This is a genomic window from Pseudoalteromonas sp. 3D05 (genome assembly GCF_002723455.1).
In the GTDB taxonomy this organism is placed as follows: Bacteria; Pseudomonadota; Gammaproteobacteria; order Enterobacterales; family Alteromonadaceae; genus Pseudoalteromonas.
The window spans coordinates 52,299-93,121 of the sequence record NZ_PDUS01000008.1; the positions used below are offsets into that span (position 1 = coordinate 52,299).

Annotated in this window: 39 protein-coding genes and 2 pseudogenes; 14 read left to right on the forward strand and 27 right to left on the reverse strand. The window is 39.5% G+C overall.

Annotation, left to right across the window (positions count from 1 at the left end; genetic code table 11):
• Positions 1 to 40: 40 nt before the first annotated feature.
• Positions 41 to 1,465, reverse strand: a complete 1,425-nt coding sequence (locus CSC79_RS10055) for a sodium-dependent transporter (RefSeq protein ID WP_099295678.1) — start codon at positions 1,463 to 1,465, stop codon at positions 41 to 43.
• Between the two features lie 177 nt (positions 1,466 to 1,642).
• Here CSC79_RS10055 and CSC79_RS10060 point away from each other — a divergent pair, with 177 nt between their 5' ends.
• The 5 genes from CSC79_RS10060 to CSC79_RS10080 all read left to right on the forward strand — a co-directional run bounded on the left by CSC79_RS10060 (position 1,643) and on the right by CSC79_RS10080 (position 4,950).
• Positions 1,643 to 1,945 (forward strand): YciI family protein, encoded by a 303-nt coding sequence (locus CSC79_RS10060; protein ID WP_099295679.1) that lies wholly within the window; start codon positions 1,643 to 1,645, stop codon positions 1,943 to 1,945.
• Positions 1,946 to 2,276: 331 nt separating this feature from the next.
• On the forward strand, positions 2,277 to 2,543 hold the full coding sequence (locus CSC79_RS10065) for a PepSY domain-containing protein (protein ID WP_099295680.1): 267 nt from the start codon (positions 2,277 to 2,279) through the stop codon (positions 2,541 to 2,543).
• 4 nt (positions 2,544 to 2,547) lie between these two features.
• The gene (locus tag CSC79_RS10070; protein ID WP_087531813.1) at positions 2,548 to 3,222 is read left to right on the forward strand and encodes a response regulator transcription factor; all 675 of its coding nucleotides are present in this window, start codon (positions 2,548 to 2,550) and stop codon (positions 3,220 to 3,222) included.
• Complete coding sequence (locus tag CSC79_RS10075; RefSeq protein ID WP_099295681.1) at positions 3,216 to 4,553, forward strand: ATP-binding protein; 1,338 nt, start codon at positions 3,216 to 3,218, stop codon at positions 4,551 to 4,553. The genes CSC79_RS10070 and CSC79_RS10075 overlap by 7 nt, the downstream gene beginning before the upstream one ends.
• Positions 4,540 to 4,950, forward strand: coding sequence for a hypothetical protein (locus CSC79_RS10080; protein ID WP_099295682.1), 411 nt, complete (start codon positions 4,540 to 4,542; stop codon positions 4,948 to 4,950). The genes CSC79_RS10075 and CSC79_RS10080 overlap by 14 nt, the downstream gene beginning before the upstream one ends.
• A 94-nt stretch (positions 4,951 to 5,044) precedes the next feature.
• Here CSC79_RS10080 and CSC79_RS10085 read toward each other — a convergent pair whose 3' ends face one another.
• Positions 5,045 to 6,082, reverse strand: a complete 1,038-nt coding sequence (locus tag CSC79_RS10085) for an AI-2E family transporter (protein WP_099295683.1) — start codon at positions 6,080 to 6,082, stop codon at positions 5,045 to 5,047.
• Between the two features lie 130 nt (positions 6,083 to 6,212).
• On the opposite strand from CSC79_RS10085, the gene CSC79_RS10090 reads away from it, so the two are divergent.
• Both CSC79_RS10090 and CSC79_RS10095 read left to right on the forward strand, forming a co-directional pair.
• A complete protein-coding gene (locus CSC79_RS10090; protein WP_099295684.1) occupies positions 6,213 to 7,109 on the forward strand; it encodes a TIGR01777 family oxidoreductase in 897 nt (298 codons plus the stop codon).
• 328 nt (positions 7,110 to 7,437) lie between these two features.
• Entirely contained in the window at positions 7,438 to 8,526 is a 1,089-nt protein-coding gene (locus CSC79_RS10095; RefSeq protein ID WP_180270412.1) for a GGDEF domain-containing protein, read from the forward strand.
• Between the two features lie 166 nt (positions 8,527 to 8,692).
• On the opposite strand, the gene CSC79_RS10100 is transcribed toward CSC79_RS10095, so the two are convergent.
• The 7 genes and pseudogenes from CSC79_RS10100 to CSC79_RS10125 form a co-directional block, all read right to left on the reverse strand.
• On the reverse strand, positions 8,693 to 9,100 hold the full coding sequence (locus tag CSC79_RS10100; protein WP_099295686.1) for a hypothetical protein: 408 nt from the start codon (positions 9,098 to 9,100) through the stop codon (positions 8,693 to 8,695).
• Positions 9,101 to 9,243: 143 nt separating this feature from the next.
• Positions 9,244 to 9,594 carry an ethanolamine utilization protein EutQ gene (locus CSC79_RS10105; RefSeq protein WP_099295687.1) on the reverse strand — a complete coding sequence of 117 codons (351 nt, stop codon included), beginning with the start codon at positions 9,592 to 9,594 and terminating at the stop codon, positions 9,244 to 9,246.
• The gene (locus CSC79_RS10110; RefSeq protein ID WP_099295688.1) at positions 9,591 to 10,907 is read right to left on the reverse strand and encodes an FAD-binding oxidoreductase; all 1,317 of its coding nucleotides are present in this window, start codon (positions 10,905 to 10,907) and stop codon (positions 9,591 to 9,593) included. Before CSC79_RS10110 ends, CSC79_RS10105 begins: the two co-directional genes overlap by 4 nt.
• Positions 10,908 to 10,910: 3 nt before the next feature.
• On the reverse strand, positions 10,911 to 12,152 hold the full coding sequence (locus CSC79_RS10115) for an FAD-dependent oxidoreductase (RefSeq protein ID WP_343255929.1): 1,242 nt from the start codon (positions 12,150 to 12,152) through the stop codon (positions 10,911 to 10,913).
• Positions 12,138 to 12,302: pseudogene (locus CSC79_RS20220) on the reverse strand (rubredoxin); the annotation flags it as partial. The gene CSC79_RS10115 and the pseudogene CSC79_RS20220, both read right to left, overlap by 15 nt.
• Positions 12,303 to 12,398: 96 nt before the next feature.
• Complete coding sequence (locus tag CSC79_RS10120; RefSeq protein WP_099295690.1) at positions 12,399 to 13,817, reverse strand: aldehyde dehydrogenase family protein; 1,419 nt, start codon at positions 13,815 to 13,817, stop codon at positions 12,399 to 12,401.
• A complete protein-coding gene (locus tag CSC79_RS10125) occupies positions 13,818 to 15,005 on the reverse strand; it encodes an aromatic ring-hydroxylating dioxygenase subunit alpha (RefSeq protein WP_099295691.1) in 1,188 nt (395 codons plus the stop codon). It lies immediately after the preceding gene.
• Between the two features lie 360 nt (positions 15,006 to 15,365).
• Here CSC79_RS10125 and CSC79_RS10130 point away from each other — a divergent pair, with 360 nt between their 5' ends.
• Positions 15,366 to 17,051 (forward strand): BCCT family transporter, encoded by a 1,686-nt coding sequence (locus CSC79_RS10130; RefSeq protein WP_237113997.1) that lies wholly within the window; start codon positions 15,366 to 15,368, stop codon positions 17,049 to 17,051.
• 80 nt (positions 17,052 to 17,131) lie between these two features.
• On the opposite strand, the gene CSC79_RS10135 is transcribed toward CSC79_RS10130, so the two are convergent.
• From CSC79_RS10135 to CSC79_RS10155, 5 genes are all read right to left on the reverse strand, one after another.
• Positions 17,132 to 18,058: a LysR substrate-binding domain-containing protein gene (locus CSC79_RS10135; RefSeq protein WP_099295692.1), complete on the reverse strand. Its 927-nt coding sequence runs from the start codon at positions 18,056 to 18,058 to the stop codon at positions 17,132 to 17,134.
• A 148-nt stretch (positions 18,059 to 18,206) separates the two neighbouring features.
• A complete protein-coding gene (locus CSC79_RS10140) occupies positions 18,207 to 19,478 on the reverse strand; it encodes a porin (protein ID WP_099295693.1) in 1,272 nt (423 codons plus the stop codon).
• 309 nt (positions 19,479 to 19,787) lie between these two features.
• Positions 19,788 to 20,195, reverse strand: coding sequence for a hypothetical protein (locus CSC79_RS10145; protein WP_099295694.1), 408 nt, complete (start codon positions 20,193 to 20,195; stop codon positions 19,788 to 19,790).
• A gap of 231 nt (positions 20,196 to 20,426) precedes the next feature.
• Positions 20,427 to 22,706, reverse strand: coding sequence for a collagenase (locus CSC79_RS10150; protein WP_099295695.1), 2,280 nt, complete (start codon positions 22,704 to 22,706; stop codon positions 20,427 to 20,429).
• Positions 22,707 to 23,435: 729 nt separating this feature from the next.
• Complete coding sequence (locus tag CSC79_RS10155) at positions 23,436 to 23,843, reverse strand: hypothetical protein (protein ID WP_099295696.1); 408 nt, start codon at positions 23,841 to 23,843, stop codon at positions 23,436 to 23,438.
• A gap of 555 nt (positions 23,844 to 24,398) precedes the next feature.
• On the opposite strand from CSC79_RS10155, the pseudogene CSC79_RS10160 reads away from it, so the two are divergent.
• The 3 genes and pseudogenes from CSC79_RS10160 to CSC79_RS10170 form a co-directional block, all read left to right on the forward strand.
• Positions 24,399 to 24,629: pseudogene (locus CSC79_RS10160) on the forward strand (S24 family peptidase); the annotation flags it as partial.
• 34 nt (positions 24,630 to 24,663) lie between these two features.
• Positions 24,664 to 25,845: a hypothetical protein gene (locus tag CSC79_RS10165; RefSeq protein WP_099295698.1), complete on the forward strand. Its 1,182-nt coding sequence runs from the start codon at positions 24,664 to 24,666 to the stop codon at positions 25,843 to 25,845.
• Between the two features lies 1 nt (position 25,846).
• Entirely contained in the window at positions 25,847 to 26,893 is a 1,047-nt protein-coding gene (locus CSC79_RS10170; RefSeq protein WP_099295699.1) for a putative phage abortive infection protein, read from the forward strand.
• Positions 26,894 to 26,937: 44 nt separating this feature from the next.
• On the opposite strand, the gene CSC79_RS10175 is transcribed toward CSC79_RS10170, so the two are convergent.
• Both CSC79_RS10175 and CSC79_RS10180 read right to left on the reverse strand, forming a co-directional pair.
• Complete coding sequence (locus tag CSC79_RS10175) at positions 26,938 to 27,783, reverse strand: hypothetical protein (RefSeq protein WP_099295700.1); 846 nt, start codon at positions 27,781 to 27,783, stop codon at positions 26,938 to 26,940.
• A 51-nt stretch (positions 27,784 to 27,834) separates the two neighbouring features.
• Positions 27,835 to 28,026, reverse strand: a complete 192-nt coding sequence (locus CSC79_RS10180; RefSeq protein WP_099295701.1) for a hypothetical protein — start codon at positions 28,024 to 28,026, stop codon at positions 27,835 to 27,837.
• A 603-nt stretch (positions 28,027 to 28,629) separates the two neighbouring features.
• Between CSC79_RS10180 and sbcB the strand changes: the two genes are divergently transcribed.
• Complete coding sequence (gene sbcB, locus CSC79_RS10185) at positions 28,630 to 30,075, forward strand: exodeoxyribonuclease I (RefSeq protein ID WP_099295702.1); 1,446 nt, start codon at positions 28,630 to 28,632, stop codon at positions 30,073 to 30,075.
• Between the two features lie 85 nt (positions 30,076 to 30,160).
• Here sbcB and CSC79_RS10190 read toward each other — a convergent pair whose 3' ends face one another.
• The 11 genes from CSC79_RS10190 to CSC79_RS10240 all read right to left on the reverse strand — a co-directional run bounded on the left by CSC79_RS10190 (position 30,161) and on the right by CSC79_RS10240 (position 39,212).
• The gene (locus CSC79_RS10190) at positions 30,161 to 30,865 is read right to left on the reverse strand and encodes a hypothetical protein (RefSeq protein ID WP_099295703.1); all 705 of its coding nucleotides are present in this window, start codon (positions 30,863 to 30,865) and stop codon (positions 30,161 to 30,163) included.
• The gene (locus CSC79_RS10195; protein WP_099295704.1) at positions 30,862 to 31,602 is read right to left on the reverse strand and encodes an iron transporter; all 741 of its coding nucleotides are present in this window, start codon (positions 31,600 to 31,602) and stop codon (positions 30,862 to 30,864) included. Before CSC79_RS10195 ends, CSC79_RS10190 begins: the two co-directional genes overlap by 4 nt.
• Positions 31,589 to 31,915: a cupredoxin domain-containing protein gene (locus CSC79_RS10200; protein WP_237114002.1), complete on the reverse strand. Its 327-nt coding sequence runs from the start codon at positions 31,913 to 31,915 to the stop codon at positions 31,589 to 31,591. The genes CSC79_RS10195 and CSC79_RS10200 overlap by 14 nt, the downstream gene beginning before the upstream one ends.
• 13 nt (positions 31,916 to 31,928) lie before the next feature.
• Positions 31,929 to 33,233 carry an ATP-binding protein gene (locus CSC79_RS10205; RefSeq protein WP_099295706.1) on the reverse strand — a complete coding sequence of 435 codons (1,305 nt, stop codon included), beginning with the start codon at positions 33,231 to 33,233 and terminating at the stop codon, positions 31,929 to 31,931.
• Positions 33,233 to 33,892 (reverse strand): response regulator transcription factor, encoded by a 660-nt coding sequence (locus tag CSC79_RS10210; protein WP_087531624.1) that lies wholly within the window; start codon positions 33,890 to 33,892, stop codon positions 33,233 to 33,235. The genes CSC79_RS10205 and CSC79_RS10210 overlap by 1 nt, the downstream gene beginning before the upstream one ends.
• A gap of 1 nt (position 33,893) precedes the next feature.
• A complete protein-coding gene (locus CSC79_RS10215; protein ID WP_099295707.1) occupies positions 33,894 to 34,541 on the reverse strand; it encodes a hypothetical protein in 648 nt (215 codons plus the stop codon).
• 2 nt (positions 34,542 to 34,543) lie between these two features.
• Complete coding sequence (locus CSC79_RS10220; RefSeq protein WP_099295708.1) at positions 34,544 to 35,338, reverse strand: SDR family oxidoreductase; 795 nt, start codon at positions 35,336 to 35,338, stop codon at positions 34,544 to 34,546.
• Positions 35,335 to 36,024, reverse strand: coding sequence for an iron-containing redox enzyme family protein (locus CSC79_RS10225; protein WP_099295709.1), 690 nt, complete (start codon positions 36,022 to 36,024; stop codon positions 35,335 to 35,337). The genes CSC79_RS10220 and CSC79_RS10225 overlap by 4 nt, the downstream gene beginning before the upstream one ends.
• Positions 36,021 to 37,493, reverse strand: coding sequence for an AMP-binding protein (locus tag CSC79_RS10230; RefSeq protein ID WP_099295710.1), 1,473 nt, complete (start codon positions 37,491 to 37,493; stop codon positions 36,021 to 36,023). The genes CSC79_RS10225 and CSC79_RS10230 overlap by 4 nt, the downstream gene beginning before the upstream one ends.
• The gene (locus tag CSC79_RS10235; protein WP_099295711.1) at positions 37,493 to 38,131 is read right to left on the reverse strand and encodes a thermostable hemolysin; all 639 of its coding nucleotides are present in this window, start codon (positions 38,129 to 38,131) and stop codon (positions 37,493 to 37,495) included. The genes CSC79_RS10230 and CSC79_RS10235 overlap by 1 nt, the downstream gene beginning before the upstream one ends.
• Positions 38,132 to 38,330: 199 nt before the next feature.
• Entirely contained in the window at positions 38,331 to 39,212 is an 882-nt protein-coding gene (locus CSC79_RS10240; protein WP_099295712.1) for an NAD(P)-dependent oxidoreductase, read from the reverse strand.
• Between the two features lie 122 nt (positions 39,213 to 39,334).
• Here CSC79_RS10240 and CSC79_RS10245 point away from each other — a divergent pair, with 122 nt between their 5' ends.
• Together CSC79_RS10245 and CSC79_RS10250 are read left to right on the forward strand one after the other, a co-directional pair.
• Positions 39,335 to 39,856 (forward strand): glutathione peroxidase, encoded by a 522-nt coding sequence (locus CSC79_RS10245; protein ID WP_099295713.1) that lies wholly within the window; start codon positions 39,335 to 39,337, stop codon positions 39,854 to 39,856.
• Positions 39,813 to 40,802: a 2-hydroxyacid dehydrogenase gene (locus CSC79_RS10250; protein WP_099295714.1), complete on the forward strand. Its 990-nt coding sequence runs from the start codon at positions 39,813 to 39,815 to the stop codon at positions 40,800 to 40,802. Before CSC79_RS10245 ends, CSC79_RS10250 begins: the two co-directional genes overlap by 44 nt.
• Positions 40,803 to 40,823: the final 21 nt, after the last annotated feature.

Here is a 40,823-nt window from a genome sequence, read left to right on the forward strand (position 1 = left end):
CTTCATTAAAGCGCGTTTTAAACCTTGTGATTTTTAGCTATTAAAAGCCAAAAATACTGATTGCGAAAAACTTCGTGGCAACCGTGTTGACAAATATAAGCACTAAAATCACTGGGATAAATGTAGAAAGCGAAAAGTTAACGTATTTCTGTGTAAAGCTCCCCTCATAGGTCGGACAACCTTGACTTAACTCCTCACTCAACCCTGCTTTTTTCCAGCGATACATAACAAACAGACAAACCATTAAACCATTTAGCGGTAAAATAGTGTCGTAAAACACATCATATACAACATCAAACATACTCTTTGAGCTTTCTCCATAGGTTACAAATGAAGTCAGCCAATCAACCATGCCAAAAGACATAGTGCATAACACCGTTAAAACACCCACCGTGCCAGATAAAATTAGCAGCGCTACCTTTCGGCTGATGCCCTTTTTCTCACATAATGTAGCAGTCGGTACTTCAACGATTGACACTAAAGAGGTGATTGCAGCGAAAAACACTAATAAAAAGAAGATAAACGCAACAATCGACGCACCTACATAGCCAATATCAGACTGAAGCGCTAGCAATATTTTAGGTAAGAACTCAAAAATCATCGAAACTGACGAATCTGAAAGTTTCGTCGGATCTGTATTAGGATTAAAACTAAAGATTGCAGGCAAAACCATTAAACCAGCAATAAAGGCAACAAGGGAGTCCGTAATTGCGACCATTTTCGCACTGCCAACGATGTCATCTTTTTTAGAGATATAGGATGCGTATGTCATCAATATACCCATACCAAGTGATAATGAGAAAAACGCTTGCGCTAATGCACCATTTAAAACACTGGCGTCCATCTTAGAAAAGTCTGGAATAATATAATATTTAACACCCGCCATTGCATTATCTAGTGTTAATACGTATATAACCAGCGCTGTTAACAGTACAAAGAGTGCCGGCATTAGAAACTTCGCTGCTTTCTCTATGCCTTCCTTTACACCACCAACCAGTATTAAGTTAACGATGATTGCAACCACTGCCATGTAACCAAATACACTGCTGCTATTTATAAAAACACCAAAACTCGTCGGATCTGCTAATTTATCTAAATTACCCACGGCGACCTGACTCAAGTAGCCAAATATCCATACTGTAATCACCATATAAAAAACGGCAATCATAAAAGGCGTTAGGACGGCTAAGAAACCCGCAAAGGTCCATTTCTTATCATTATTTGAAAGTAACTTATACGCATGAAGAGGATCCTTTTGCGCTTTTCGGCCCATTGCCATTTCAGCCATCATCACTGGCAAACAAATAAAAATGACAAACAGTGCATAAATAAGTAAAAACGCACCTCCCCCATTTTTTGTTGCTGAGACAGGAAAACCAACTAAATTACCAATACCCACTGCAGAGCCTGCAGCCGCTAATATAAAACCGAGGCGAGAGCTAAAATGCTCGCGATTATCGCTCATTAAAAAACCTTATTATTATTGTGTGCTATCCCATCGACTCTACCAGTGTTGTACTGGGCTTTTCAAGCAGATTAAGATCAAAAGTAATCTATTACTGTAAACCTAAATCCTTCGCCCATTAAATTCTCTGTGCTAATATAAAAAATATCCATCTACAAAAAATATAGAGTACACAACATGTTGTACATGATTTACTCAACAGACGTTGAAAATAGTTTAGAAATGAGAAAAGCGGCAAGGCCAGCTCATTTAGCACGATTAGAAGCGCTAGATGAACAAGGTAGATTGTTCAGTGCAGGCCCTTTACCTGCAATTGATAGTGATGATCCTGCAGATGCGGGCTTTACAGGCTCTCTGGTTGTAGCTGAATTTAGCTCTCTTGAAGCAGCTCGTGAATGGGCTGCAACTGATCCATATGTGACTGGCGGCGTATATGATAACTCTGTAGTGAAACCTTTCAAAAAAGTGTTTCCCAAATAAAGCATTCTAGGGCTTGTTGATTTCACAAGGTTAAATTGCAGCAGCTTGTTTAGTATTTATGCAAGATGCATTAGCTATACGCGAAAGCTCTACTGGGCTGTTACTTAGCCCACTAGGTTATAAATTCCGCGGCACGATTTAATTGCCCCTAGTTTGATCAAATTTTAATCCGTAAAGGTCACCAGGCCTCAGCTATGGACGATAAGTTCAGTGTTGGTTCACTGATTATTAACTACTATGAGCTTAAATAATTACACTATTTTATAGTTTTACTTGAGTTTTAGTTACTTGGTTCATTAAACTAATAGGGTCTGGTTTAGGAGTTCCCGTGATGCGCACTGTATTTTTGGCTTTCAGTATAGTTTCTCTTTCATTGCTGTGTTTTGTTCATTCAAACTACAGTTATGCACAAGATGCCATAAAAAAAGAGGCGATTACTAAAAAACAAGCTGTTGATATTGCAAAAAGCCTTGAAGATGGCAAGACCCTAAAAATCACTGACCAGAATGACATTTACACCGTAAGAATACTTAAAAATAATGGCCATGTTGTCGATATACACGTTAATAAAAAAACTGGCGAAGTGAAAAAGGATTAAATTGATGAGAATTTTAGTAATAGAAGATGATTTACACTTAGCAGACAACTTACGTAATGCCTTAGAAAAAGAACGTTATAGTGTTGATCTTTGCCATGATGGTGAAGCTGGTTTGTTTCATATTACAGAGTACCCTCTTGATATGGCTGTTGTTGATTTAGGATTACCTAAAATCGATGGTATTGAGCTCATCAACAAAGCGCGAGCCCAAGGTGTGACCATCCCTATTTTAATCTTAACCGCGCGTGACCGCTGGCAAGATAAGGTAGAAGGTTTGGACGCTGGTGCTGATGATTATCTTACCAAACCTTTTCATGTTGAAGAATTAATAGCTCGCTGTAATGCGCTGATCCGCCGAAGCGCAGGTAAAGCCAATCCAGAGATGACTGCTGGCCCAATCAAAATTCACACACGTTCTCAACAAGTGTGGGTTGATGATAAAGAGCTAAGCCTTACAGCATACGAATATAAAGTTCTTGAATATTTGATGGTTAACCCACAAAAGGTAATCTCTAAATCTGAGTTAACTGAGCATATTTATGATCAAGATTTTGATTTAGATTCAAATGTTATCGAAGTATTTGTATTAAGACTTCGTAAGAAACTTGACCCAGATGGCACCCTTAATCCTGTAGAAACGCTACGAGGGCGTGGCTATAGGCTTAAAAGTCAGTGGTAGCATCACAAATCCCATTAAAGGTAAGGCAAGGATTTATCCTTGTCTTTGTTTTATTAGTTGCGTTACCAATTTTGTTTTTCTCAATCGGCAAGGCCTATTATGCTTCATTGGTCGAGGCAACAGAAAAAACACTTGAAGCGCACCTATACTCTCTTATTTCTGAAGTCGACTTTACCGAGCGCGGTATTGTTATGCCAAGCACCATTTTGGCACCTGAGCTTAACAGGCTAAACTCCGACACATACGCAATGATTTATCGTGATGACCAACCTGTATGGCACTCTGAATCAGCTGTTAATGTAAATATTGTCCCACACTATATTGAAACCAAAGCTGGCGCCGCTGACTTTAGACGCGTTGAATACAAAAACACCATTTATTGGCAATTAAGTTTAACCGTTATCTTAAATAACATCGATCAATCTGAACATGCTCGCTTTATTCTGTTGAAGCGAAATGACGCACTGCTGCGCTTAATGGATGGCTTTAAGCAAACCTTGGTTAATTGGATGTATGTCATGGGGGTGGCAATTGCAGGGTTAATGGCTATTGGTTTTGTTTGGAGCGCACGCCCATTACAACGTTTGGACAAAGAAATTAAAGCCGTAGAATCTGGTGATATTCAACAAATAAAAGGCCTCTACCCTGTTGAATTGCAGACTATAAAATCCGATTTGAACTTACTACTTGAATCGCAGCAACGCCAAAAAGAACGCTACCGCGCCTCTTTAAGCGATTTAGCACACGCGCTCAAAACACCGTTAGCTGTTTTAAAATCTAGCCCTTTGGCCAATGACGCAGATGCCCAAGAGCAGCTGGATCGTATAAATGTGATGATCGAGCACCAGTTAAAACGCGCTGCAACTGGTGCATCAGACACGTGGAAAAAACAAACAGCCATTAAGCCTGTTCTCGATTCAATCTTAAGTGCGATGAGCAAAGTATACCGTGAAAAAGACATTATTTTTAATAGTGCGGTATCAGACAAGGATTACTTTTTAGGTGATAAAACTGACTTACTCGAATTATTGGGTAATTTAATTGATAATGCCTGTAAAGCCTGTCGCTCCCAAGTTGATATTCAAGTGATACAAAGCAAATCGTTAAGTATAATTATTAGCGATGACGGCCCAGGCGTACCAGAAAATAAAAGAGAATCGTTACTCACTAGAGGTACGCGTTTAGATACATATGAAAGTGGTCATGGTGTGGGTATGGCTATCGTTTCAGACCTTGTAAAATCGTATCATGGTTTACTTACTATTTCTGACTCAGAGCTACTTGGTGGCGCGAAATTCACATTAGAGTTTAACTACAATGGCAAAAAATAAACGCTTGAACATTTATGTAACTACGCTAAGTATTCTTTTAAGTACATCTGCAATAGCAAATGAATGCACACTCGTTGAAAGACCTACACCGAGTGACTCTAAAAAGTATATACAATGCTTAGATAAAGAAATTGCGCTATTACAACGCAACCAACAAATATGGTTAAACAAATTAAGGTTAGACTTAAGTAAAGTACAAGAAGACACGGGAAATACGCAATTATTACCCATTTTTAATCGGAGCGTAAAAAGCCAAAACCGCTTTTTAGAAGACAGCTGCCGCTGGCGCTACCTTCATAAAATGCCCAATGCAACCAACGCTGCCATTGTCTATAAACTGTGTGAAATCCGTATACTTGATCAATATATTGACGTTCTAAAACAGCCTTTAAAATAAAAAAGCCATGTTATTAAAAACATGGCTGTCAAAAGTTTTGCTAAAATATATACCCAAACAACGCTCGCATAGTGAGGTAGTTTGGGTATAGGAGTTAACTTTGCTCTTCTAGCTTTTCGCCATTACCTAATAAAGTAGCTAACCAACGACCTTCTTCACTCGTCTCAAGAGCAATTTTAACGATCATTGTCAGTGGAACTGACAGCAACATACCGACAGTGCCTAGTAACCATCCCCAAAATATTAACGACAAGAATACAACCAATGTCGATAAGCCTAAGCCCTTACCCATGTATCTAGGCTCAACAATGTTACCCATCACTGTATTTATCGTTAGATACCCAGCACCAACCAAAGCCGCAACAAGTGGGCCTTGGGTAATTAGAGCGAGTAACACCGCTGGCAAAGCTGCGATGATTGAGCCAATATTTGGGATATAATTAAACATAAATGCCATTACTCCCCATAGCACAAAGTAATCAACATTCAAAACCCAAAGTAATACAGATGCGAGAACACCTGTTCCCAAACTCACGAGTGTTTTGATTGCTAAATAAGAGTTAATTGAATTAAGGAAACGGTCTATCTGCTTAATTTTCATATCAGGGTCATCTAACGCAGAATGTATTTTTTGACCGAGCAATGGCGCTTCAAACAACATAAATACAACCGTTAGAATAATTAAGAACAAATTAGCCATAACACCACCAAGGCCGGCTAGCATGTTAGTAGCAACATCAATCATCTTGCCTGGATCAAACATTGAGATTAATTGCTCTTTATTTATCAATATATTGTATCGACCGGCCAAGTCTACCAACCAAACAAACTCCGTTTGCAACTTCGATTTATACTCTGGTAAATCCTTTGAGAAATCAGTTAGAGACTGTCCTACTAAACCAGCTAGGCTCATTCCAATACCGACTACCATCAGCATTATAAGCATGATAGCAATCCCTTTAGGGATCTTATAACGAGCAAAGAAACACAATAATGGATTACAAATAATTGCAATAAAAACAGCTAAAACAAATGGGATCACAATAACACTTGCAGCTTTAATACCTGCTAGTCCGATTACCAAAGCAGCAAATACCACTAAGCTTTTATTAGCGCCTGTTAGTCCAGTCAAGTGACAATCCTTTAAAATGGGAATTATCACTAGTGTATTTGAAAAGTTAAGTAAATGAAATATTTGCAAAGTGATCAATAGGCGCTTTACTTCGTATTAAGTACAAATAACCAAATGTTGAGACGTATTGATGAAAATATTGATAACAGGGGCTACCGGATTAATTGGCACACAACTATGCGCACAATTAGTCAAAACCCATTCTCTCACTGTCTTAACGCGAGACAGTGATAAAGCAAAACAAAAACTTAGCGGACAAATAGACTTTATAAATGCACTTTGCGATATCGATTTTAACACGCTTGACTGTGTGATTAACCTTGCGGGCGAGCCTATTGTTAACAAGCGCTGGAGCGATAAACAAAAAGAAATCATCAGGAACAGCCGTATTGAATTGACCCAAGAGATAGCAGCGGCGATTAAATCAAGTTCTAATCCACCCCACACCTTTATCTCTGGAAGCGCTATTGGTTATTACGGCCGCCAGGAAACTCAACATATTGATGAGCAGTTTACCAAAGTACATCAAGAGTTTAGTCACACACTATGCAACGATTGGGAAAGCGCTGCACGTAATGCTGAGACAGACTCAACTCGGGTTTGTTTAATACGAACGGGTATCGTGTTGTCTACAAATGGTGGCGCGCTGCAAAAGATGCTGCCTCCTTTTAAACTTGGTTTAGGTGGTCCAGTAGCAAGTGGTGAACAAGGGATGTCGTGGATACACATTAATGATATGGTATCGCTTATTGAATTTGTTATGAATAATCAGCACTTAACCGGTGCTATAAATGCAACAGCCCCTATACCTCAGAGTAATCGTGCTTTTAGTAAATCACTGGCGAAATTATTACACCGGCCTGCAATTTTTCCAATGCCTGCATGGGTCCTTAATTTAGCGATGGGTGAAATGGCTGACTTACTTATTTTTGGTCAATACGTTATACCTAGTAAGCTATTGGATGCAGGTTTTGAGTTTCAATACCCTGATTTACACCCTGCATTAGAATCATTACTGGATAACTAAGCCTAATAAATTTAATGTGTTATGGGTCTTTATGGTGAATGTGCCGCGCTTTCACCATATAACTATCAATAGTCTCTGTGTTTAAAAAACAATAACTTACTCTTACCCTAATAAAAGCAAGACTATATTAGTATTTTACATTAATCATTTGGTATTAACTTGCCATAACGAGACTAATCCATAATACTTACATTACGTACTAAACATAACCATAGAGCAGCTTAAAATGCTTCACTTACCTACAGTAGTTGGCATATCTTTATTTTTAAACATTCTTATAAGCTGCTTTTTCTTGTCTGTGTACCTATGCAAAAAACAAACGTGTTATATGTATTTTGCACTCGCGTGTGGTGCCTTTGCCACAGCAGAAGTACTTGCCTGTTTAAGAGTGATCATTGAAAACCCATTTATCACACATTACCTCGCTGACTTATTTATTATAGCCAGCCCATTATTTGCTATTGCTGGTTTAAAACAAGTAACCTCAATGCAAAGTAATTCGTATGCCTCCTTCAAAATTATACTCGGTGGCAGTGCACTCGTATTGATGCCAATTTACGATGTCACTGCAGGACAATTACTAACAAGTTTTATCATTGCATGCTTATTCTTAGTTGCTGCTAATACAGTATATAAAATGCACACTAATGCAACAGCGCAAAAAAATATGCTCCTTGTATTTTTTGTGCTGCACAGTGTCATCATGTTCATTCAGGTAGTATTGCTGGGCATGCAACTAATGACCACAATAGCCCTAAACTTTACCCAACCATTACAAGTAATTTTAATTAACCACTTATTTTTAGCCACCGCAACTGCGTTAGTCATGCCGTTTGTGCTGTTTGCTGATATAGAAGCTAAGTTACAACGTTTAGTAAATCGAGATACGTTAACAGGATTACTAAATCGTAGAGGTTTTTTATTAGATGGAGAGAAAATAAGTCGGCATGTTAAAACGCATGATCAAAATTTAGCGGTTGTAATGATAGATATTGACCACTTCAAAAGTGTTAACGACCAATTTGGTCATAGCACAGGTGATATGGCAATCAAATGGATAGCGCAACATATCCTCAGCCAATTAAATGACTATGATATTGCTGCCAGGATCGGCGGAGAAGAGTTTGCGTTAGTACTACCAGAGCAATCCTTGTCTCAAGCATCTTATACGGCACAAAAGCTGTGCGACGTAATCCGCGAACACACCTTAAAATATAAAGGCAACACAATTAATTTATCGGTAAGCATTGGTGTAGCGTGTAAAGATGCTAACACCCAATCAATCAAAGGGTTACTCGAACTGGCTGATAAACGATTGTACATTGCAAAATCTCAGGGTAGGAATCAAGTTGTCGCAACGGATGAACATGCAAGACAAAGAAAACAAAATCTAGTATTTAACAACCAAGTAAACTAAAACTCACTGCCCAAGCTTCCCAAGCTCAGTACAATTAGCCAATACAAGTGTTCTATTAAGTAAACACACATTTAGATCGGGCAATTAAACTTTGCTCATTTATGATCTCTCATAAAGCAAAAAACCACGTACAAGACGTGGTTTTCAACTATTTACTTTAAAATTATTACAAAGATAAATTCTCTTTAGCGCGATTTAGGTTATGCGATACCAATTTGCTATTAGAGATTTGTGCAGCTTCATATAAATCAGATAAACCAGCAGTGTCGTTTTTAGCCATAATGCGTGACACGCCACGGTTACTTAATGCAAAAGAAGTTAACTGACGTACTTTAAATTTTGGACCGTCGCTTTCTTTCAATAGTGCAATGGCTTGTGTACAAATAGCCTCTGCTTGCGCGTAATTTTTTAACTTAACATTTGATACGCAGCTATTAAATGACGCTTCGAGTGGCTGTGAAGCGGTTGCTTGCTCAATAACCATTAATTTATAGTCACTACCACCAGCCATAGCAGCTGCTGAACAAGTTAAAAGTGAGCCAAGTGCGATAGATTTGATAAGTGAAAATTTCATGATTACATTCCTATTAAGTTACGTCGTCTTTGTTGCCGACAACTGAACTTTAAGCTGTTAATGCAATTGCGACAAACGATTAAAAAAGCCCTTAACGGCGGGTTGAATTAAGGGCTTGGGAACTAAATTTAACGTTATTGGCTTTAGACGATACCGTGAAGTTCCTTCCAGTTTCCAGGGTGCACTACATACCCAAATAGTGCATAGCCACCGTAAACCAACTCGGTTCCTTCGGGTATCCAAAGCATTTGACCCGGATATACATGATGGGTTACGCCATCCGCAGTGAGCTCAAAACAACCTTCAATCACAAAAATAACCTCATCGTAGAGCACAGTCCATGCAACCTCTGCGCCCTCCCACTTAGCAAAGCCTACACCAATATGAGGTGATATTTCAGTGCTTAGCGCGCGAGCGACATAAGCCATGCCCGGGTTGTCACCCCGTACATTGAAGCTAAGTAGTTTGCTATCGACTAATTTTACCTGTTTCATATTTCACTCCTGCTTTGCCATTTCGCCAGCTTGATCCGGCTTTTCACCCCAAAACCTAAGAATGGTTCAGGTGGATTTAAGCTCGGCATGCCAGTTACTTTTTGTATATCGCTCAACGCATTTGATGTTGCGCCGACGACGTAATCGGCCAGTAAGCTACCTGATATTGTTCCCCAAGCTACACCCACACCGTTATCACAAGCACTAGCGTAGACCCCATCATCGAGTTCGCCAAAAAAATTGGTGAAATTTCGTGAAATAGCATAGCTCCCTCCCCACGTATGAGTGAAAGGTACATGAGCTAATTGGGGATACCTAGCGAGAAAAACTTTGCGATGTTCGCTCTGAATGTCTGCACGCACTTTATCGTTAATGCTGTTGCCATATTTCGTAACGTGTTTATAGGTATTGCGAATTAAAATGCGTCGATCAGCGGTCATTCTCAAAGTTGTGCCAGCATGGTCAGCAGGTGTGAGCCCCCAATCAAGCGTCCCGCTGTAGTGGTGCATTTCATGATCGGTTAATGGTCGGGTCCAGCTCGCAAAGGTCATCACGGGTAATAGCCGGTTCTTTAAAAAACCAAACTCGCGGGTGAAAATACTGGTGCCTAATAACAGCTTTGCTGTTTTAATACTGCCATTTTCTCCGTGTAACTGCCAAGATCCCTGCTCTTTTGTTAAACGTTGGATAGGCGAATTTTCAAGTACTTCAACATTGCTTGGTAGACTCGCTGCAAGCCCACAAGCCAACGCAGCAGGTTGAACTAAATAACCGCCGGGGGTATAAATAGCACGGCTGTAGTAATCTGTGCCCAGTACTTTAGCTAGTTGATTACTATCAACATGTTCAAATGGCTCGCCTAGGTCTGTCATTAAATGCTCAAAATGGTCTAAATAAGCTTCACCTCGCGGCCCTACTGCACCTTGGTATTTTCCGGCGGCGGACCATTGACAATCAATATTGTGTTTATCAATTAAAGATGACAGCTGCTTAATTGCAGCACGATTTAACGACAATAGCCTTTGTTTATGTGCAGGATCTGGATGCTCTAATGAAAATTTATGTGGCAAATCGATTACAAATCCAGAATTGCGCCCTGATGCGCCTTGACCAACTTGTTGCGCATCAATTAGAGCAATACGAGCATTGGGTTCAAGTTCAGCCAAACGCCTTGCCATAGCAAGTCCAGCGAAACCTGCCCCCAAAACAACATAATCGGCACTTTGAGCGCCCTTTAAGCTCGGCTTTTCAGTTTGAGGTACTAGCGTGTGATACCAGCCGCAAGTATTATCATCATGTGGTAGATTAATCATTTGCTACTCCGTTACAGCATGTGTTGGTGAATCAATCTGTCCAAGCCAATAATTGCGTGTCGATTGCACCTGCTTACCTAGTAAAGCAAAGCCTAATACTTTATCCTCTGCACAATTAAACACGGCAGTAAACTCCCCCTCTTGCTGCTTAATATGCCATTGTCCTTGCGCCTGTGCAGCAACAGGGTACAGCGATAAAGGCATGACAGGTGTTTTTACTAACACGGGTGACGCGACAAACTCAGCTTTTTCAAATTTACCTAATAAGCTATTAACTAATGCTGGGAGCATTTGATTAATTGGGGCTATATAAGGTTGCCAACCTTGTGATGTTTGAGCACAATCCCCTAAAGAAAAAATAGCTTCATCGCTGGTTTGGCCATAATCATTCACGATTATGCCTCGCTCAACATCAAGTCCTGCTTGCTCTGCTAAGTGTGTGTTGGGTTTTAAACCGACCGCAGACAGTACAATATCAACCTCGAGCTCTTCGCCACCACTTAGTTTAACAATTGAGCCCGTATCGTTGTTTTGCTCTATATGACTAATACTGTTTTGAAGAAACCATTGGACACCTAACTCTGATAGTTTATGTTGTAAAGCTTCACCTAAAGTATGTGGGATTAAGCGTGACATAGGCCATTGACCTAATCCAATGACAGAAACTTGGTAGCCGCTAGCAATTAAGTCATTTGCAAATTCACAACCAATTAAACCATCACCTAAAATTGCAACGCGCTTTTTCCCATCAAGGTGGCGTGTAAATCGATCATGATCCATCAAGTCGTTTACGCTAAATACCTTACTGCAATCTCCTGAAATAGGGACTTCAATGGCTGTTGCCCCAGTAGCGAGCACTAAACGCCCATATTGGTACTCGCCAATACTGGTCAAAAGGGTTTTCGTTTCACGGTTTATGTGTTCAACACGCGAAAATGGGTAAACACGAATATTGAGTCTACTTTCCCAATCAAGGGCCGCCTCGCTTTGTAAGTCAGCTGTTTTCTTAGCTTGTGCAAATGAGTTAGACAACGCAGGCTTACTGTATAAAGCACCATCATCAGCTGTAAATACTGTAATATCGACTGTTTTTGATTGTCTACGTAATGCAGCTGCAACTTGATAACCACTGTGTCCACTGCCAACAATAACGATAGGTGCGCTCAGTGGTGCTATCTCGTCAGGTTCAGCCGCAATAGCTTGGGCTGATACAAGCGTATTTTCATCGTCGCTTAACTCCATCATTTCAAAATCAGCTTTACCAACAAGGCAATCAGGGCATACCCAATCCTCAGGTACATCTTCCCATCGAGTGCCAGGTAAAATTCCATCTGCTGGCCAACCTTCAGCTTCATCGTAGATCAGGCCACAAATAATACAGAGCCACTTTTTCATTTTTTTATCCTACTTATTGAGCTCAAAGTGACCTGTTTACTGTTTATAAGAGCAAATATAAACAGGTCATTTCAAGCTAACATGATTACCCAAGAGCTATAAACGAACGGCTATATTGCGTGTTTGTACATAACTATAAATTGCTTCTTGGCCTTTTTCTCGGCCAAAACCAGACAAGCCAACGCCACCAAATGGTGTTTCAATTCCACCAGCAAACCATTCATTAATAAAGACTTGCCCACCACGTAGCTGTTGCGCAATTTGCAGAGTCGGATTCAACCTTTCACCAAATACACCGGCAACTAAACCAAATTCAGTGCCATTTGCAATATCTACAGCGTTTTGTTCGTCTTCAAAAGGCATCACAACTAACACAGGACCAAACACTTCTTGTTGAGCAATAGACATATCAGCTGTCGCTTCAATTACCGTTGGGGCGACGAAATAACCGGGTAAATCGGGAGCAAAGCCACCCGTCAGTATATTTGCTCCTTCTTGCTTTGCTTGTTCAATCATTGCTAATACACTGGTTTGTTGATCTTTTGAAACTACAGGAGTTAAATCAACTTGGTGTTCACCTGAGCCAATCACTAAGCTTTGTGCCATTGCAACCACAGCATCTTTTACTTCTTCATATCGTGATTGATGAATTAAAAGACGTGACATAGCTGAGCAAACTTGCCCTGCATTAAAGAAAATTCCAGCGCGTACGCTGCTAATAACTTTATTTATATCAGCATCACTGAGAACAATGGCAGCCGACTTCCCACCTAACTCCATGACAGACGGAGTAGCTCGTGCAGCGGCATCTTTTAATATTCTCTGACCTGTAGGAACTGAGCCTGTAAAAACAATCTGATTCACATCTTTATGTGAAACCAAGTGGCTGCCTACAGTAGAACCTTTACCGCACAGTAAATTAACTGCCCCTTTAGGAAAGCCTGCTCTTTGCAGTGCTTTAATTAAGTACACCATACCTATGGGAGATATTTCGGGTGACTTAATCACTACAGCATTTCCTGCTGCTAATGCAGGCGCTAAAGAACGTGCACAAATTGATACGGGGAAATTCCATGGAACAATTTGTACCGACACGCCCATTGGCACATATTGGGTAAAATCAATATAGTTTTTGCCTAAAGGGATAGATGTGCCTTCAAGTTTATCCGCCATCCCGCCGTAATACTCAAAATAGCGAGCGGCCTCTAAAAACTCATCTTTTGCATCAATAAGTGATTTGCCATTTTCACGGCAAAGAACTAAAGCTCCTTCATCCGCTATATCTCTAATTGCTTTTGCAGCATTGAGCATCCATGTAGTGCGAATGGCTGGGCGCACCTGCGAAAGCTCACCGCCTTGCACGCATAGGCTTGCAGCTTGCATTGCATTATCTGCATCTTTTATCGTGGCACTTGCTATTGTTGCATATGCCATGGCCGATGAAGGGTTCATCACAGTAAGTTGCTGCTCAGCATCAACCCATTGGCCATCAATATAATTTAAATAATGCTTCATTTAAGCCTCCGACACTGATTTAACTTGCTGCGCTAACCAAATTTGGAAAAAATGGGTTGGCGTATCCATTTCTGGTGAAAATGCCCCACCACCAAATCCCGGTGAATAACGACCTTGCTGCATCCCTTCAACAGCTCCGATATCTTCACCAAACACCACGCGCCAAGATTCAAGTGTTGCTGTACGACAGGCTGCGTATTCATCTTTAGTTGCTTCATCGGTGATATAAAATATACGTAGTCGCTCAATCGTTTTGTCAGTGCTAATTGGGTCAATCATCATGGCAAATGCATGATCAGCTTGAATGCCAATTAATACATTTGGAAACAACGCAATGTATTCGGCATGGCGCAGTTTATCTTCTGGCCAGCTAGGAAATTTAGGAAGATGGGTCCCTGCAGTATCGGATAAATTATATTTGTAGCTTCCTTGGCCAGAAAAACGTTCATCAAACATAATATTGTAATGATCTTCTAGCTTCGAATAAGTGTTTAATGCAGGGTGAACCCAGGGTAAGTGATAGGCTTCACAAAAGTTCTCTATGGTTAGCTTCCAGTTACTTTTAACTTCGATTTCGAGGTGACCGCCCATATTCGCTCTGCGTAATAAACTAAGCCCATCATCGCCTAAAAATTCATGCCAACGTTTTTGAAGAGGCGCAATGTGTTGGTCAAAACTTGGCGCATCAGCAGATAAATTGACGAATACCATATCCATCCATATAGCTGAACGCAGTGGTTTTAACCCGTGTTGCTCACATTTAAAGCGATCGTCCTTATGTTTGCCTATACCTCCCACATGAGGTGTGCCTTTTAGACTGCCATTTAAATCATATGTCCAAGAGTGATAAGGGCAGCGGATCATGCCCTGAACTTCACCCGCTTCGTGTACTAACTTCATTCCACGGTGGCTACATACATTATGAAATACTTGCACATCACCTTGGCGGTTTTTCATCATCAATAAAGGCAAGTCCATAAAATCAATAGGTAAAACATAACCATTTTTTATTAAATCAGATGCAAAGCCTACGCATACCCAAGTTTTGCTGAAAACGTGATCACGCTCAAATTTAAAATACTCAGGATTTGTATAAGCTTCATTAGGCATACCCGTTGCTTCATGGATAGGGTTTAAAACTCGGTCAATTTGCTGGATAGGAATAATTGTTTGTTTTTCAATGCTCATTGTTGTATCTCTAAGTGTGGAAGTGACGGTACATACAATTGCAGAAACACCATGGCTTTCTTTAAAAGTTAGATACAACCAACCTCAAATAAGCCTATTCAGCGCAACTACACTTTGCTCTCAATTGAGTTGATTTTGATTAACAAAAACGCAGTAAACAAACGATTAATTAGCCTCCTACCTATGAGTTTTTATCATGCATTGTCATTTTATACATTTTGTGAATCACACGGTGCTAAACGCTCACATAACCAAAACTCATGAATCAATGAGAATTAATCATTTGTAAAATACAGGTTAATTTTTTAGTTTCTTAAAACTTATTCAACAACAACAAAAACAACATCGGGGCACACACACATGAAAACATCCGTCATTCGAGCTAAGTCGGGGGTCCTCAAAGGGCTAAACCCCACGGTGACGATAGCGTCAAAAGTTATACTCATTGCGTTTATATTATTTATCGTGATACTCGCCAATAAAGCGGGGCAATATTTCGAAACTCTATCTACCTTTCTTCTTTACAATATGAAGTGGTTTTCTATCGGCTTAGTCACGTTAGTCGTCGGGTTTTTAGCTTATCTTATGGTTAGCCGTTATGGTCACATTAGATTAAGTGAAAGCGATGACGATAAGCCCGAATTCAGCTTTTGGGCATGGATTGCCATGTTATTTTCAGGGGGAATGGGCATAGGGTTAGTTTTTTGGTCAGTCGCTGAGCCAATGTGGCACTATGCCTCTAATCCATTTACAAAGGGGTTAACTGATGAAGCGGCCTCAATGTCAATGCAACTAACCTTTTACCATTGGGGACTTCACCCGTGGTCATTATTCGTCATTGTCGCACTGGCCCTTTCTTATTTTTCGTACCGTAAAGGTTTACCTTTTACATTTAGATCGATTTTATACCCGCTTGTTGGCGAGCGTATTTACGGACCCATTGGTCATGTTGCTGATATCATTACTGTTGCCGTCACTGCATTTGGTATTGCCCAAACATTAAGTTTAGGCGTTATCCAGATCAACTCAGGATTAGAGCAAACTTTTGGTATTGAAGTAAGCTTAATGACTCAATCAATATTAATTATTACTTTGTGTACAATTGCTGTTGGCTCGGTGTTATCTGGGGTTGGCCGTGGTATCCGGCTTTTGTCTCAATGGAATATGCTATTGTCACTTTTATTAGTCCTAATTGTATTGGCGATAGGCCCTACCCGGTATGTTCTTAATATATTTATGGAAAGCACCGGAAACTACATGCAAAACCTAGTCAGCATGGGTTTATGGACAGACACCCAAAATGATTCAGGTTGGCAAAGCTCTTGGACTGCTTTTTATTGGCCTTGGTGGATGACATGGGCTCCATTTGTGGGTATGTTTATAGCGCGTATTTCCCGCGGACGCACAATCAGAGAGCTTATAGGGGGTGCGCTCGTTGCGCCGACTGTTATTGCCTTTATCTGGCTATCTGTTTTTGGTGGAAGTGCACTTAAAATGGAACAAAATGAGCGAGTTGCCTATCAGCAACAAACAGCAATATCGAGCGCAAAAGCTCAAATAGACGCTGACGAATTTGCTGGCGGGCAAATATTAAATGCGACAAAGAAAGACAGTACGCGTGCATTATTCACGCTATTTGATAACTTAGATGGTGCGCTCCTTGGTAAGCTACTGAGCGTACTTGCCTGCATTTTACTTGCAACTTACTTTATTACCTCAGCTGATTCAGGAACCTTAATTTTATGTATTTTAGATGCAGCAGGCGATACTGAACCGCCAAAATCAATTCGAATTTTATGGGGTATTGTTATCGCGCTAATTGCGTGGGTTTTAATATACGCAGGTGGCCTGCAGGCGATTAAGTATGCCTCGATTATCATTGGCTTCCCCATTTCTATTTTTATATTAATGATGGGGGTCACGCTGTTTTACAGCATACGTCGAGAGCCAAAACCATGGGCTATGCTGCCCCAACATGTTCACCCCTGTAAAGAGCAGCTAGATGGGCCTGTTGAGCATCTAAATCCGGCTCATAAAGCAGACTAACTTAAATCTTAATTCGTTATAAACAAGCTCCCGTAATTTACGGGAGCTTTCTTGTATCATAATATTATTAAGAATAGCGTTTAAATTAAGCCTGTATCGCCAACTTCAGTGGGCAGTTGCGTTAGTAACCACTCTCTAAACAGCTTAACACTTGCTGGCACACGGCTACCATTATTAGGCTCAAGCATTGAAAACTTAGAGTTTGTTGCTAGCACATGTTCAGTTGGGCGTATTAACACACCGCTTTGTAAATATTCATCTACAAGTGATCCCCACGCAAGAGCAATGCCTTGGCCATTAATACACGCCTGTAAGAGCATTGGGTAGTTATTTATATTGACTCGATTTTTTGGTTCAATAAATTCAAGCTCAACACCTTTAAACCATTCCTCCCAATTCACCCAGCCCATTTGCATCTCATCTAGGTTCAAAATGGTTTTTGAAAATATCTCGTCTGCTACTATTGGGTTGCCAATTTTACTTAAATAACCAGGGCTACAAACAGGAAATACTTCTTCGCTGAATAAGGGAGTAACATTTATATCTAGAGGAGGCGTTCGACAGTAAAAAAGACCTATATCACATTCCAATTTTGTTAAGTCGAATATATTGTCAGAAGCAAGGATCCGCAAATCTATATCATCATGTAAGTTTTGAAACTCCGCTACTTTGGGTAGTAACCATAACGAAGCCATTGCATTTGTGGTCGCAACCGTTATTTTTTTATCACCTTGCCATTTTTTAACCTGCCCTGTTATGTCAGCTATATCTAACAAAGAACGATTTACTGTTTGGTAATATTGTAGCCCTGCTGGAGTTAAATGAATACTTCGGCTTGCTCTTGTGAACAAGGTCTTTCCTAAGTAATCCTCTAGTTGGCGAATTTGTCGGCTAATCGCCCCTTGAGTAACATTGAGCTCTTGTGCCGCTAAAGTAAAACTAAGGTGACGAGCTGACGCTTCAAATGCAACCAAACTATTCAACGGCGGTAACGGGTTTATTTTCATTGTGCTTCCTACTTACTACAATTTACGGATCGTGGAAGGTGTGGTGGGCCATTCTTTAAACAAATGCACAGGTGTGCATACATGAACTTAAAATATCAATTAGTCATACAGAGCGCAAATGTATTAACTATACATTCACACTCTTATCTTAGAAGTAATAGCCAATATTAATGTTGAACCGTTGCTCTACATCGTCACTATCACCGGCAACAGAGCCTCCAATAAAAGGTTGATTCTTCGCGTTTACAAAATCAAAGTAAGTAAAAAGCCCGCCAGCAGCGACTGAAAATCCAGTCACATTCATCCAAGTATCTTCACTATTGTCTGACTTATCGTAAATAATTCCGTAGTCATTATAAAATTGTAGCCCCGTAACTGGTCCCCAATCTACGGCTAAACTATATGCTATATTCGCATTGGTTGTTGTCGCTTGCGCTGCAATACTATCGTAAAAAGAGTAAGCACCAACGGCCATGCGATTTGCGTTTTCAATATCATAATCGTATTCGCCGTGCTGAAGCTGAAAATTCCAAGGGCCAATATGGCTATTTAAGTGTAATGCCCAAGATTGATAATCACCAGCCCGATCAGTGCCATCGTGGAGTCCACCATTTAAAGCTGAAAACCCAATTTCTGTTTTACCATTATTATGTTCAACGTGATAACCATAACGCATTGACAAGGTATTATACTCTGCAATTTCGTTAGTTGGCTCAGCATACACACCTTCATCAAGGGTTCTAAAGCCAACCACATCATATGAATAGCGGTCGCTGCGGTTATCAACGTAACCATCTATTCCTCCTTGCTCATCATTTTTAAAAAAGCCAATATCGAGTTGCCAGTTATCCGCGATTTTACGCTTTAGAACAACTCCTAAATCATGATCATCCTCTAACCCAATATAATAATTGGTACTAAAAAAATAACTATGTGAATTATATGGCCAATTGCCAAATGGAACTTGGGTGATGCCCGCTTGCACTTGCCATTTAGGGCTAAAATCATATGCAGCATAGGCATATTTAATTGCCGTCATATAGTCAAAAAAGCGAATTTCAGCATTGAGCTCTACATCGCCTACTTCTCCAGAAAAATTAAGCCTAAAAATATCAAAGTCAAAATCCCCCCCTCTATTTTTTGTGCCATCATCATATGAGACGTAACTATAATTAGTTCTTACAGCTCCCCCTATTTTTATACCTTCTGGTTTTGAGGCTTTAGTGTCATTTCGCTTTTCAACGCGTTCTATGTGTTTACTTTGCAATGTCAATTTTGCTAGCTGTTTTTGTAATAACTCAATTTGCTCATTTAGATCGGCAAGTTGCTGATCTACGGTATCAAGAGCTGTGGTAGCTTGCGCTTGATGGGTAAATAAAAATACAGCGCTCGCTAATACCGACGGTTTTAAAAAAGTCATGAATGTCCTTGTTGTTGGTGTTGATATCGCGCATGGGCCTGATGAACAAAGCACAAATAATTGAAGCTCAAAAGCAACAACAGCTCTATTTATTGGCCATTAGCACCAACAGATATTGCTTAACAAATTAATAACAAACAAACGACTTTTTCGAAGGGTGACGATGAGGAAAAGTAATAGAAGAGAATAGCTGAAAATATAAATAGAGAAGAAAGGCGGTGACAGTACAGAAGGTAGTAAAATCAAAAAGCTACGTTAGAGTTAACTAACGTGGCTTTTTTAAGCATATTCATAAGCTAGGGTAAAACCTTATAAAGAAAGGTCTTCTTTAGCACGCGTTAGGTTATGAGACACTAACGTGTTATCAGAGATTAGTGTCGCTTCGTATAAATCAGCTAAACCTGCTGTATCGTTTTTAGCCATGATACGAGATACGCCACGGTTACTTAATGCAAAAGAAGTTAACTGACGTACTTTAAATTTTGGACCGTCGCTTTCTTTCAATAGTGCAATGGCTTGTGTACAAATAGCCTCTGCTTGCGCGTAATTTTTTGACTTAACATTTGATACGCAGCTATTAAATGACGCTTCGAGTGGCTGTGAAGCAGTTGCTTGCTCAATAACCATTAATTTATAGTCACTACCACCAGCCATAGCAGCTGCTGAACAAGTTAAAAGTGAGCCAAGTGCGATAGATTTGATAAGTGAAAATTTCATGATTACATTCCTATTAAGTTACGTCGTCTTTGTTGCCGACAACTAAACTTTAAGCTGTTCACACTATTTCGACAAACGATAAAAACAAACCTAATAGATGAAGAAAATTAACTTATAGACTTTAGTCTAATGCTTGGCTAAATTTACTAGCTCATTTTAAATGATAAAAAATGGCGCAGAGTTAACTGCGCGCCATTATCTATAAACTAAATTTACTAGGTTTCTCCGTTTTCAGTTGCCTAATACGAATACATTATCAGTGTCATTCAAATTCAGTACACCAATACAGCTATTATTTTCATCAGCCACCATCATTCGATCGCCCGCCGCCCAAAAAGTCTCAGTATAAATTTCACCCTCAGCCAAAGTAGCATAAGCATTATTAAGTGCCGGCTCCCCTGAATTATTATTAATCCAATAAAGCTTTACAGGTTCACTCATAGTATTTACAACTTGTAGATTAGGTGCGTTATCGGATGTTCTCTCATATGGCTCAACTAAATCACAGCTTTGCATCACTGCTGTTGCTTCTGGAATTTCAGCTGGTGGAGCTTCATCTAATGCATTCACAACCATTTCTTCTGTAACTGTAAATTCATTATTTTTATCGTTCAACAACGCAACACCTAAACAATTATCAGCGCCATCGGTTAGCATAATACGATGACCTATATGCCAATCATCTGCGGTATAACTCTCATCTTGACCTAAGGTTACATAGGGGTTTCCTCCTTTGTCACCGGTGTTTCTATTAAGCCAATAAACTTTAATTAGTTTCTCTGTTGGGTTAGTAATATTTAAATCAAGCGCAGGCTTAATCGAGTTATAATACGTTTCAGCTAGACTACATGTACCTAGTGTTCCTTTTTTAGGCCAATGTGGCAAGTAGGGTTCTGTTGCAGTCACTAATTCCTGCTGCTCAGGTGTGGTGACTGAGCAGTCATCCCCTGCGCAGGCACTAAAATAAAGATCCATAATATCTGAGCCTACAAAATCCGATGCAACAGCTATATAATACTTACCTGATTCAGGTGTACTTACCGTGCAACTTTCTGTATTAGTATTCTCTGTTATAGACGTACACGTAAACTCAGTATCAATTGCAGGATGAAGAGCTGTCCCTTTTTTAACCCATAAGTCTACATTTCCTGAACCGCCCTGAGTTGCAAAAGTGATTGAAGGCAAGCCTGCGGGCACATCGACAGAATAAAGCCACCCACCTCGGCCATTGATTTGCTTGTAGTCACCAAGAGTAAGAACCTCAACACTTTCTTTATATTGATCAACTAAGGTTGTTGATAACCACGTTGTAAACTCAGCTTGATTGTCTGTAGCTATATTGTCCAATAACAGTTCAAAGTCTTCCCATTCACCGGCACGCATATAAACAAGCATTTGATAAACGAGTTCAGAATGGTTTTCTATTAGAAACGAAACGGCTAACTGCCCCCACGAATATGCATTTGCGTTACCAGAAAAGATATCAGCTAATGAAGCAGCTTCACCATCATGTGCGGTAGATACACGCGTGTAGTATAACTCATTAAACGTACCAAGGTACTCAGCAAGCCCTTCTGTCCACCAGTTTACACTGCTCTTATAAGCGCCTTCTTTATTGTATCGACCATCTAATGCATGAACATATTCATGAGCTAGAGAACGAATAACTGAACGCCCATCACTCCACTCTATTGCATCAAAAGTCCAAATATCTGAACTATGCCACCACTGGGTAGGAGAAGTCTCAAAATAAATGCCACTGGTATTATTTGTATTTACAAGATGTTCAGCCCAGGCTGCATGATTAGATAGACTCGAGAAAATATGAATATTCGTGATCTCATTTAAATCATTCGAAACTGCCTGTTGAAACTCCGGCGTGATCCCTGAGTGCAGGGTTTCATCAAATAATCTTTTCGTCTGGGTGATCACTGCACACGCTTCTTCAAGTTCAGCGTTTGACATTGCTTGCGCACGGATCCTAACAGGTTCTTCACACATCATATTTGCGCTGAATAAACCTGTGGTAGCAAACATTGAAGCATCAACTGCATCTCCGCCTTCATATGCGTCTATATAAATATGGTATCTACCAGCCTTAGGCTTATCAATAATGCACGTTTCATTATTATTGCTTCCTTTATAAGATACACAATCAAAAACCCCCTCAGCGCCTGCACTTGCCTCCTCCTCAAATTTTACATACAAATCTGGATCACCAAGCTCTTTGTTTTCTACCCCAGGAAACAAGCTAATAACCAGTGTTTCAGCCTCTTGTGATAAATCAATGTAAAACGACTGACCTTCTCCATCCACAGTATTAATATTGGTTTTAACCACATCAAGCGCTAAAGCAAGCTCTTGTGAACTGGTATAATCAACCTCAGGTTCAGTTGGCGTAGTAACAACTGGTGGAGTTGGATCTGGTAAAGTGTTTGTAGAATCACTGTCACCACAGCCAGAAAGTGCACACAGTATTGCACTGGTTAAAGTCAATCTTCTAAAAAACATTTGAGTTTTCCTTTTATTATTTTATTTAATCTTCAATTTAACTGTTGATGGCGATAATATTTAATTGCAAGAGAAACAACCAAATCTATCTATTTATAAATTTATTTTTTTATCAATAAGTTAACGTAAACCTCACTGACTTCCCTTCAGGTCATCCGCACACGAGTTGTTGATAGCCAAAGATATATAGCCGTACTTGTTAACCGGTTTATCAATTTCGAACATAGACAAAGAACCCAACAAACCCACATATCAAGTCCAACAAAGTATATGTAACACAGATTTTTGCATAATGTAAATTGTATACAGTATATTTTACCAAATTAAAATCAACAATGCCTTAACGAAACAACCGATAGCTGAGGTTTAATTCTCATGTTTTTTAGTGTGCTTTTTAACAAATGGTGAAAATTTGATGGATTCAAAGAATGTAAATTGAACTAACTTGAACTTTAATTAATAGACTAAAAAAATAATAGATGTTGTATTAATCGTTAGAGCAAGCGTTTCCGGGGATAACAAGACGAATTTATGTATCAATTGCAGCCCTAATGCAAATATGTATATGAAGCGCAGTTAGGCATTAAAGAAATCACCTGGCGATAGATTTCTTTTCAATAGGTACTGGTTAGTTATAACTAAACCTAATCAGTTAGTGAGGGACTTAAAAGTAAAAACCACGTAGTTAGGCAGCGTGGTTTTTAATTCAAAGGGCTGAAAAGTAATCTGTTATAAAGAAAGGTTTTCTTTAGCACGTGTTAGGTTGTGTGAAACCATTTCGCTGTTCGAGATTTGGGCTGCTTCATATAAGTCAGACAAACCAGCAGTATCGTTTTTAGCCATGATACGAGATACGCCACGGTTACTTAATGCAAAAGAAGTTAACTGACGTACTTTAAATTTTGGACCGTCGCTTTCTTTCAATAGTGCAATGGCTTGTGTACAAATAGCCTCTGCTTGCGCGTAATTTTTTAACTTAACATTTGATACGCAGCTATTAAATGACGCTTCGAGTGGCTGTGAAGCCGTTGCTTGCTCAATAACCATTAATTTATAGTCACTACCACCAGCCATAGCAGCTGCTGAACAAGTTAAAAGTGAGCCAAGTGCGATAGATTTGATAAGTGAAAATTTCATGATTACATTCCTATTAAGTTACGTCGTCTTTGTTGCCGACAACTGAACTTTAAGCTGTTAATGCAATTGCGACAAACGATAAAAACAAACCTAATAGATGAAGAAAATTAACTTATAGACTTTAGTCTAACCCAAAGAGGTGATCTCAGAGCAGCCTATGCTAAAAATACGCGTTTAAATGGTTAACCAATCATAGAGGTTGAAGTCTTCAAGCTATAAAATTTCTGTTTATGAAGGACTTATTTTAAGGCAGATATTTTTATATAAATGCTAGAATTTAACTATCAAACACTACTTACTTTGAAAAACAATCCAGAAAAATAGCTTTTCACTTAGTTGCTCTTATCGATGTTTTTTAAATATCTACTGTAAAAGTAAGAAAAAGCAAAGTTGTGGTAAAGCCACTATAAACTGCCCTACCCATATGCCATAATCTAAATAGTTCATAAATTTAGTAACTTGGCGGTATTTCAACCGTTGCAAGCTAACTTAAAGGGTTTTTAAATGGCTTATCAAGAGCAAAAATGTTACTTATCGCCTTCTGAGTGTGGGACTAAATTCCGTGAAGGTGATTTGATTTTTGTAGACCCTGAAGCCGAATGCATCCACGGTTCGTACGTAGTAGCCCGCCTAGACGACAACCAAGCCACTTTTAAACAGCTCATTATCGAAGGTGGCCACAAATTCCTAAAAGCCGCCAACCCCAACTGGCCAAAGCAACTAATCCCAATGAATGGAAATTGTACATTGGTTGGAAAAGTTATATTTACTGGTAAGTCGCTTTAACACGATTAATAACAATAAAATTAAAGGACTAATTATGTTTTTTGAAAAAGAAAATAACCTCGCTGTTCTAGAACGTACGCTAAATAAGTATTGGGATAATGATGATAGGTTACAATTTAAGAATAACTTTGATATTGACGATAATAACTTTAGTCTTTTTGTTGACTCATTATCGATAATTAGAGAGGTTTTTAACCAGCCTAAAACTTGGGATACCTTTACTTTAGAACATATGGAGGTATCAACTGAATTAATAAATATATGCAAATACTTCAATGAATTGGATACTAATCATGCTCGACACTTACAGAACCCCATAGAAGTATTGTACTTGTGCTGTATAAGGTTATTTTACGAGGTCGATTTCAGAAGAAATGAAGAACTCGTGTATAGCACTCTTTTCAATGAGCAATCTTTAGAAAAAATAAGAGTTAATGCTGCTAATTATTCAAAAGATGAACATTTCAGTTCTAACTTCAGAAGAAAAGTGAATGACATAGTATTTTCTGTTCCCTATGATATTTTGAAGAATCTATTCAACTCAAAAGAAATAAAATTATTCTCTGAATTCGATGAAAAAAATGAGGTTGCCAACTCTACGCTTGGAAAAATTGATTCCTATGCAGATACTATAACCGAAAGAATAAATAAGTTTAATAATGAACTGAACGAGAAAGAGAAAACCGTAAATAGCTTAAAAGAAACGTTAGATAAACAAGAAACTGCATTTAACTTTGTGGGTTTATATGACGGATTTAATAAACTGTTAAAAACAAAAATCTTAGAATCTAGGATACTGTTAGGCTCATTGGTTACAATGGGTATCGTTATGATAGTTCCATTATTATGCACTATTTTTGGCTGGCTACCTGAAAATATACTAAAAGACGAAGAAACAATTCCTCACTTGTTAAAACTAGTTCCATTTATTTCGTTAGAAGTATTACTTATATATTTTTTTAGAGTAATACTCCAAAACTATAAATCAGTAAAAGCCCAAATACTTCAAATTGAGCTAAGACAAACACTTTGTCAATTTATTCAAAACTACGCTGATTACTCTAAAGACATTAAAAAAGGTGATCCTGCTGTTTTAGAAAAATTTGAAAACCTAATATTTAGTGGGATTATCAGCGATGCTGAAAACCTCCCGAGCACATTTGATGGCATGGATCAGATAGGTAAACTATTTAGCACACTTAAAGGTAAGGGATAGCATGGAAAAGCTCATTAAAAGAATTTGTATAACCGCTGCAATAGCTGCATTAATCGCTATAGGTACTTTCATCTCTCATTTTGGGTTAGGTTTCGCATCTAATATCGGTAACTGGGGGGCAGTTGGAGATTTTTTTGGCGGTGTACTAAACCCCACATTCGCCCTACTCAGCTTAATTTTAATTGCTTATACACTAATGCAAAATAAAAAAGCGCTGGAGCAAAGTGAAAAAGCAATCGAACAAGGCACCAAAGCTATTGAACAGAATGAAAAAGCACTTCAAGTAAGCAATGAAGAGCTTAGACTAACTCGTGACGAACTTGCCAACTCATCTGATGCATTAAAAGAGCAAGCTAATCTATTAGCAGTACAGAGCTTTGAAACAACTTTTTTTAATATGTTGGTATTGCATAGACGGTTGATAGATAATTTCTCATACGACTACTCCAGTTCACATGAAAAAATTAGCAAGGAGCTTAATATAGATTTTTATACTGCTGGGAGCAGTAAAGATATGAAACCAGGTGTTTTTTGTGTAAACAGGTTACTCACTGCTATTCACGAGGCCCATAAAAAAGTAGATAAACCTCAATCAGTTATTGCTACTTTTAATGTATTCTACCGCGAAGAAAATAAAGAGTTTGGGAGTTACTTCAGAAACCTTTATCAAATTTTAAAATTGATAAAAGATAGCTTTTCAAATATTGCTATACAGAAAAAATACAGCAATATATTAAGAGCTCAATTATCCAACCAAGAACTATCCCTCTTGCTGCTAAATTGTTTGTGTTCACATGTGGATAATGGTCAATTTAAAAAATTAGTAATTCACTTCGAACTACTCGAACATTTAGATATCGCCTACGCTTTAGGTGATGATAACATCGCAACCTTTACAATCAATAATCCAACACTACACTTGACTAGTAATGAAATAGACCAGTACATTTCAACAGATACCAGCAGTGGCAAACTTATTAAGTCAGCCTTTGGAGAAAACTCTCAAATTATGGATTATTGCAAGTTCAAAAACTGGGTAGACCAGTAAACTGAAAGCCCGCATTTAGCGGGCTTTAAATTATTCAGCGTAGTTTACTTACATTTAATTCTTGGTTTCATATCTATTTCTGCTTTTTGAAAGTCTTGCTCATGCGTAAAATCATGAAGGTGAGCATACTTAATTTCTCTTAAAGGTAATGCAATAAGAAACTTATCCCATTGATCAAAAAGCTCTGCATTAGCTTCTATAGTTTCCTCAATTTTTTCATCAGAAGCTCCTGATTTTTTTAACTTTTCTTTAATGTCCAGTGTACCTTGCTCATTTATACGTTGAATGACTTCTTTATATGGAGTCACCTTTTGCAAAGCTAATGTTTTTTCATCACGATAGCCACTAATTACAGGGAGAATATGTACATCAGTAGTATGAATTTTTGATTGAACTTCATAAATATAGCCAACGTAAACTTTCCTATCTGACATAGTGAACAGAATTGGCAGACCCTCTGTGATTGAATGCCCGAATAAACGAGAAAAATCAGGGCTATCTGCATCGGTTAAAAACTCTTCTGCATATAAACTCTCTTTATCATTAAACAAGTAATATATAAATGGAATGATAATACCTAAACATAGCGATATGAGACTGATGTCTAACAATGCAACTGTTGAGTTATCTATATTTTTTAGCATGAGTACATTTTTTAAAAACCAATGACCTAAGTCGAATTGAAAATTTAAATGTTCTTCGAGTAATGAAGCTAAATAATAAATACATGATGAGAAGATAAAAACTATCAAACCTACAGAGGTAGATTTAAAAAATGTATGATAGCCGTTGCTACGATGCAAAGAAAAGTGGGTTTTATGCCAGCGGGTTAAAATACTATAGCCAGAAATTCCCAGTACAAATAAGAGTAATACGGTAGGTTTTATCATTTTTATTATACAAAAAAAGCATCTATAAGATGCTTTAAATTAGTTAGAAGGTTATTGGTTTGAACTTGCTGCTTTTAATTGAGCTTCAACAACTTTACTCTTTCGGAGAGAGTTAATGTTAATCCTGAAAGTTTCTGTACCAATCATATCAACTTTAAGCTCATTTTTTTTCATTTCAGATAAAACTTTATCTACTGCTTTTTCAGTCTCAGTGCGAGACTTGAATAGATTAAATAAACTCATACTAAAGCCCCTTTTCATCTGTAAAACTTAGTGCATCTATACTTGTCTATTATTTTTAATAATAAGCTTATTGACAGGTATGTCAATAATTTTGGTGTTATATGTGTCTTATGCAGTCCATATGAGTCTTATTCAATACTAATATGCGTTAATGAGAATGCATAAAACAACAAGTTTACTGGGAGGATTTTAGCTATATAAGCAACAAGAAATTATCACCTCTGACAATAACTTTCACCCTTTCTAACTTTTTCAGTTTACATGTATCAAAACATCATGTTGCAGGTTTTGTGTCTTGCTAAGAGTAACCAAAGCCCCTTTGACAGCTAATTACCCCGTAACACCCATAAAAGGTCAAAGTCAGAAAGAATGACTTTCATCGATAAAGACTGGCCTGTAAAGCATTCAGAATGGTGCTAAAAACCGCATCAGTGGTAGCCCCACCTTTTTTAATAGCCCATAAATGCCTTGTATCTTGTATCGCGCAACTTTCCCGTTTATATCTATAAACTCCTTCGCCCATATGCCATAATCTAAGTAATTAATAAATTTAGTAACTTGGCGGTATTTCAACCGTTTCAAGCTAACTTAAAGGGTTTTTAAATGGCTTATCAAGAGCAAAATCAAGCAACTATTTATTGGCACGATTACGAGACGTGGGGGGCGAGTCCACAAAAGGATAAGCCGAGCCAGTTTGCGGGTATTCGTACCGATCTTGATTTAAATATTATTGGTGAGCCGCTGATTGAATACTGCAAGCCGGTGGCTGATTACTTGCCCCACCCTGAGGCCTGTTTGATCACCGGAATTACTCCGCAAGTGGCGATGCAAAAAGGGTTAGTTGAGGCAGACTTTATTGCCAAAGTTCATGCTGAATTTAGTGTGCCAAATACCTGTGTGGCCGGTTATAACAGTATCCGCTTTGATGACGAAGTAAGCCGTTATAGCTTTTATCGTAACTTTTATGACCCGTACGAACGTGAATACAAAAATAATAACAGCCGCTGGGATATTATCGATTTAGTACGCGCGTGTTATGCACTGCGCCCTGAAGGCATTGAGTGGCCGCTCAAAGAAGATGGTAGTCCGAGTTTTAAGCTAGAACATTTAACTGTTGCCAATGGCATTGAGCACGCCGCTGCGCACGATGCACTATCTGATGTAACTGCAACTATTGCCCTTGCTAAACTAATCAAAGAAAAACAGCCTAAGCTATATCAGTTCTTTTTTAGTTTACGCGGTAAAAAAGCCTTAGCAGAACTTGTTGATGTGTTTAACATGACGCCGCTGGTACACACTTCATCACGCATTCCTGCAACGCAAGGTTGCACTAGTTGGATTGCGCCGATGAGCTTTCACCCAACAAATAAAAATGCAGTGGTGTGTTTTAACCTAACTGAAGACCCACAAGTATTACTGGATTTATCGGTAGAAGAACTTCGCACTCGTCTTTATACCAGACGCAGCGAACTTGGTGAAGATGAATTGCCGGTAGGTTTAAAACTGGTGCATTTAAACAAGTGCCCTATTTTAGCGCCTGCTAAAACATTATTACCTGAAAACGCCGCGCGTTTAGGCATTGACCGTGAGCAATGCTTAAAGAACTTAGCAATATTAAAAGCTAATCCAAACCTTCGCGATAAAGTCACTGAAGTATTTAACGACAATCCCGACTATGGCAAAACCACTAATACCGATTACATGCTCTATGATGGTTTTACCAGCAACGCAGATAAAGCCAAGTTTGCCATCATTCGTGATGCCAGCCCTGAGCAATTAGCGGGAATGCAGCTTGATTTTGAAGATAAAAAGTTCGATAACTTATTGTTTAAGTATCGCGCTCGTAACTGGCCGCAATCACTTAGCCAAGATGAATTGGATCAATGGCGACAGTATTGCCAAAACAAATTAATGCATGGTGAAGATCAGCCCTCGATCAGCGCGCAAGATTTTATGATCACCCTTGAGAACCTGGCTCATGAACACGATGATAACGAAAAGAATTTAACGATTTTAAAAGCGCTGTATAACTACGCGCAAAGTATGTAGTTTACCTATTACTTATAAACAAACAACGCTAGTTTGCAAAACTAGTGACGAGATTTAAGGCCGCGATTAGTCGCGGCTTTTTAATTTAAAATTCAAACTCTAGGGCAAGACGAAAACTGTGATCTTTTCCTTGTTGGCTAAGCTCGGTGACAAACCCTGCTTCCCACTTGAGTTGTCGCTTTGGAGAAAATCGATGCAGGCCAATAAAACCAGGCCCAATACCCAAGAAGTCTTCCCCGGCGTATAGCTCTAAAGCAGGCTGAAACTCAGCGCGAAAACGATAGCGATACTGTGCGCGAAACTCAGTTTCCCATTCATTCTTAATATCACCGCCCCATTCATACACTAAAAATGCATTCATGGTGAGGCTAGTACGACCAAACTCCTTTTCCCATAAAAAGCCCGTTGTGGCTTCATAACTGTCTTTGCCTTCTTGCATTTCAAGTTCGAATAAAGCGCCCCAGTCAGCCCAAAAGCGCCCTTGTTCAACCAACTGCCAACGCAGTTCTAATTCGTAAGCTGAAAAGCCAAAGTTGCCTTTGTCATCACGCTCTCCAACCGCATAACCTTCCAAACTCATGGTATCGTTAAACGAGCCACCTAAGCCAATTCGTTGGGCTAAAATATTGCCCTTATCGGTTTGATGAGAGATCAAACGCCATTCAAATTCGCGTTCAAATGGTAAAACATAAGGGTGGTAAACTTTATCTACAACTATGCCATCGGCTCGCACACTAGACGATGTTATAAACAAAAGTGAAGCTAAGCAGCACGCGAGAATAAACCTCATGATGGCTCCTTTTGAGAAAATTGCCGAGTAAATACTATGCTGGTGCCAATAAAAACTAAAACCGCAGCAAGATACAGCCATAATGCAGTTTTGCTTGGCGTTGCTTCATAGCCAACTAAAGCCTTTAGCACACGGCCTAGTTCTGAGTTTTCGACTAGCACTGCACGCCAATCAAAGTAATTGGAGGTAATATTGATCAAATCAATTTGGCTGGCTAAATCTAATGCGATAAGTAATTTTGCCGAGGCATTAAAAGCCAAAAATAACATCAGGGGATATACACCAAATCGTGCTCTAACACTGTGCAGTAAAAATAATAGCAACACACCAAAACTACCGCAGATCCCGATTCCCAGAGATGTTCCTATAAGCAAAGGTTTTGCTGTGTCAGTGTTATGCCAAAAACCAACCAGATAAATAAAATAGTGACTCAGATACAACGCCATAACCGCCACTATTGCAAGTAATGCGAATAAATGTCGCTGCTTACAACTGACAAGTGACGCAACATACACAATGACACACAACAGCATTTGGCTAAACTCTAGGCCGCGATAATCAAATAACTGGCTCAACCACGCAGCACTTTGTACATAAATAATACTACACAGCAACCCAACAAAAGCGGTGGCTATGAGCATTCGCTGGTTTAGTTTTAGCAATGACTGTAACAGCACGAGCAAAATTACGACTGGTAAAAGCTGATTAATACTCATCAACAAACTAGTTATCAGCATCAGTCTTTCCTTCTACTAATACTGCGCCACGGGCCGTGTTAGGTGAAAACTCACCAAAAAACTCATAACGTCCAGGGCTTAGTGGCCCGATATAAATCACACTACGGCGATTTGGATACAGTACTTTTTCACGATTTAAATCAAAGCTGTCAAACTCTTCTGGCGTACTATCTTGATTTTCAATTAAAAGCTTTAGTTTAGTATTGGCCGGTACGATGATCTCCGCAGGATAAAAAAGGTGATCTTTTAAAATTAATTTATATTCTTTAGCAACACACGTAAACGGTAATACGCTAAATAGCAGCAGGCTAATAAACCCAAAGCAGTTATTCACTCCCTGCTCCTTGCATAAATTCAACTCGTACTTGTAAGCCACCTAATTCACTATCGGCTAAACAAATACTCGCGCCATAAATTGTGACTATATGTTCGACTATCGCCATACCTAATCCGGCACCTTGCTCACCAGAGGGGTGTTTATCACCTCCAACACGGTAAAAACGATTAAATATTCGTGCTTTATGGGCATCATTAATGCCGGGACCTGAATCATCAATCTGCCAACCTAACACACCGTGTATATTGTTTAAGCGGATCACAATATTACCACCACTTGGCGTATACTTTATGGCGTTACTTAATAAATTACTAAATAGGGTTGCTAAGGTAAATTGGTCGCCATTAATAACATAATCATCGCCTTCTATACTGATCGTATGCTGTTTTTCATCAAGTCGTTCGTATAGCTGTGCAACCACTTGCTGGCTGATCTCAAGCACCGAAATTGGGCTAAATTGTGCCTGCCATTGCTCAGGATATGTGCGCCCTAAAATCAACATTTGTTCAACAATATTACTCAGTTTATCGATACCTTTAGCCATTGCATCAAGCTCGAGACTATTATTGTTTTGGGTGCGTAAGTTATGTACATTAATTTTTAAACTACTTAATGGCGTACGTAGCTCATGGGCAGCATCTGAGGCAAAAAAGCGCTCTCTTAAATAAGCACTTTCTACACGCTTAAACAGGTCATTTAAACGTGAGATCACCGGTTTAATTTCATGCGCGTTTACTTGCCAATCAATTGCAGTGAAGTCATTAGCTTGCCTCGTCTTTAATAGCTTTGAAAGACGAGTTAAAGGGCTTAGACCTTGCTTAACGAATAAGCTAATTAATATCGCCAGTAACGGCACGCTCCAAAGCAAAGGGGTCATTGCTGATAAAATCATCGTTTCGCTAAGGGCATAGCGTTTACTTAATGGCTCTGCCACCAGCACTTGTTTTGTCTGCATAGTTAACCTAAATACTCGCATACGTTGCCCAGCTAAGTTTTCAACACTAAATCCATTCAGGCTTGGTTTTTGCGCAAGCTCGGCTAATGATTCAGACGCACTGAGTAAGTTGTTATCTTGCCATATTTGAAACAGTAATTGGGTGAGATCACTGCGCAGCACCGGCGCATCTGTGTGTATAGGTTGTTCGATTAATACATGAGCAATAGTCTTTAATTCATTATCAAGTAACTGCTCAGCTTGCATCATGCTTTCACGGTAACCTTTACTAAAGGCTAAAAAACAAGTCAAAATCACTGTTGATAAAATAATCAGCGTGAGTCTGCGTTTGATAGACACTAGCGTTTGCCTACCACGTAACCGATACCTCGTAAGGTTTTGATCAACTCTTTAGGAAGTTTTTTACGAAGATGGTGAATGTGTACTTCAATCGTATTTGACCCGACTTCTTCTCCCCACTCGTAGAGCTTGCTCTCTAATTGTTGTTTAGATAACACGCGACCTTGGTTTTCGAACAGTGCTTTAAGAAGCATAAACTCTTTACGTGGTAAATTAATAGCTTGCTGATCCACTGACACAGTGAATGCTGAAGTATCCATCACAATGTTAGCCACTGTAATTTTACTTGATTGCGTTTGAGTTACGCGCCGACTAGCGACTCTTAAACGGGCAAATAACTCAGCAGGGTCAAATGGCTTAGCTAAATAATCATCAGCGCCTAAATCTAACCCTTGTACTTTATCGTCAATACTACCGCGTGCCGTTAAAATAACGACAGGTAAGTTAGGGCGATGTTTTTTGACGTGTTTTAATACATCAATACCATCGCCATCAGGTAGTCCTAAATCTAATACTAGCAGTTCAATTTCATCGCTTTGTAACCATTGCATGGCTGAACTTATACTCGCACAATGTTCAACACTGTATCCTTGTTGGCGAAGTGATCGACATAAGCCTTCAGCCACCAATTTATCATCTTCAACAAGCAATAAATGCATATTATCTCTTTAGTTTCTTCTCGACTTTGGCCAACAGTTGAGTTATTTCTTGCTGGCGATATAAATCTGCTTTTGGTCTTTCTGGGCGAGCCGGCGCCTGTTGGGCAGCAAGTAAATGTTTTTTGGCCTTTTTGTACTCTCTTTCGTCATACAAAAATGCCGCGTATAAATAATTACTATCGATGCCGTTTGGATTTATAGCAAGCGCTTGGTTAAATAGTTCATTCGCTTTGTCATCATCACCAAATCCAATTGGCCAACCCGGTACTTTGCTGTAAAGCGTCGCTAAACTGGTGTAAGCAGAGCCTGATAACGCATTAGCATCAATTTCTATGGCTTGCTCTAACTGTACTTTAGCGTCTTTTGCAAACCCTAATGCACCTAAGCCCCCTTTTGCCCCAGCGTAACTCGAAAGCACAATACCATACCAAATATGGCTTTGAGCCTTATCATCATAGGTTTTTGCAAACCCAGCAGCCTGCTTTGATAGCTTTTCAAATGCATTGAGCTGCGCTTTATCTACTAATTCATAATTCACAGTAGCCCAACTGGTTTGCACTTGAGCTAATTCGCTTGCAAGATCAGCATGTGCAGTACTGGTTAAAAATATCCCAGATAACAAGCAGCTAGTATAAAGTAGTTTAGTCATAATCATTCACCTTTATCAATTTTATCTACAAAAAAACTTTTAATTTTAGGAAGTTGCTTTGCAATTGCGTTATCTACTAAGGAGGGAAATGCCCCATTTAGTTTGACAAATAAGCGCTCTGGAAAGCCAATGTAACTGCGTGAGTTTCCGGATTTTAATAATGAAATAAGCGCATCTGCCACTTTATCAGGGGGATCCATTGTATTGCCTAAAGCTTTATTCATCGCCCTTACCTGCACTGAATTGATAGTTGTATCAGTAGCTCTAGGTGCTAAATATAATATTTTTACATCACAGTGACTGAGTTCGCGGGCCAGCGCTTCGGTCATTCCTCTTAATCCAAATTTACTTGCGCAATATAAGGTTTGATAAGGGTAACCAATACTGCCAAACGATGATCCCACATTAACTATTGAGCCTTTTTGAGCTAAAATTTGTGGTAAAAATAGCTGGCATAGCTTAATTGGCACCGACAAATTAACTATCAGTAAGTCATCTATTTGCTGCTCCGTCATTTCACTAAAACCTTGCATCACATTAATGCCAGCGCTATTTATGAGCATTGCTGCACCGCCGAGTGATTTAGCATGTTCGAGTAAATTTTGACGAGTCTGTGCTGATGTTAAATCGCCAATAAATATCTCACAGTCTTGGCCACACTTAACCTGTAATGTCTCAAGCTGTGCTTGTTGACGACCCACTAACAGTAAACGCCAGCCATGCTGAATCAACTTTAATGCCACAGCTTGACCAATTCCGCCTGTCGCACCTGTTAACACGCAAAGTGGGCGGTTCATGCACTTTGCTCCAAGTCGCTAGTTACAAACTGTGGATCTGTATCTAATTCACGAAAAATATTGCCATATAACTTATAAAAACATTTAGCGGCATACACAATTGCTTGTTGATCTGCGGGAGAGTCTATTTTGTTCATCAAATCTTCAAAAAACTTCACATGCTCAATATCCAAAGCGCCATGAGATGTTAAATAGCTAAATGCTTTTTTAGGTAACCCGGTCATATTGGCTATGTTACTTGCCGCATTATCGGCTAACGCAATTGACGTGCCTTCGAGCACATGCACCATGCCAAAAAATGCCAATGGGTTACCCCGATTAATTGTATCGTAGGCATAAGCTACCATTAATTCAGTGGCAAATTTGGGAGCACTTTGACGTACTTGTTCTTTATCAAAACCACACGCTGCAATATCATTGAGCACCCATTCTTGATGGCCTATTTCTTCTTCTATATATTCTGCAACAGCCTCACGGATCCACTCTTGTTCAATCGATAGTTTCGCGCCTACAGCCATCAATAATGGCACCGTATGTTTAACATGATGATAGGCTTGTGCTAAAAATGAAGCATACTCAGTTGTGCTTACTTGCCCGTTAAATACGCGAGTAATGATCGGTGCAGCCAGTAAATATTCGCGCTCTGCTTGGGTTTGTGATTTTAAGGTCTCGAAAAAATTGCTCATAATATTGCCTCACTGTACAGTGCTGTTAGTTGTGCATGATAATAGTTTGCTATTGCTTGGCGCTTAGGGCGGTTATTACTGGTTAATAATCCCCGCTCCGTGTTAAGTGGTTTAGCTAAGCGGTGAAATGTTTTAATTTGGGCATATTCTGGTAATTGTGCATTAACACCTCGACAATGCTCGGCTAACACCGAATCAGTCATATTTACTGATGCATAAATAAGTGCCACTAAATGCGCCTTACCTTCACCAAAAACAACAGCTTGCTGTACTTCACTGTGGCTAAGTAGCAAAGATTCAGGCCACTCAGCGCTGATGTTGCGCCCAAAACTAGTAATAATTTGGTTTTTTAATCGCCCCTTAATAGTTAACCGACCTTGTTGTTGATCAACCAAGTCACCGGTGGCATACCAACTCGTTTGATCATGGGGCTGTTGACCTAAATAGCCTAAAAATAAGGGGCCTTTAATAAATAGCTGCCCGTCTACCCGTTTGCTTTGCAAGTGATTTAACAACCGCCCTGCGCACTCTACGTCATCATCATTTGGCGTGTTTAAGCTCACCACTGATGAAGCTTCAGATAAACCGTAACCTTGATAAACTGGTAAACCTAAACTACGCGCTTCAGTGATCAATTCACTGCTGACTACAGCGCCACCAACGGCAATAAATTTCAGGCTTTTTGGTGCTGACCATCCTTGCTTTGCAAAGCAGACTAAACAGGTCAATAATTCCGGCACCAAAATAAGCGTGTTCGGTTGCACACAATCAATGGCGTTGATCAGTTTACTGGCATCATTTAATTTTGCTCCAGAGAAGCCTAATTCCGGCAGTGTCATAAAATGCACTTCACCAGCAGCTAATAACGGTGTATAAACCCCTGCAATGTTTTCAAGTAATACTGGTAAAGGTAATAAGCACAGGTGTTTTGGCTGCTTTATCGCTATTTTCTGATGCAATGAGGCCGCCACTTGTAATTGACTATGTAAAGATAAACACACTCCCTTTGGCTCACCGGTCGAACCTGAAGTAAACGTTACTTTTTGCGTACCTGTAAAAAATGCTGTGGGGCCCCAAGCGCGTACTTTATAAATATAAACCGGGTAGCGGGTTAACACGCTCAAGGCCGCAATACATTCTAATCCCTCGAGTTCATAGGGGGTGTCGCTAATAAAATGCGAAACGCCGCTTTTATTCACGCTATTAATTAACTGTTGTGAGCTAAAAAAGGTTGGCAGCGGAATGCTTACTTGTTGTAACTCAATCAATGCAAAGTCAACAATTAACCACGCAGGCGTATTGTCCATTACAAACGCCACGGCTGACATATCAAGCGCTTTAAAATCGATAATTAACTTAGCCACAGCTTGCATCAGCGTCTGTTTACTAATTGGGCGCATCTGTTGGTCATGATGATCAACAATCACAGTATCAAGCTCAGCGTGTGGTAGTTGCGATAAAAACCTCATTATGCCTCCAATTGAGATGCTAATTGACAACTCGCTTGTTGATAATGCTGTTTAATATTAAATAAATGAGGTGTATTTATTACGCACTCATGAGCAGCCGCTAAATCAACCACACACAGTGTTGGTTTATTTTCATAATAAGTGCCCCAATCAGCTGGATTATCAAGTGCATGACTATTGGCTAATGCAATTTCAGTGCAATTAACTGAGAGCATTTTTAATAATGCTCTCACCTTTGCAGTGGCACAAAATACCAAGCGTTTTGCGCCAATTTGATAAAGTGCTTCATTCATTAATACAAAATGAGCGAGCGTTGCTTTGCGGCTGGTTGAACATAAATTACCAAGCTCGTAAATATCTGCCCTTGGTGCATCAACAAAGTACTCAATCGGCTCAGGTAAGTATTGCTCGATAAATAGTGATTCAGTAGCAGCTCTAAGTCCCAATGTGCAAGAGTCAGCTGCAATACTTAATTGGCATAATATCGGCATAAACTGTTTAATATTGGCGCCGTAAGCCTTGGCAAAACTCGCTTTAACGACTTGCTCTAATTGCACACGAAATGGCATGTTTGCATTTGCACACACATAATCGTGTGTGTTCATAATAGGCAAGTTAGTAACTTGAAGTGATTGCATAGTGTTCGCTCTTTTTAGACTATGGGTAAAATCTAACGAGCCAAACTTAAATAAACCTTAAGAAAAATTAATTTTCATAAAAAAACCCAAACAATGTTTGGGTCAGTAATTACGTAAGCGAAGATTTAAGAGATAACAACACACATCTACCCGCTTATCACTTACTGAGGGTAGATTTGTTATCCGGCAATCTAATTATTTATTTTTTATGTAACGCTTCAATACGTGCTAATAAGCTTGACGTATCATAGCGACCACCACCGAGTGCCTGAACATCCGCATAGTATTGGTCAACTGTTGCAGTCATAGGTAAGGTTGCACCATTATTTTTTGCTTCATCGAGGGCAATGCCTAAGTCTTTCCGCATCCAATCTACGGCAAAGCCAAACTCATACTCACCCGCTAGCATTGTTTTATGGCGGTTCTCCATCTGCCAAGAACCCGCCGCACCTTTTGCGATAGTCTCGATTACTTTTTCACCATCTAGCCCTGCTTGTTTAGCAAAGTGAAGGCCTTCTGCTAAACCTTGCACCACGCCAGCAATACATATTTGGTTAACCATTTTACAAAGTTGCCCAGAGCCCGCTTTACCTAGTAGCTGACTAAACTTGCTAAACGCAGCCATCACAGGTTGTACTTTGGCAAATATGGCTTCATCGCCACCAGCCATTACCGTCAATACGCCATTTTCAGCCCCTGCTTGACCGCCTGATACGGGCGCATCAATAAACGCAATATTTTGAAGTGCAGCTTTTGCTGATACTTCACGCGCCACCTCTGCTGAAGTTGTTGTGTGGTCCACTAAAATTGTGCCCGCAGCCATGCCAGCAAGCACACCCTCGTCACCATAAACCACCGAACGTAAGTCATCGTCATTACCTACACACATAAACACAATATCAGCACCTTGCGCAGCAAGCGCCGGAGTGAGCGCAAATTCGCCATTGTATTGCTCAGCCCATTGCTGCGCTTTGGCTGTAGTGCGATTATAAACCGTCACTGTGTGCCCAGCACTAACAAGGTGCCCAGCCATTGGGTAACCCATTACACCTAACCCGATAAACGAAATATTCATTGACATAAAATTGACCTATTTCAGTGGTAACTTAAAAAGATACTTTGATTATCTCAACCGAACAGACAAAAAGCGAATGAAAAAGACTTCATTAAATTTCTTCATGGACGGCAAACAATAGGTTCACTATGGATAGCATATATCAATTCAGCGCCCCTCTTAATAACAGCGAAGATTTTTCACTGAGTCAGTTAAAGGGCAAAACAGTATTAATCGTTAACACAGCCAGTAAATGTAGTTTTTCAATACAATTGATGGCTTTAGAAAAACTGTATCAGCAATACAAACACCGAGGATTTACTATATTGGCATTTCCATGTAATCAATTTGATCATAATGAGCCAATTGATAATGCGGATATAAAGCGCTTTTATCACGAGCAATTCAATGTTAGTTTTCCTGTGTTTAATAAAGTAATGGTAAATGGTCCAGACACCCACCCTTTATTTAGTTACCTAAAAGCACAGACCCGAGGTATTGCGCAAAATCGTGCAATAAAATGGAATTTTACAAAGTTTCTAATAAACTCTCAGGGTCAGTTATCTGTGCGCTATGCACCGCGCACTAAGCCCGAAACCTTAAAAATGGTGATAGAGAGTACCCTTGATGACGCAAACAACAATAGCGCTTTTCAGTTCGCAAAAATATGAGCACCCATTTTTTGATGCCTGCATAGAAAATCAACCTAGTATTGCCCTATCGTATATTGAGCAATCGCTAACAGAGCAAAGCGCTGTTTTATGCAAAGGGTTTGATGCGGTTTGTGTGTTTGTTAACGATGTAGTAAACGAAGCAGTGATTAAACAGTTAGCTGAACACGGGGTAAAATGCATTTTACTTCGTTGTGCTGGGTTTAATAATGTTGATTTAGCGGCTGCAAAGAAGCATAGAATCAAAGTGTGCCGCGTGCCGGCTTACAGCCCTGAAGCAGTGGCAGAGCATTGTATCGCATTAATGCTAACTTTAAATCGTAAAACACATAAAGCATACAACCGCATACGTGAAGACAACTTTGATTTAAACGGCCTACTTGGCTTTAATTTATTTAAAAAAACGATTGGCATTATAGGTTGCGGTAAAATAGGTAAAGCACTGGTCAACATTCTTAACGGCTTTGGTGCCCATGTTTTAGTGTGTGACCCCTACGCTGAGCAAGGAGATTATACGCTTTGCGACCTTGATACATTACTTAACCAAAGTGATGTGATCTCTTTACACTGCCCGCTTAATGAGCAAACACACCATTTAATTGATGAGCACGCCTTTAGTAAAATGAAGCAAAGTGTAATGCTTATTAATACTTCACGCGGTGCGTTAGTCGATAGTAAAGCCTGTATTAGCGCACTCAAAAGCAAGAAACTAGGCTACTTAGGCCTCGATGTTTACGAGCAAGAATCAGAGCTCTTTTTTAAAGACCGCCGCGACGAAATAATGCAAGACGATATATTTTCACGTTTAGTGAGCTTTCCGAATGTATTAGTCACCGGTCACCAAGGTTTTTTCACCAAAGAAGCACTGACTGAAATAGCCCAAACAACCATTAATAACGCGCTTGAATTTGCCAATAACCAGCCGCTGAGTAATGAGGTTAAATAAGGCTAGGTGCTAGGTGCTAGG

Excerpts from the sequence above, each read along its gene's own strand:
- CSC79_RS10065 (WP_099295680.1), top strand. The coding sequence starts at position 2,277 with ATGCGCACTGTATTTTTGGCTTTCAGTATAGTTTCTCTTTCATTGCTG.
- CSC79_RS10240 (WP_099295712.1), bottom strand. The coding sequence starts at position 39,212 with ATGTCAATGAATATTTCGTTTATCGGGTTAGGTGTAATGGGTTACCCA.
- CSC79_RS10230 (WP_099295710.1), bottom strand. The coding sequence starts at position 37,493 with ATGAGGTTTTTATCGCAACTACCACACGCTGAGCTTGATACTGTGATT.
- CSC79_RS10100 (WP_099295686.1), bottom strand. The coding sequence starts at position 9,100 with ATGAAATTTTCACTTATCAAATCTATCGCACTTGGCTCACTTTTAACT.
- CSC79_RS10095 (WP_180270412.1), top strand. The coding sequence starts at position 7,438 with ATGTATTTTGCACTCGCGTGTGGTGCCTTTGCCACAGCAGAAGTACTT.
- CSC79_RS10120 (WP_099295690.1), bottom strand. The coding sequence starts at position 13,817 with ATGAAGCATTATTTAAATTATATTGATGGCCAATGGGTTGATGCTGAG.
- CSC79_RS10170 (WP_099295699.1), top strand. The coding sequence starts at position 25,847 with ATGGAAAAGCTCATTAAAAGAATTTGTATAACCGCTGCAATAGCTGCA.
- CSC79_RS10060 (WP_099295679.1), top strand. The coding sequence starts at position 1,643 with ATGTTGTACATGATTTACTCAACAGACGTTGAAAATAGTTTAGAAATG.
- CSC79_RS10130 (WP_237113997.1), top strand. The coding sequence starts at position 15,366 with ATGAAAACATCCGTCATTCGAGCTAAGTCGGGGGTCCTCAAAGGGCTA.
- CSC79_RS10250 (WP_099295714.1), top strand. The coding sequence starts at position 39,813 with ATGACGCAAACAACAATAGCGCTTTTCAGTTCGCAAAAATATGAGCAC.
- CSC79_RS10055 (WP_099295678.1), bottom strand. The coding sequence starts at position 1,465 with ATGAGCGATAATCGCGAGCATTTTAGCTCTCGCCTCGGTTTTATATTA.
- CSC79_RS10115 (WP_343255929.1), bottom strand. The coding sequence starts at position 12,152 with ATGATGGAGTTAAGCGACGATGAAAATACGCTTGTATCAGCCCAAGCT.
- CSC79_RS10090 (WP_099295684.1), top strand. The coding sequence starts at position 6,213 with ATGAAAATATTGATAACAGGGGCTACCGGATTAATTGGCACACAACTA.
- CSC79_RS10190 (WP_099295703.1), bottom strand. The coding sequence starts at position 30,865 with ATGAGGTTTATTCTCGCGTGCTGCTTAGCTTCACTTTTGTTTATAACA.
- CSC79_RS10195 (WP_099295704.1), bottom strand. The coding sequence starts at position 31,602 with ATGCTGATAACTAGTTTGTTGATGAGTATTAATCAGCTTTTACCAGTC.
- CSC79_RS10080 (WP_099295682.1), top strand. The coding sequence starts at position 4,540 with ATGGCAAAAAATAAACGCTTGAACATTTATGTAACTACGCTAAGTATT.
- CSC79_RS10220 (WP_099295708.1), bottom strand. The coding sequence starts at position 35,338 with ATGAACCGCCCACTTTGCGTGTTAACAGGTGCGACAGGCGGAATTGGT.
- CSC79_RS10180 (WP_099295701.1), bottom strand. The coding sequence starts at position 28,026 with ATGAGTTTATTTAATCTATTCAAGTCTCGCACTGAGACTGAAAAAGCA.
- CSC79_RS10215 (WP_099295707.1), bottom strand. The coding sequence starts at position 34,541 with ATGACTAAACTACTTTATACTAGCTGCTTGTTATCTGGGATATTTTTA.
- sbcB (WP_099295702.1), top strand. The coding sequence starts at position 28,630 with ATGGCTTATCAAGAGCAAAATCAAGCAACTATTTATTGGCACGATTAC.
- CSC79_RS10235 (WP_099295711.1), bottom strand. The coding sequence starts at position 38,131 with ATGCAATCACTTCAAGTTACTAACTTGCCTATTATGAACACACACGAT.
- CSC79_RS10155 (WP_099295696.1), bottom strand. The coding sequence starts at position 23,843 with ATGAAATTTTCACTTATCAAATCTATCGCACTTGGCTCACTTTTAACT.
- CSC79_RS10225 (WP_099295709.1), bottom strand. The coding sequence starts at position 36,024 with ATGAGCAATTTTTTCGAGACCTTAAAATCACAAACCCAAGCAGAGCGC.
- CSC79_RS10165 (WP_099295698.1), top strand. The coding sequence starts at position 24,664 with ATGTTTTTTGAAAAAGAAAATAACCTCGCTGTTCTAGAACGTACGCTA.
- CSC79_RS10175 (WP_099295700.1), bottom strand. The coding sequence starts at position 27,783 with ATGATAAAACCTACCGTATTACTCTTATTTGTACTGGGAATTTCTGGC.
- CSC79_RS10140 (WP_099295693.1), bottom strand. The coding sequence starts at position 19,478 with ATGACTTTTTTAAAACCGTCGGTATTAGCGAGCGCTGTATTTTTATTT.
- CSC79_RS10105 (WP_099295687.1), bottom strand. The coding sequence starts at position 9,594 with ATGAAACAGGTAAAATTAGTCGATAGCAAACTACTTAGCTTCAATGTA.
- CSC79_RS10210 (WP_087531624.1), bottom strand. The coding sequence starts at position 33,892 with ATGCATTTATTGCTTGTTGAAGATGATAAATTGGTGGCTGAAGGCTTA.
- CSC79_RS10150 (WP_099295695.1), bottom strand. The coding sequence starts at position 22,706 with ATGTTTTTTAGAAGATTGACTTTAACCAGTGCAATACTGTGTGCACTT.
- CSC79_RS10145 (WP_099295694.1), bottom strand. The coding sequence starts at position 20,195 with ATGAAATTTTCACTTATCAAATCTATCGCACTTGGCTCACTTTTAACT.
- CSC79_RS10135 (WP_099295692.1), bottom strand. The coding sequence starts at position 18,058 with ATGAAAATAAACCCGTTACCGCCGTTGAATAGTTTGGTTGCATTTGAA.
- CSC79_RS10110 (WP_099295688.1), bottom strand. The coding sequence starts at position 10,907 with ATGATTAATCTACCACATGATGATAATACTTGCGGCTGGTATCACACG.
- CSC79_RS10070 (WP_087531813.1), top strand. The coding sequence starts at position 2,548 with ATGAGAATTTTAGTAATAGAAGATGATTTACACTTAGCAGACAACTTA.
- CSC79_RS10245 (WP_099295713.1), top strand. The coding sequence starts at position 39,335 with ATGGATAGCATATATCAATTCAGCGCCCCTCTTAATAACAGCGAAGAT.
- CSC79_RS10125 (WP_099295691.1), bottom strand. The coding sequence starts at position 15,005 with ATGAGCATTGAAAAACAAACAATTATTCCTATCCAGCAAATTGACCGA.